41 protein-coding genes and 1 riboswitch (1 of these 42 running past the window's edge) are annotated in these 46,659 nt (G+C 56.8%); of the genes, 18 read left to right on the forward strand and 23 right to left on the reverse strand.

The window, feature by feature from the left end; all coding sequences use genetic code 11:
- The 5 genes from fieF to SPG90_RS20480 all read left to right on the forward strand — a co-directional run.
- On the forward strand, positions 1–181 hold the final stretch of the coding sequence (fieF, locus tag SPG90_RS20460; RefSeq protein WP_023309697.1) for a CDF family cation-efflux transporter FieF. Its footprint begins 713 nt before the window's first position; 181 of the gene's 894 nt are visible here — the last part of the coding sequence; its start codon lies beyond the left edge, outside the window; its stop codon occupies positions 179–181.
- 174 nt (positions 182–355) lie between these two features.
- A complete protein-coding gene (pfkA, locus tag SPG90_RS20465) occupies positions 356–1,318 on the forward strand; it encodes a 6-phosphofructokinase (RefSeq protein WP_023309696.1) in 963 nt (320 codons plus the stop codon).
- 209 nt (positions 1,319–1,527) lie between these two features.
- Positions 1,528–2,517, forward strand: coding sequence for a sulfate ABC transporter substrate-binding protein (locus tag SPG90_RS20470; RefSeq protein ID WP_023309695.1), 990 nt, complete (start codon positions 1,528–1,530; stop codon positions 2,515–2,517).
- A 107-nt stretch (positions 2,518–2,624) separates the two neighbouring features.
- Positions 2,625–3,368: a CDP-diacylglycerol diphosphatase gene (locus tag SPG90_RS20475; protein ID WP_126304450.1), complete on the forward strand. Its 744-nt coding sequence runs from the start codon at positions 2,625–2,627 to the stop codon at positions 3,366–3,368.
- 73 nt (positions 3,369–3,441) lie between these two features.
- On the forward strand, positions 3,442–4,746 hold the full coding sequence (locus SPG90_RS20480) for an SLC13 family permease (RefSeq protein ID WP_126304448.1): 1,305 nt from the start codon (positions 3,442–3,444) through the stop codon (positions 4,744–4,746).
- A 99-nt stretch (positions 4,747–4,845) separates the two neighbouring features.
- Here the strand turns inward: SPG90_RS20480 and tpiA are convergent, their stop codons facing one another.
- Both tpiA and SPG90_RS20490 read right to left on the reverse strand, forming a co-directional pair.
- The gene (tpiA, locus tag SPG90_RS20485; protein WP_322408293.1) at positions 4,846–5,613 is read right to left on the reverse strand and encodes a triose-phosphate isomerase; all 768 of its coding nucleotides are present in this window, start codon (positions 5,611–5,613) and stop codon (positions 4,846–4,848) included.
- Between the two features lie 111 nt (positions 5,614–5,724).
- On the reverse strand, positions 5,725–6,321 hold the full coding sequence (locus tag SPG90_RS20490; protein ID WP_023309692.1) for a DUF1454 family protein: 597 nt from the start codon (positions 6,319–6,321) through the stop codon (positions 5,725–5,727).
- A gap of 112 nt (positions 6,322–6,433) precedes the next feature.
- Between SPG90_RS20490 and SPG90_RS20495 the strand changes: the two genes are divergently transcribed.
- Positions 6,434–6,853, forward strand: a complete 420-nt coding sequence (locus SPG90_RS20495) for a DUF805 domain-containing protein (protein WP_023293600.1) — start codon at positions 6,434–6,436, stop codon at positions 6,851–6,853.
- Here the strand turns inward: SPG90_RS20495 and fpr are convergent, their stop codons facing one another.
- The 4 genes from fpr to SPG90_RS20515 all read right to left on the reverse strand — a co-directional run bounded on the left by fpr (position 6,854) and on the right by SPG90_RS20515 (position 11,195).
- The gene (gene fpr / locus SPG90_RS20500) at positions 6,854–7,600 is read right to left on the reverse strand and encodes a ferredoxin--NADP(+) reductase (protein WP_126304446.1); all 747 of its coding nucleotides are present in this window, start codon (positions 7,598–7,600) and stop codon (positions 6,854–6,856) included.
- Between the two features lie 96 nt (positions 7,601–7,696).
- Positions 7,697–8,707, reverse strand: a complete 1,011-nt coding sequence (gene glpX, locus SPG90_RS20505; RefSeq protein WP_126304444.1) for a class II fructose-bisphosphatase — start codon at positions 8,705–8,707, stop codon at positions 7,697–7,699.
- Between the two features lie 112 nt (positions 8,708–8,819).
- On the reverse strand, positions 8,820–10,328 hold the full coding sequence (gene glpK, locus SPG90_RS20510) for a glycerol kinase GlpK (protein ID WP_023309688.1): 1,509 nt from the start codon (positions 10,326–10,328) through the stop codon (positions 8,820–8,822).
- Positions 10,329–10,349: 21 nt separating this feature from the next.
- Positions 10,350–11,195 (reverse strand): MIP/aquaporin family protein, encoded by an 846-nt coding sequence (locus SPG90_RS20515; RefSeq protein ID WP_047174104.1) that lies wholly within the window; start codon positions 11,193–11,195, stop codon positions 10,350–10,352.
- Positions 11,196–11,594: 399 nt separating this feature from the next.
- Between SPG90_RS20515 and zapB the strand changes: the two genes are divergently transcribed.
- Complete coding sequence (zapB, locus tag SPG90_RS20520; RefSeq protein ID WP_010436935.1) at positions 11,595–11,834, forward strand: septal ring assembly protein ZapB; 240 nt, start codon at positions 11,595–11,597, stop codon at positions 11,832–11,834.
- Positions 11,835–11,917: 83 nt separating this feature from the next.
- Here zapB and rraA read toward each other — a convergent pair whose 3' ends face one another.
- The 7 genes from rraA to priA all read right to left on the reverse strand — a co-directional run bounded on the left by rraA (position 11,918) and on the right by priA (position 19,883).
- On the reverse strand, positions 11,918–12,403 hold the full coding sequence (gene rraA / locus SPG90_RS20525; RefSeq protein WP_045404243.1) for a ribonuclease E activity regulator RraA: 486 nt from the start codon (positions 12,401–12,403) through the stop codon (positions 11,918–11,920).
- A gap of 92 nt (positions 12,404–12,495) precedes the next feature.
- Positions 12,496–13,416, reverse strand: a complete 921-nt coding sequence (gene menA / locus SPG90_RS20530) for a 1,4-dihydroxy-2-naphthoate polyprenyltransferase (RefSeq protein WP_033146936.1) — start codon at positions 13,414–13,416, stop codon at positions 12,496–12,498.
- A 68-nt stretch (positions 13,417–13,484) separates the two neighbouring features.
- Complete coding sequence (gene hslU, locus SPG90_RS20535; protein ID WP_126304441.1) at positions 13,485–14,819, reverse strand: HslU--HslV peptidase ATPase subunit; 1,335 nt, start codon at positions 14,817–14,819, stop codon at positions 13,485–13,487.
- A gap of 9 nt (positions 14,820–14,828) precedes the next feature.
- A complete protein-coding gene (gene hslV, locus SPG90_RS20540) occupies positions 14,829–15,359 on the reverse strand; it encodes an ATP-dependent protease subunit HslV (RefSeq protein ID WP_008501802.1) in 531 nt (176 codons plus the stop codon).
- A 94-nt stretch (positions 15,360–15,453) separates the two neighbouring features.
- Positions 15,454–16,449: a cell division protein FtsN gene (gene ftsN / locus SPG90_RS20545; RefSeq protein ID WP_039264217.1), complete on the reverse strand. Its 996-nt coding sequence runs from the start codon at positions 16,447–16,449 to the stop codon at positions 15,454–15,456.
- 93 nt (positions 16,450–16,542) lie between these two features.
- Complete coding sequence (gene cytR, locus SPG90_RS20550) at positions 16,543–17,568, reverse strand: DNA-binding transcriptional regulator CytR (protein WP_023309683.1); 1,026 nt, start codon at positions 17,566–17,568, stop codon at positions 16,543–16,545.
- A gap of 119 nt (positions 17,569–17,687) precedes the next feature.
- The gene (gene priA, locus SPG90_RS20555) at positions 17,688–19,883 is read right to left on the reverse strand and encodes a primosomal protein N' (protein ID WP_126304439.1); all 2,196 of its coding nucleotides are present in this window, start codon (positions 19,881–19,883) and stop codon (positions 17,688–17,690) included.
- 200 nt (positions 19,884–20,083) lie between these two features.
- On the opposite strand from priA, the gene rpmE reads away from it, so the two are divergent.
- On the forward strand, positions 20,084–20,296 hold the full coding sequence (rpmE, locus tag SPG90_RS20560; protein WP_003862040.1) for a 50S ribosomal protein L31: 213 nt from the start codon (positions 20,084–20,086) through the stop codon (positions 20,294–20,296).
- A gap of 48 nt (positions 20,297–20,344) precedes the next feature.
- On the opposite strand, the gene metJ is transcribed toward rpmE, so the two are convergent.
- On the reverse strand, positions 20,345–20,662 hold the full coding sequence (metJ, locus tag SPG90_RS20565) for a met regulon transcriptional regulator MetJ (protein WP_007369220.1): 318 nt from the start codon (positions 20,660–20,662) through the stop codon (positions 20,345–20,347).
- A gap of 276 nt (positions 20,663–20,938) precedes the next feature.
- Between metJ and metB the strand changes: the two genes are divergently transcribed.
- Positions 20,939–22,099: a cystathionine gamma-synthase gene (gene metB, locus SPG90_RS20570; RefSeq protein WP_126304437.1), complete on the forward strand. Its 1,161-nt coding sequence runs from the start codon at positions 20,939–20,941 to the stop codon at positions 22,097–22,099.
- Positions 22,100–22,101: 2 nt separating this feature from the next.
- Entirely contained in the window at positions 22,102–24,606 is a 2,505-nt protein-coding gene (locus tag SPG90_RS20575; RefSeq protein WP_322408294.1) for a bifunctional aspartate kinase/homoserine dehydrogenase II, read from the forward strand.
- A gap of 60 nt (positions 24,607–24,666) precedes the next feature.
- Here SPG90_RS20575 and argH read toward each other — a convergent pair whose 3' ends face one another.
- From argH to argC, 3 genes are all read right to left on the reverse strand, one after another.
- On the reverse strand, positions 24,667–26,040 hold the full coding sequence (gene argH / locus SPG90_RS20580) for an argininosuccinate lyase (protein WP_045404247.1): 1,374 nt from the start codon (positions 26,038–26,040) through the stop codon (positions 24,667–24,669).
- A gap of 74 nt (positions 26,041–26,114) precedes the next feature.
- A complete protein-coding gene (gene argB / locus SPG90_RS20585) occupies positions 26,115–26,891 on the reverse strand; it encodes an acetylglutamate kinase (protein ID WP_100247348.1) in 777 nt (258 codons plus the stop codon).
- 6 nt (positions 26,892–26,897) lie between these two features.
- Positions 26,898–27,902, reverse strand: a complete 1,005-nt coding sequence (argC, locus tag SPG90_RS20590; RefSeq protein ID WP_047743344.1) for an N-acetyl-gamma-glutamyl-phosphate reductase — start codon at positions 27,900–27,902, stop codon at positions 26,898–26,900.
- An 88-nt stretch (positions 27,903–27,990) separates the two neighbouring features.
- On the opposite strand from argC, the gene argE reads away from it, so the two are divergent.
- The 3 genes from argE (at position 27,991) to katG (ending at position 32,628) form a co-directional block, all read left to right on the forward strand.
- A complete protein-coding gene (gene argE, locus SPG90_RS20595; protein WP_045619686.1) occupies positions 27,991–29,142 on the forward strand; it encodes an acetylornithine deacetylase in 1,152 nt (383 codons plus the stop codon).
- A 270-nt stretch (positions 29,143–29,412) separates the two neighbouring features.
- Positions 29,413–30,300 (forward strand): methylenetetrahydrofolate reductase, encoded by an 888-nt coding sequence (gene metF / locus SPG90_RS20600; RefSeq protein WP_248163055.1) that lies wholly within the window; start codon positions 29,413–29,415, stop codon positions 30,298–30,300.
- Between the two features lie 147 nt (positions 30,301–30,447).
- Positions 30,448–32,628 carry a catalase/peroxidase HPI gene (gene katG, locus SPG90_RS20605; RefSeq protein WP_045404251.1) on the forward strand — a complete coding sequence of 727 codons (2,181 nt, stop codon included), beginning with the start codon at positions 30,448–30,450 and terminating at the stop codon, positions 32,626–32,628.
- 83 nt (positions 32,629–32,711) lie between these two features.
- On the opposite strand, the gene gldA is transcribed toward katG, so the two are convergent.
- From gldA to ppc, 4 genes are all read right to left on the reverse strand, one after another.
- Positions 32,712–33,815 (reverse strand): bifunctional L-1,2-propanediol dehydrogenase/glycerol dehydrogenase, encoded by a 1,104-nt coding sequence (gene gldA, locus SPG90_RS20610; protein ID WP_059446024.1) that lies wholly within the window; start codon positions 33,813–33,815, stop codon positions 32,712–32,714.
- A gap of 12 nt (positions 33,816–33,827) precedes the next feature.
- Positions 33,828–34,490 carry a fructose-6-phosphate aldolase gene (fsa, locus tag SPG90_RS20615; RefSeq protein WP_045404253.1) on the reverse strand — a complete coding sequence of 221 codons (663 nt, stop codon included), beginning with the start codon at positions 34,488–34,490 and terminating at the stop codon, positions 33,828–33,830.
- A gap of 128 nt (positions 34,491–34,618) precedes the next feature.
- Positions 34,619–35,383 (reverse strand): helix-turn-helix transcriptional regulator, encoded by a 765-nt coding sequence (locus SPG90_RS20620; protein WP_045404254.1) that lies wholly within the window; start codon positions 35,381–35,383, stop codon positions 34,619–34,621.
- 94 nt (positions 35,384–35,477) lie between these two features.
- On the reverse strand, positions 35,478–38,129 hold the full coding sequence (ppc, locus tag SPG90_RS20625; protein WP_023309665.1) for a phosphoenolpyruvate carboxylase: 2,652 nt from the start codon (positions 38,127–38,129) through the stop codon (positions 35,478–35,480).
- 490 nt (positions 38,130–38,619) lie between these two features.
- Here ppc and oxyR point away from each other — a divergent pair, with 490 nt between their 5' ends.
- A complete protein-coding gene (gene oxyR / locus SPG90_RS20630; protein WP_023309664.1) occupies positions 38,620–39,537 on the forward strand; it encodes a DNA-binding transcriptional regulator OxyR in 918 nt (305 codons plus the stop codon).
- Here oxyR and sthA read toward each other — a convergent pair.
- Positions 39,520–40,920 carry a Si-specific NAD(P)(+) transhydrogenase gene (gene sthA, locus SPG90_RS20635; protein WP_008501785.1) on the reverse strand — a complete coding sequence of 467 codons (1,401 nt, stop codon included), beginning with the start codon at positions 40,918–40,920 and terminating at the stop codon, positions 39,520–39,522. The two genes, oxyR and sthA, sit on opposite strands and share 18 nt — an antisense overlap.
- A gap of 196 nt (positions 40,921–41,116) precedes the next feature.
- Here sthA and fabR point away from each other — a divergent pair, with 196 nt between their 5' ends.
- Complete coding sequence (gene fabR / locus SPG90_RS20640; RefSeq protein ID WP_008501784.1) at positions 41,117–41,755, forward strand: HTH-type transcriptional repressor FabR; 639 nt, start codon at positions 41,117–41,119, stop codon at positions 41,753–41,755.
- Positions 41,756–41,764: 9 nt separating this feature from the next.
- The gene (locus SPG90_RS20645) at positions 41,765–42,124 is read left to right on the forward strand and encodes a YijD family membrane protein (RefSeq protein ID WP_045355521.1); all 360 of its coding nucleotides are present in this window, start codon (positions 41,765–41,767) and stop codon (positions 42,122–42,124) included.
- 90 nt (positions 42,125–42,214) lie between these two features.
- Here SPG90_RS20645 and trmA read toward each other — a convergent pair whose 3' ends face one another.
- Entirely contained in the window at positions 42,215–43,315 is a 1,101-nt protein-coding gene (gene trmA, locus SPG90_RS20650) for a tRNA (uridine(54)-C5)-methyltransferase TrmA (protein WP_126304435.1), read from the reverse strand.
- A gap of 104 nt (positions 43,316–43,419) precedes the next feature.
- Positions 43,420–43,596: riboswitch (cobalamin riboswitch) on the forward strand.
- 65 nt (positions 43,597–43,661) lie between these two features.
- Here trmA and btuB point away from each other — a divergent pair.
- On the forward strand, positions 43,662–45,509 hold the full coding sequence (btuB, locus tag SPG90_RS20655; RefSeq protein ID WP_322408295.1) for a TonB-dependent vitamin B12 receptor BtuB: 1,848 nt from the start codon (positions 43,662–43,664) through the stop codon (positions 45,507–45,509).
- The gene (gene murI, locus SPG90_RS20660; protein ID WP_023309660.1) at positions 45,454–46,305 is read left to right on the forward strand and encodes a glutamate racemase; all 852 of its coding nucleotides are present in this window, start codon (positions 45,454–45,456) and stop codon (positions 46,303–46,305) included. The genes btuB and murI overlap by 56 nt, the downstream gene beginning before the upstream one ends.
- Positions 46,306–46,659 lie beyond the last annotated feature (354 nt).

Here is a 46,659-nt window from a genome sequence, read left to right on the forward strand (position 1 = left end):
GTCAGGGCCGACCCGCTTTATTCAGATTCATATTGAAATGGAAGACAACCTGCCACTGGTTCAGGCTCACGTTATTGCTGAGCAGGTCGAGCAGGCGATTTTGCAGCGTTTTCCTGGTTCAGACGTCATCATTCACCAGGATCCCTGCTCGGTTGTACCCGGTCATGTTGGGCTTTCGTAATTCGTTGTAAAAAAGTGAGCCAGGCCAGCATTTTGTGTATAAATTACCGCCGTTTGGTCTGACCTGAATCAATTCAGCTGGAAGGGATTGATATACTATTTGCAGTATTCGTTGGTCGATAAGTTTCTTCCGGCAACAGATTTCAATTTTGCATTCCTAAGTTCAGAGGTAGTCATGATTAAGAAAATCGGTGTGTTGACAAGCGGCGGTGATGCGCCGGGCATGAACGCGGCAATTCGTGGTGTTGTCCGTGCAGCGCTGACGGAAGGCCTGGAAGTTTTTGGCGTTTATGACGGTTATCTGGGCCTGTATGAAGATCGTATGGTTCAGCTCGACCGTTACAGCGTGTCTGACATGATCAACCGTGGCGGTACTTTCCTCGGTTCCGCGCGCTTCCCGGAATTCCGTGATGAACACGTTCGTGAAGTGGCTATCGAAAACATGAAGAAACGCGGCCTGGACGCCCTGGTGGTTATCGGTGGTGACGGCTCCTACATGGGTGCAAAACGTCTGACCGAAATGGGCTTCCCGTGCATCGGTCTGCCGGGCACCATCGACAACGACATCAAAGGTACTGACTACACTATCGGCTTCTTTACTGCGCTGGGTACCGTTGTTGAAGCGATTGACCGTCTGCGTGACACCTCTTCTTCTCACCAGCGTATCTCTATCGTTGAAGTGATGGGCCGTTACTGTGGCGACCTGACGCTGGCGGCTGCCATTGCGGGCGGTTGCGAATTTATCGTCGTGCCAGAAGTCGAATTTAGCCGTGAAGATCTGGTGGCTGAAATCAAAGCGGGCATCGCGAAGGGTAAAAAACACGCGATCGTCGCTATCACCGAGCACATCTGTGACGTTGACGAGCTGGCGAAGTACATCGAAGCCGAAACCAAACGCGAAACCCGCGCGACCGTACTGGGTCACATCCAGCGTGGCGGTTCCCCAGGCCCTTACGACCGTATTCTGGCGTCCCGTATGGGCGCGTACGCGATCGATCTGCTGCTGCAGGGGCACGGCGGCCGCTGCGTCGGTATTCAGAACGAAAAACTGGTTCACCACGACATCATCGACGCGATTGAAAACATGAAGCGTCCGTTCAAAGGTGACTGGCTGGACTGCGCGAAAAAACTGTACTGATCGGCTCTGTTGCCCGGTGGCGCTGCGCTTACCGGGCCTACAAAGGCACGACTCGTAGGCCGGGTAAGGCGTAGCCGCCACCCGGCTTTTTTATGCGAGCACGCTTTTTTATTCCACTACGTTATAGCCAATCTTTTTTTATTCTTTAATCCTCGAATCGCTTTCTGGCACGCTGCATTCATCAAAACACTACACAAGAGAGCTGGGCGATGAATAAATGGGGCGTGGGTTTAACATTATTGCTGGCATCGACCAGCGTTCTGGCTAAGGACATCCAATTACTGAACGTGTCATACGACCCGACGCGTGAACTGTACGAGCAATACAACAAAGCGTTCGCGGCACACTGGAAGCAGGAAACCGGTGACAACGTGGTGGTTCGCCAGTCGCATGGCGGCTCCGGCAAGCAGGCGACGTCCGTGATAAACGGTATTGAAGCCGACGTGGTGACCCTGGCGCTGGCCTACGATGTCGACGCGATCGCCGAGCGTGGCCGTATCGACAAAAACTGGATCAAACGCCTGCCGGATAACTCCGCACCCTACACCTCGACCATCGTCTTCCTGGTGCGTAAAGGCAACCCGAAACAAATTAAAGACTGGAACGACCTGATCAAACCGGGCGTTTCTGTGATTACCCCGAACCCGAAAAGCTCCGGCGGCGCTCGCTGGAACTACCTCGGCGCATGGGGTTACGCGCTGCATCACAACAACGGCGATCAGGCCAAAGCGCAGGAGTTCGTGAAGGCGCTGTATAAAAACGTTGAGGTGCTGGACTCCGGCGCGCGTGGTGCCACCAACACCTTCGTTGAGCGCGGGATTGGCGACGTGCTGATTGCCTGGGAAAACGAAGCTCTGCTGGCGACCCACGAGCTGGGTAAAGACAAATTCGAGATCGTGACCCCGAGCGAATCGATTCTGGCTGAGCCGACCGTTTCCGTGGTCGATAAAGTGGTTGAGAAGAAAGATACCAAAGCGGTGGCGGAAGCCTACCTGAAGTATCTGTACTCTCCAGAAGGCCAGGAAATTGCGGCGAAAAACTTCTATCGTCCACGCGATGCGGCGGTCGCCAAGAAATACGAAGGAGAGTTCCCTAAACTGAAGCTATTCACTATTGACGATGTGTTCGGCGGCTGGACGAAAGCGCAGAAAGAGCACTTCTCCAATGGCGGTACCTTCGACCAAATTAGCCAGCGCTAACCATTAGCCTGTGACACGGTGACCCGGCGTGAGAAATCCGCCGGGTTTTTTATTTGGTCATCATTTTGCGTTACTCTTTTGCCTCTATTGAAAACAGGGAACGCGTTGTGAAAAAAATTATCTTATTGATCCTCATTGTCATCGCCATTGCCGCTGGCGGCGTGTACTGGATGAAAGCGGGTAATCCGAATGCGTTGCGCCATATCGTTCTCGACCAGTGTGTGCCGAATCAGATCCAGAACCGTAACCCGGCACCCTGTGCGCAGGTGAAAACGGATGCAGGCTATGTGGTATTTAAAGATCGCAACGGGCCGCTGCAATACCTGCTGATGCCAACATATCGCATCAACGGTACCGAGAGCCCGCTGCTGACCGACGCTCATACGCCGAATTTTTTCTGGCTGGCGTGGCAGTCGCGCAGCTTTATGACCCTGAAGCGTGGATCCGAGGTGCCTGATAGCGCCATTTCGCTGACGATTAACTCGCCGACTGGCCGCACGCAGAACCATTTTCATATTCATATCTCCTGCCTGCGCCCGGACGTGCGCGAGAAGCTCAACGCGGCACAGGGAGAAATCAGCACCCAGTGGCTGCCTCTGCCCGGGGGACTGGAAGGACATGAGTATCTTGCTCGCCGCGTGACGGAGAATGAACTGGTCCAGCGCAGCCCGTTTATGATGCTGGCGGAAGAGCTGCCGGAAGCGCGCGACCATATGGGGCGTTTCGCGCTGGCGATGGCGCAGCAGTCGGATGGCTCTTTTGTTTTGCTGGCGACCGAGCGTAACCTGCTCACGCTTAACCGCGCGTCTGCGGAGGAATTGCAGGATCATCAATGCGCTATCCTGAAGTAACCCCACCATAAATCGCGTTTACTCGGGCTGCCTGTCACCGTAGACTTGCTGAAAAATTCTACAGGAGACAGGTATGTCGCTCTGGTTAACGTATCCTCTGCTGCTGCCCTCACTGATTGTTGGCGTCACCATCGTGCTGTGGGCGACGTCGCTATTGCCGGAATTCATCACCGCGCTGCTGTTCTTCACGGCGGCAATGACTGCGAAGATCGCCCCGCCGGAGGTCATCTTCGGAGGTTTTGCCTCGTCGGCTTTCTGGCTGGTATTCAGTGGATTCGTGCTCGGCGTGGCGATCCGTAAAACCGGACTGGCAGACAGGGCCGCCAGGGCGCTGTCGGCAAGGCTCACCGACTCCTGGGTGTTGATGGTGGCGAGCGTGGTGCTGCTGAGCTACGCGCTGGCGTTTGTGATGCCGTCGAATATGGGACGTATTGCGCTACTGATGCCGATTGTCGCCGCGATGGCGAAACGCGCCGGTATCGCAGACGGCTCCCGAGCGTGGTTTGGTCTGGCGCTGGCGGTAGGGTTTGGGACTTTCCAGCTTTCGGCGACGATTCTGCCTGCTAACGTCCCTAACCTGGTGATGAGCGGTGCGGCGGAAGGTTCGTACGGCATCCATCTGAACTATGTCCCTTATCTGCTGCTGCACACGCCGGTGCTGGGCATTCTCAAAGGCCTGATTCTGATTGGCCTCATCAGCTGGCTATTTCCCGGCAGCCCAAAACCGCCGAAAGAACAGGCGCCGTCTGAGCCTATGGGGCGGGACGAAAAGCGTCTTGCCTGGCTGCTGGCGGTGGTGCTGGGGATGTGGGTTACGGAGAGCTGGCACGGCGTGGGGCCCGCGTGGACGGGGCTGGCGGCGTCGATCATCGTTATGCTGCCGCGCATTGGTTTCATTACCGGGGAAGAGTTTTCTGCGGGGGTGAATATGCGCACCTGTATCTACGTTGCCGGTATTCTGGGGCTGGCGATCGTCGTGACGCAAACCGGTATCGGAACGGCGGTGGGCGAGGCGTTGCTCCGCATTATGCCGCTGGATGCAGACAGACCGTTCACCAGCTTCCTGGCGCTGACCGGTATTACCACGGCGCTCAACTTCATTATGACCGCCAACGGCGTGCCGGCGCTTTACACCACGCTGGCGCAGAGCTTCTCGGACGCGACCGGTTTCCCGCTGCTGTCGGTGATCATGATTCAGGTGCTGGGCTATTCCACGCCGCTGCTGCCGTATCAGGCGTCGCCGATCGTGGTGGCGATGGGGCTAGGAAAGGTGCCTGCCAGGGCGGGGATGGTGCTTTGTCTGGCGCTGGCTATCGCAACGTATCTGGTGCTGCTGCCGCTGGATTATCTGTGGTTTAGTTTGCTGGGGAAAGTGTAGTTCGGTGCGAGCGGTTTCACCTCACCCCAACCCTCTCCCAAAGGGAGAGGGAGGAGAAGAGCGGCGGGCAAGCGCAAGCGCCACCCGCCACAAAGGCAATTACGCCTGTTTAGCTGCTTCTGCTGCCTTAACGATCACCGCGAAAGCGTCAGCTTTCAGGGATGCACCGCCAACCAGCGCGCCATCGATGTCTGGCTGGGTGAACAGCTCAGCAGCGTTGGAGGCGTTTACGGAACCGCCGTACTGAATAATCACTTGCTCAGCGACCTTCGCGTCGGCTTTAGCAATGTGGTCACGAATGAATTTGTGAACCGCCTGAGCCTGCGCAGGGGTTGCAGATTTGCCGGTACCGATCGCCCAGACTGGCTCGTAAGCGATTACCGCGCCTTCGAACGCTGCCGCGCCCTGGGTTTTCAGCACTGCGTCGATCTGACGTGCACATACTTCTTCGGTTTTGCCCGTTTCGTTTTCCGCTTCGGTTTCACCGATGCACAGAACCGGGATCAGACCCTGCTCTTTCAGCACGGCGAATTTCTTCGCGATGAACTCATCGGATTCTTTGTGATAGGTGCGACGCTCGGAGTGGCCGATGATGATGTATTTTGCGCCGATATCTTTCAGCATTTCAGCGGAGGTTTCACCGGTGAACGCGCCAGACAGGTTAACGTCAACGTTCTGCGCGCCCAGAATGATGTGGCTGCCGTCAGCGGCGTGTTTAGCCAGATCCAGGTACATATCCGGCGGAGCGATAGCAACCGCGCAGCCCGTCACGCCAGCCAGCTCTTTACGCAGGTTCGCAACCAGCTCGTTTACCATGTGGCGGCTGCCGTTCAGTTTCCAGTTACCCATCACTAAAGGATGTCGCATTTCAATTCTCCACGCTAAATAAGCGAATTAAGGAATATGGCCACCCTGTCGGGCAGCATGGTCTGTGAATCAGTATAGAGATTTTCCCTCGAAAGGCTTTGCTTTTTGTCATTAATTCGCCCCGCCGAGGGTGTCAGATAGTGCCAGCTTAATCGGTTCAACAGCGAAGGTCAGTCCTTTTTCGCCGTTGTCCGCCACAACATAGCGGATCGCGCCTTCGGTATCAGCGTAGTAACGCTTGTTTTTCCCGGCGGTAAGGAGTTTTTGCAGCTTTTGCTGACTTTGTTTTTTCGTCAGCGCAGGGGTAAAGGCCTGCAGTACCGCGCTCATGTACTCCAGCGCTTTCGCCTTAGCGGCTTTCTGCTCTGGCCCCTGTATCGGCAGCCAGGTGATTTGCATGCTTTTGATTTTTAACGTACCGCGCTCCAGCGCCGTGGAAGCATACAAATTCTCGTTAATCTTGCTTGCCGCACGAGTCAGTGTAGGGGTATCGCGGGAGCCATCAATGGCACGAAACTCATCCAGCGGCAGCGTGGGATTGGTCTGATTGAAGGTTTCACGAAACTGGCTGATGGACTGATCGAACGACGGTGCGCCCGCCAGCAGATACGGTGCTGTGGTCGGGGCAGTGGTTTCGGCGGCGTGCAGGGGATAACCCGCGCTGAGCAGCGCTAAACACAGGAAAAGAGAACGTGCCGAACTTTTCATCAACATTGCCCTTGGCCGTAAGTGCTCATGATTAAAACGATATCTGGTCGGCTTGTCAAAAGGTCACAACTCCAGGGTAAAATGCGCGCTATACGATAATAAGGAACCTTACATGACCATACAGCAGTGGTTGTTTTCATTCAAAGGGCGTATTGGACGCCGTGATTTCTGGATCTGGATGGTGACGTGGGTTGTCGCCATGCTGCTTCTGTTTTTCGTTGCTTACAACGCCTGGCTGAGCACGCAAACGGCGGCCTTCGCGCTGGTCTGTCTGCTATGGCCAACGGCGGCGGTTGTCGTAAAACGGCTGCACGATCGCGGACGTTCCGGCGCGTGGGCTTTTCTGATTATTCTGGCGTGGATGCTGGTGGCGGGAAACTGGGCGATGCTGCCGTCCATCCTGCCGTGGGTCGTAGGCAGGCTGCTGCCGTCGGTCATCTTCGTGATGATGATTGTCGATCTGGGCGCGTTTATCGGCACCCAGAGCGAAAACAAATACGGTAAAGACACCGTTGAGGTGAAATACCGCTGATCACCAGTAGTGTTCGGCGGTCATATGGCCCGGTCGGCGGCGAAGATGTTTCGTCATCTGCCGGGTATCCTTCAGAAGCTGCTGCGTGTCACGTACCATCTGCGGGTTGCCGCACAGCATGACGTGGCTGGTTTCAGCGTTCAGCGGCAAACCCACCGCGTCTTCCAGGGCTCCACTCTCAATTAACGCCGGCACGCGGCCGGTAAGCGCTCCTGCTACGGTTTCGCGGCTGACCACCGTCTGAATCTTTAACTTCCCGCCGTACTGCTGTTCAAGCGCCTGCATCTGCGGCAAATAGCTCAGGTCTGTGGCGTAGCGCGCAGCGTGCACCAGCACGATGTTTTTAAAGCGCTCCAAATCTTTGCCGTACTGCAAAATAGAGAGATAAGGGCCGATGGCCGTACCGGTTGCCAGCATCCAGAGCGTGTCGCAGTCGGGGATCTCTTCGAGCACAAAGAAGCCTGCCGCTTCACTCACAATTTGCACGTCGTCGCCGGGCTTAAGGGCGGCAAGGCGCGGGCTGAGCTTACCGTCAGGAACGGTGACCAGATAGAACTCGAGATCCGGGTTATCAGGCGCGTTAACGTAAGAATAGGCGCGCTGCACGCGCTCGCCGTCGACGTCCAGCCCCAGCTTCGCAAATTGCCCGGCCTTAAACGGGTGAACGGGAGCATGTACGGTGAGACTAAATAGCGCATCGGTCCAGAACTGTACCTTTGTGACTTTACCTGTTACCCAGTCCGCCATGATCTTCTCCTGTGCTGTTTCTCTGTTCTATCTTCCGTACTTGTGGTGATAATTTCCAGCCCGTCAGGGCCGGAAAGCTCTATCGATCAAACGGTTTTACAGAATGTGCGTCTGCACGTCCGGGTCTTTGCGGTCGAGATAGTGGATTGACTGGATGCGGCGAATGGTGCGTGATTTACCGCGAATCAGCAGGGTTTCAGTGGTGGCCATATTGCCCTTGCGGGTGATGCCGTCCAGCAGATCGCCTTTGGTGATGCCGGTCGCCGAGAAGACAACGTTATCGCTACGCGCCATCTCGTCCAGAGGCAGCACTTTATTGGCCTCGATGCCCATCGCTTCGCAGCGCGCCAGCTCGTTTTCCCCGATACGGCGGTTCTCTTCGCTGTCGCCTTTCACCTCATGACGGGGCAGAAGACGGGCCTGCATATCGCCATCCAGCGCGCGGATCACCGCCGCAGAGACCACACCTTCCGGCGCGCCGCCGATGCCGTACAGCACGTCGACTTCGCTGTCCGGCATGCAGGTCAGGATCGAGGCGGCAACGTCACCGTCAGGGATAGCAAACACGCGCACGCCGAGCTTTTGCATCTGCGCAATAGTGGCGTCGTGGCGCGGTTTCGCCAGAATGGTGATGGTGAGTTCGCTAAGGGGTTTGCCCAGGGCTTTGGCGATGTTTTGCAGGTTCTCTTCCAGCGGCAGGCTAAGGTCGATTGCGCCTTTCGCGCCTGGGCCGACAATCAGCTTTTCCATGTACATGTCCGGCGCGTTCAGGAAGCAGCCCTTATCGCCGACGGCCAGCACCGCTAACGCATTGGCCTGACCCATCGCCGTCATGCGGGTGCCTTCGATCGGGTCGACGGCGATATCCACGGCATCGCCTTTGCCGGTACCGACTTTTTCACCGATGTAGAGCATTGGCGCTTCGTCGATCTCGCCTTCGCCGATCACGATGGTGCCGTCAATGTTGACCTGGTTAAGTACAATGCGCATGGCATGGACGGCAGCGCCGTCTGCGGTATTTTTGTCGCCACGGCCCAGCCATTTATAGCCTGCAAGGGCTGCTGCTTCGGTGACGCGGGAAAACTCGATAGCAAGTTCACGTTTCATGAGGTACTCGTGCAATCAAAAGGAATTGCACGAAGTTTATCACAGAGTGGGGAGGGGAGAGGGGGCCTAAAACACCCTCTCCCCTTTGGGGAGAGGGCCGGGGGGCGGGGGATTACTCTTCGTGCTCTTCCCACGCCAGGGCGCGTTTCACCGCTTTTTTCCAGCCGCTGTAGCGGAAGTTACGCTCGGTGGTTTCGATGCCCGGACGGAATTCGCGTTCGATAACCGCTTTTTCCTGCAGCTCGTCCAGGTTCTGCCAGAAGCCTACCGCCAGACCGGCAAGGTACGCCGCGCCCAGCGCCGTGACTTCACGCACTTCAGGGCGCTCAACGCGGGTGCCCAGAATGTCGGACTGGAACTGCATCAGGAAGTTATTCGCTACCGCACCGCCGTCCACGCGCAGGGCGTGCAGACGAATGCCGGAGTCAGCCTGCATCGCTTCCAGCACGTCGCGCGTCTGGTAGGCGATGGATTCCAGGGTGGCGCGAATAATGTGGTTAGAGTTCACACCGCGCGTCAGGCCGAAAATCGCCCCGCGTGCATACGGGTCCCAGTACGGTGCGCCCAGACCGGTGAACGCAGGCACCACGTACACGCCGTTGGTGTCTTTCACTTTGGTCGCGAAGTACTCGGAGTCGAACGCATCGCTGATCAGCTTCATCTCGTCGCGCAGCCACTGGATAGACGCACCGGCCATGAATACCGCACCTTCCAGCGCATAGTTCACTTCGCCGCGCGGGCCGCAGGCGATGGTGGTCAGCAGGCCGTTTTCTGATTTCACCGCTTTCTCGCCGGTGTTCATCAGCATAAAGCAGCCGGTGCCGTAGGTATTCTTCGCCATCCCTTCCTTGACGCACAGCTGGCCGAACAGCGCCGCCTGCTGGTCACCGGCGATACCGGCGATAGGAATACGGGTGCCACCTTTACCGCCGATGTTGGTCTGGCCGTAAACCTCAGAAGACTTGCGCACTTCAGGCAGCATCGCGCGTGGGATATCCAGCGCGTCCAGCATCTTGTCATCCCACTCCAGGGTGTTGATGTTGAACAGCATGGTACGCGAGGCGTTGGTGTAATCGGTGACGTGGACGCGTCCCTGGGTCATCTTCCAGATAAGCCAGGTGTCAACGGTACCGAACAGCAGCTCGCCGCGTTTAGCACGCTCGCGTGAACCTTCCACGTGGTCGAGGATCCATTTCACTTTGGTGCCGGAGAAGTACGGGTCAACCACCAGGCCGGTGGCGCTGCGCACGTACTCTTCCATACCGTCGCGCTTCAGCTGTTCGCAAATCTCAGAGGTACGGCGGCACTGCCAGACGATGGCGTTGTAAATAGGTTTACCGGTTTCACGTTCCCAGACAATCGTCGTTTCACGCTGGTTAGTGATACCAATCGCGGCAATCTCGTCGGAACTGATATCGGCTTTCGCCAGCACTTCGACCAGCGTGGAGCTTTGTGACGCCCAAATCTCCATCGGGTCGTGTTCTACCCAGCCTGGACGAGGATAAATTTGCTCAAATTCGCGCTGTGAAACGCTGACGATGTTCGCGTCATGATCCATTACGACAGCGCGGGAGCTGGTAGTGCCCTGGTCGAGCGCAACGATATATTTTTTTTCGGTCATGGTATGTGTCCCGTAGTCAGATTACAGCGAAGCTTTTTGTTGTGCGGTAGAAGTCGTTTCCTTCTCATCTTCCACACAGGTGTCGCACGGTAAGTGGCGACCAATTAATTTGCGGTAGCTAAACGCACCCAGCGCAGCCCCGACAACCGGCGCAAACAGCGGTACCAGGAAGTAAGGAATGTCTTTGCCGCCTGTGAAGGCGACGTCGCCCCAGCCTGCGATAAATGCGAAGGCTTTTGGTCCGATATCACGTGCCGGGTTCATCGCGAAGCCGGTCAGCGGGCCCATGGATGCGCCAATCACCGCAATCAGTAAACCAATCAGCAGGGGTGCCAGCGGGCCGCGCGGAATGCCGTTTCCGTCGTCGGTCAGCGCCAGGATAACGCCCATCAGAATAGCGGTAATCACCATTTCAACTGCGAACGCCTGCACAAAATTGATATGCGGGTTAGGGTAGGTTGAGAAGATGCCTGCCAGATCCAGACTTTCGACGCTGCCGCGTACCATATGATGCGTCTGTTCGAAGTCGATGAAAAGATTGTAATAAAGCCCGTAAACTAACGCCGCTGCGCAAAACGCGCCGGCAAACTGAGAAAGAATGAAAGGAACAACTTTGCGTCCGTCGAAGCACGCGAACAGCCACAGTGCGATTGTCACCGCCGGGTTAAGATGTGCACCAGAAACCCCAGCAGTCAGGTAGATGGCCATCGCCACGCCCAGACCCCAGATGATACTGATTTCCCACTGACCAAAACTGGCACCCGCCACTTTCAGTGCAGCGACACAGCCCACTCCGAAGAATATCAACAACCCGGTACCAAGGAACTCGGCAATGCACTGGCCTTTTAAGGTTGATGTCTGACTCATAATCGGAATCCTGAAGAAATTGATGTTTATTGTTAGCATGGCCGCCCGTGACAGCCACGATGCCCTGTAGACATAGTGTTAATTTATCGTTAACGAGCAAAAACGAGAAATATCGAAATCAAAATGTGTGGTCTGTGTCAATAAAATGAGCGTTTTCGCGCCATAAAGCACATTTTTGCATCAGTACAGGAATGTGAGCTGAATCATTTCATTAACGAATCAGTTAACAATTTAGGGGTATATGACGCGAACACACCAGGACCAGACCTAAAAGTGTTGCAAACCGCGATCTGCGCGGTGTGTCGCTGGACACAGAGCGCCGCGCTCCATACAATCGACGGTATATGTCGTGCGCGTTTATGTTAAAGCGTCGCCTTGCAATTCAGGAGAGGTAGCATCATGTCTTTAGAAGTGTTTGAGAAACTGGAATCGAAAGTACAGCAGGCGATTGACACCATCACCCTGCTGCAGATGGAAATTGAAGAGCTGAAAGAAAAGAACAACAGCCTGGCGCAGGAAGTTCAGAACGCTCAGCACGGCCGCGAAGAACTGGAGCGCGAAAACAACCAGCTGCGCGAACAGCAGAACGGCTGGCAGGATCGCCTGCAGGCGCTGCTGGGACGTATGGAAGAAGTCTAATTTCTCTCGGGAAATACAGATGAAATAAGCCGGGTAAGGCGTCGCCGCCACCCGGCTTTTTTATGGTTCTCGCTGACTTTTTACTACTCGATATCCAGCGGATCTTCGGAAAGGATAATGCCGGTATTATCGGCGTAGAGATGATCCCCGGAGAAGAAGGTCACGCCGCCGAAATTGACGCGCACGTCGCTTTCGCCGATTCCATCACCTGCCGCCCCTACCGGTATGGCCGCGATGGCCTGAATCCCGATATCCATGTCTTCCAGATCGTCCACCTGACGCACGGAACCGTACACCACAAGGCCTTCCCACTCATTCTGAACGGCAATGCCGGCCAGTTCAGCATCAATTAATGCACGGCGCACGGAACCGCCGCCGTCGACCACAAGAACGCGGCCGCGGCCATTCTGTTCGAGCAGATCGTACAGCAACCCGTTGTCCTCGAAACATTTCACCGTGACGATTTGACCGCCAAACGACGACCTCCCACCAAAGTTGGAGAACAGCGGTTCAACGACGTTGACATCTTCCTGGTAGATGTCACAAAGCTCGGAGGTATCGTATTTCATAGGTTTAACGCTCAGTTGCTGCGAATGTGTTCAGTATATCGTGCGAAATGCATTGTTGGCAAAATCATCAATTGTTAATTGATATTTGTCAGCTAACGCAGCGTCTGGCTTAAAACAATCCCGATGACGAACAAAAGGTTAGTCAGCAACGCGCCTTTTACCGTACGTTCCAGCATTGGCGGCATGGCGGACGGGCTGAGTTCACGCATCACAAAGCGGGCCTGCTTAATCAGCAGCGGCGCGGCAAGCACAAACAGCCAGCCCCACAGGCTCTGCAAGGAAATCAGGTTAAACAGCGCCAGGCAAACCAGCGCGCCAATGAGCAGACAGGCGTGATAGCGGCGCGCATTGACCGGCCCCAGACGAACCGCCAGGGTGTTTTTGCCGTTCTCGCGATCGCTGTCGATGTCGCGCAGGTTGTTGATGTTGAGCACCGCCGTCGCCAGCAGGCCGCAGGCGGTCGCGGGCAGGAACAGGGCAGGGATCACCGTATGCGCCTGCAGGTACCAGCTTCCCATCACGCTCAGCCAGCCGAAGAACACCAGTACGGAGATATCCCCGAGCCCAATATAACCGTAAGGACGCGTGCCGACGGTGTAGGTGATGGCCGCGATAATGGCCAGTAAGCCCAGCACCAGGAAGCCAATGAAATCGCTGGTGGTCTTAGACGCCACCGTCACCAGCGCCAGGCCGGATACGCAGATCAGCACTACGGTGATAATCAGCGCGCGTTTCATCTGCGCCTGGGTAATCACCCCTTTCTGCATTCCGCGCAGTGGCCCTATGCGGTCCGGCTTGTCGCTGCCTTTTACCGCGTCGCCGTAGTCGTTGGCGAGATTGGAGAGAATTTGCAGCAGGCCGGCGGTAATCAATGCCAGCGCGGCGACCAGGGGATCAAAATAACCCTGCCACCAGGCAAGGGCGGTGCCGACGATAATTGCGGCAAAGGCCAGAGGAAGCGTTTTAGGGCGCAGACTTTCGAGCCACGCCTGAGTACGGCTGATGTCAGTCATAAGTATTTAGCCAATAAAAATGGGGGCATTAGCCCCCATTAAACGTGATGAGAATCCAGTAACCGCGATTATAGGATAAAACGGCTCAGATCTTCATCTGCCACTAACGCATCGAGATGTTTACTCACATATTCTGCGTCAATGGTAACGGTTTGACCGTTAAGGTCGCTCGCGTCGTAAGAGATATCTTCAACCAGGCGTTCCAGCACGGTATGCAGGCGACGCGCACCGATGTTCTCGGTGGTTTCGTTGACCTGCCATGCGGCCTGGGCAATACGCTTGATACCGTCTTCGGTGAACTCGAGGTTCACGCCTTCGGTCGCCATCAGCGCTTTGTACTGTACGGTAGCAGAGGCGTTTGGCTCGGTCAGGATACGTTCGAAATCTTCGGTCGTCAGCGCCTGCAGCTCAACGCGGATAGGCAGACGGCCCTGCAGTTCCGGGATCAGATCCGACGGGCTGGCAACCTGGAACGCCCCTGAAGCGATAAACAGGATGTGGTCCGTTTTCACCATGCCGTGCTTGGTGGAGACGGTGCAGCCTTCAACCAGCGGCAGCAGGTCGCGCTGAACGCCTTCGCGGGACACGTCCGGGCCGGAGCTGTTGCCGCCGCGCTTACAAATTTTGTCGATTTCGTCGATAAACACGATACCGTGCTGCTCAACCGCGTCGATAGCGTCCTGCTTCAGCTCTTCCGGGTTTACCAGCTTCGCCGCTTCTTCTTCAATCAGCAACTTCATCGCGTCTTTAATTTTCAGCTTACGCGCTTTCTGCTTCTGGCCGCCCAGGTTCTGGAACATGGACTGCAGCTGGCTGGTCATCTCTTCCATGCCCGGAGGCGCCATGATTTCCACACCCATTGGCGCGGCAGCGAGATCGATCTCAATCTCTTTGTCGTCCAGCTGGCCTTCACGCAGCTTCTTGCGGAATGCCTGACGCGCAGCGGACGGTTCCGCCTGCTGCTCTGACTGGCCCCAGTTGTTTTTTACAGGTGGGATCAGCACGTCGAGAATGCGCTCCTCGGCCATCTCTTCCGCGCGATAGCGGTTTTTCTCGATCGCCTGGACGCGCACCATCTTGATCGCCGAATCGGTCAGATCGCGGATGATGGAGTCCACTTCTTTACCCACATAGCCCACTTCGGTGAACTTGGTGGCTTCAACTTTGATGAACGGCGCGTTCGCCAGCTTCGCCAGACGACGGGCGATTTCGGTTTTACCGACGCCGGTCGGGCCGATCATCAGGATGTTTTTTGGCGTCACTTCGTGGCGCAGCTCTTCGTCAAGCTGCATCCGACGCCAGCGGTTACGCAGAGCAATAGCCACGGAACGCTTGGCGTTATCCTGGCCGATAATGTGTTTGTTCAGTTCGCTGACAATTTCGCGTGGGGTCATTTCAGACATGGGAGATCCTTACGCTTTGGAGGTCAATTCTTCGATGGTGTGGTTGTGGTTGGTATAAATGCAGATATCGCCTGCAATATCCAACGCCTTCACCGCGATATCACGCGCGTTCATGTCGGTATTCTCCAACAGCGCGCGGGCTGCAGCCTGGGCATAAGGGCCGCCGGAGCCGATGGCAATCAGGTCATTTTCCGGCTGAATGACGTCACCGTTACCGGTGATGATCAGCGAGGCGGTTTCATCGGCCACGGCCAGCAGCGCTTCGAGCTTGCGCAGCATGCGGTCGGTACGCCAGTCTTTCGCCAGCTCAACGGCAGCTTTCACCAGATGACCCTGGTGCATTTCCAGTTTGCGTTCAAACAGTTCAAACAGCGTGAAGGCGTCCGCCGTGCCGCCAGCAAAACCGGCGATCACTTTGTCGTTGTAGAGACGGCGCACTTTCTTCACGTTGCCTTTCATGACGGTATTACCCAGCGTGGCCTGGCCATCACCGGCGATTACCACATGGCCGTTACGGCGTACACTTACTATTGTTGTCACGAGCAGACCCCCTGGTTACAGAATCGGGAAACAGAAGCCCTGAGCCTGTGCTCAGGGCTGAATTAAATGATAGATGGGGGGGATTTTGGGGGTTTCAACCCCCGGAAGCGAGTCGAATGCAGTTTGTGTGGCCGGCGATTTTCAACCGCGAAATGGTGCCATCGGCATTTTCTTTGCCTTTGACCGGCCCAATCACCACGCGATTCCAGCCGTTATTGGTGGTAATACGCGAATCAAACCCTTCAAAGGCCAGCTGCGCGCGCACCGTTTCCGCCTGCTCTGCGCCTTTGAACGAACCGCACTGTACCATCCAGCGGCGCTCGTCTTTTTTCTCTGCCGTCTGCTTCGGCGCTTCGGTCTCTTTGGTCACCGGCGCTGCCTGCTGCGTTTTCGGCTGCTGCGCGGTGGTATGCGCTGGCGTCTGGAGCAGATCCTGATACGGCTGAGCCGCCTGTTTCTGCGGCTGCGTTTTCGGCTGCTGCTGGACAGGCTGAGACTGCGCCGTACGCGTCTGCTGTTGGTATGGCTGTTCCGTTACCCGGGGCTGTGCTTTCGGCTGCTGCACCGGCTGGGTTTGCGCCCACTGCTGCTGTTGTTGCTGCTGGATCTGCTGTTGCGCCTGACGTCGCTGCAGCGTTTGCTGGCGCTGTGCCGGCGTCTGCTCATTCCACGGTACTTCGTTCAGCTGCGTAGGCTGCTGGCGCATATCGGCCTGCATTTGGGCCAGCAGCTGACGCTGTTCATCCGTCAGCTGATTCGCATTCTGCACTTCACCACCCGCAGAAGGTTCGGTTGGCGCACGCACCCCGGGCTGACGGCTTTCCAGCTCTTTGATATAGCGCCAGCGCTCTTCAGGCTTCGGAGGAAGGCCGTTTCCGGCAACTTTACTGGCCTGAAGCGCCTCAGACTCTTCTTTTTTATGGTGCGTGATAAAGTACAGGCCACCAATAAAGGCGACGACTACAGCCGCAGCAATAGCGACCATTGCTGGCGAGACAGCAGGCAGGTTACGTTGCTTTTTCCTTGAGCTACTCTTTTTGCGTCGCGAAGGTGCCGGCTGGCCGCGACGTACATAATCTCGTTGTGCCACTATCGTTTCGCTGTATTTATTCGTTCGTCAGTCCGCCATGTTACTTAAGCGGCGGGGCTTTGACCAGATAAGGGTATCCGAAAGACGTTTACTTTAAGTCAATGCCTGGGTAGTGCCGCGGACAATCAGTTCACAGTCCAGCAACCGCGAGCCGCTGCTAACTGTTTGACCGTGAAGCTGATCCAGCAGAAGCAGCATCGCTTCGCGGCCGATTTGGTAGCGCGGCTGAGCGACCGTTGAGAGCGGCGGATCGCAAAATTCTGAAAGCGAAATATTGTCGAATCCGATGATCGATAAATCTTTCGGTATCCGCAGGCCGCGGCGTTTGGCGTACGATAATGCGCCCAGCGCCATCACGTCGCTGTGACAAAATACGGCGGTTGGCGGTTCAGGCAGGTCCAGAAGTTTCTCCAGCGCTTGTCCACCCGCGGCGAAGGTAAAGTCACCGCGCGCAATGTAGTGCGGATCGACGGTGACGCCGGTACGGCGCAGCGCCTGAACGTAGCCCTGTAAGCGATAGTGACACAGCGGCATCTCTTCCGGCCCGGCAATACAGCCAATGCGCTTGTGCCCCAGTTCCTGGAGATAGTTTACGGCGTTGAACGCGGCGGTGAGGTTATCAATGTGGACCGTCGGCAGCTCCAGCTCCGGCGCAAACTCGTTGGCCATCACCATCGGCGGTAAATTACGCTGCTCTTCAATGCTGGCATCAAACGGCAGGCGAGAGCCAAGCAGCAGCATGCCGTCGATCTGCTTGGTGATAATGAGATCGATGAAGGTTTTTTCCTGCTGGTTCTGATGAGCACAGTCGCCAATCAGCACCAGGTAACCCTGTTCCGCTGCGGTGACTTCAATACCGCGGATAATCTCGCTGAAGAAGGGGTCACAGATGTCCGGCACAATCACCAGAATGGTGCGCGACTCATTGCGTTTGACGTTACGCCCCATCGCCTGTGGGAAATAGCCCACTTCAAGCGCAGCCTGCTCTACCCGGTTACGGGTCGCCTGGGAGACTTTATCCGGGTTCATTAATGCGCGGGACACGGTTGCCGTAGAGACTTGTGCTTTCTGGGCAACGTCTTTCATGGTCGCCGGTGCAACCTCTTTCCTGGACTTCAACGTCTTCTCCTCGCCTGAACACCGAACTTCTGACATCACCATTTTTACAGATAGTTAATGGAATCGGTTACAGAATTTTCATAAAAAGTGTGAGGAGCGTTAAATTTTTCGATCCGTCTTCAGCCTTCGATGGGATCGACGTCCAGTACCCACTTCACTTTTCGCGCTTCCGGCAGCGTGTTGATGAGCGCCAGCGTGCCGCTGACGATGTGCTGAAGACGAATGCGCGAGGGGTGCTGAAGTAAGATTTGCCAGCGAAAACGCCCGCCGCGCTTTGGTGCGAGTGCCGGCACCGGGCCCAGGATCCACAGCTGATTATCCACCAGCGGGCTGGCCTGCAGGAGATTTCTCAGCTGCTGCAGGAAAAGCGGCGCCTGCTGGTTGTTGTGATCTTCCGCGCGGATGATGACGTGGCTGGTCCACGGCGGCAGCTGCATGGTCTGGCGTTCGGCCAGCGCCTGCTCGGCAAAGGCGTCATAGCCTTTATGCAGCAGGGTTTGCAGCAGCGGATGCTCAGGGTGGTGCGTTTGCAGCACCACTTCGCCCTGTTTACCGGCGCGACCGGCACGCCCTGCCACCTGGGTATAAAGCTGGGCGAAGCGCTCGGCTGAGCGGAAATCTGCCGAAAACAGCGCGCCGTCCACGTCCAGCAGGGCGACCAGCGTCACGTCCGGGAAGTGGTGGCCTTTGGCCAGCATCTGGGTGCCAATCAGGATACGTGCGCCGCCGCGATGCACTTCCGCCAGCTGCTGTTCCAGCGCGCCCTTGCGGCTGGTGGTGTCCCGGTCGATACGAGAAATCGGCACGTCCGGGAAGAAGGGGCTAAGCGCCTGTTCCAGCTGTTCCGTCCCCAGACCGACCGGCACGATATGCGTTGAGCCACATGACGGGCACTGGCGCGGCACCGGGCGCTGGCTGTCGCAGTGGTGGCAGCGCAAATGCCGCTGGGCCTGATGGAAGGTGTAGTAGTGGTCGCAGCGCGGACACTCGGCAATCCAGCCGCAGTCGTGGCACAGCAGTGCGGGGGCAAATCCGCGGCGGTTGAGAAACAGAATGACCTGGTTCCCCGCCTGCAAGTGCTGGCGCATGCGGGTAATCAATGCCGGCGCAAGCCCGGCCTGAACCTGCTGGCCTTTCAGATCCAGCACGTGCTGAATGGCCGGACGGGCATTCCCCGCCCGACGCGTCAGGCGCAGCATATGGTATTTACGCTGGCGCACGTTGTGCAGCGTTTCGAGCGCCGGCGTGGCGGAGCCGAGAATAATGGGAATTTGCTCACTGTGCGCGCGATAAACCGCCAGGTCGCGGGCGTGATAGCGCCAGCCTTCCTGCTGTTTATAGGAGCTGTCGTGCTCTTCGTCGATCACGATAACGCCAAGATTTTTAAACGGCGTAAACAGCGACGAGCGGGTGCCGATCACAATCGCCGCTTCGCCGTTTTTCGCTTTCAGCCAGGCGCTGAGGCGTTCGCTGTCGTTCAGGCCGGAGTGCAGCACCTCAACCGGCGCGTTAAAGCGCTCGCGGAATCGGGCGATGGTTTGCGGCGTCAGGCCAATTTCCGGCACCATCACCAGCGCCTGTTTGCCCTGCGCGAGCATGTTTTCCAGCACGCTCAGGTAGACTTCGGTCTTGCCGGAACCGGTGACCCCCGCCAGCAGCCAGGCAGAGAAATGATCGGAGGCGCTATGAATCGCGCCCACGGCGGTGGCCTGCTCGGTATTCAGACGCAGGCGATCCCCTGAAACGGAGAAACTCTCCCGCCAGTCGTAAAGAGCGGGGGCTTCGCTGGCCAGTTCGCTCAGCCCTTTCTTTCTTAAGGCCTGTAGCGCCGTTTCGCTGACCTCAAGCTCGTCGACCTGATGTCGCCAGATTTTTCCCTGACGCAGCGCCGCCAGCGCCTGCTGCTGTTTCTGCGATCGCTTCAGGCTGTTGATATCCACCGCCTGGCCCTGCTCGGTGGCAAACCAGTACCACATCGGCGCATGGCTGGCGCTCTTGCCCTGACGCAGCATAATTGGCAGGGCGTGGAACAGCACGTCGCCAATCGGGTGATGATAATAATCCGCCGCCCACAGCAGCAGTCGCCAGGTGCTGGTAGAGTAAACCGGCTCGCTGTCCAGCACCTCAACGACCGACTTCAGCTCGTTAAGCGGCAATTCGCTTTTATCGCTGACGGAGACGACGATCCCCACGCGCTGCTGTTTGCCAAACGGCACGGTCACGCGGCAGCCCGCTTTGGCGCTCATGCTGTCGGGCAGCAGGTAGTCAAAGGTGCGGGGAAGCGGAACGGGCAGGGCAACGTGAGCGACGGGCATCGAATCTTCCTGACTTGAAAAGTGGCGCGTTAGTATACACATTAGTAAAAGCGGCGTGCGGATCAGTTTGCATACGTTGGTCAAATTCTGTATGATTCGCCGCCTTTGGTGTACTTTACGCCAAAGAACTTACAATCAACATCGCGTGGTGTCTGGCGTTAGGGCTGGAAGAGCGACGCGGCCTTAACTGAGGTTCTCCCATGAAAAAAGATATTCACCCGAAATACGAAATGATTACTGCAAACTGTTCTTGCGGTAACTCTATCCAGATCCGCTCTACCGTGGGTCACGATCTGAACCTGGACGTGTGCGGCAAATGCCACCCGTTCTACACTGGTAAGCAGCGTGACGTTGCAACCGGTGGTCGTGTTGACCGCTTCAACAAGCGTTTCAGCATCCCGGGCGCTAAATAAGTTTCCCGAAAAAAAGGCACCGCAAGGTGCCTTTTTTGTATCCGCTTCTCAGTATTCCCACGTATCCGGGTCAATACCCAGTTCACGCATGATCACCTTCGCCTCTTCCGGGATTTCATCACTGCGCTCTTTGCGCAGATCTTCATCGTTCGGCAACGGTTGACCGGTAAACGCATGCAGAAACGCTTCGCACAGCAGTTCGCTGTTGGTCGCGTGGCGCAGGTTGTTCACCTGACGACGCGTACGTTCATCGGTGAGGATCTTCAACACCTTCAGAGGAATGGAAACCGTAATTTTCTTTACTTGCTCACTCTTCTTACCGTGCTCAGCGTATGGGCTGATATATTCGCCGCTCCATTCAGCCATGAGATACCTTTAATCCTCTCAGTCATTTATTTAAAGGTGCAAAACCTGTAACCACCCGTTTTGAACCGCAATCTTGTCTAGTTTACCGTAGAGACGATACCGTGGCACGGATATTGCCGCTGCAGCGTGCACTAAAGCATATAATTTTAACGGCTATTTGCGCATTGCTCAATCTATACGCAAAGAAGTTTAGATGTCCAGATGTATTGACGTCCATACTTTCAATGTTTACTCTGGTGCCTGACTTTTCACCTCATTCGCCAGGAAGCCCTCACCATGACGCGTAAACAGGCCACTATTGCAGTGCGTAGCGGATTAAATGATGACGAGCAGTACGGCTGCGTTGTCCCGCCGATTCATCTTTCCAGTACCTATAACTTCACCGGATTTAATGAACCCCGCGCGCATGATTATTCGCGTCGTGGCAACCCTACGCGTGACGTGACCCAGCGCGCGCTGGCCGAGCTGGAAGGTGGCGCAGGTGCAGTATTAACCAATACGGGGATGTCCGCCATTCATCTGGTGACCACGGTGTTCCTGAAACCGGGCGATCTGCTGGTTGCGCCGCACGACTGCTACGGCGGCAGCTATCGCCTGTTTGACAGCCTGGCGAAACGCGGCTGCTATCGCGTGCTGTTTGTCGATCAAAACGACGAACAAGCGCTGAAACAGGCCCTGGCAGAGAGACCGAAGCTGGTTCTGGTGGAAAGTCCAAGCAATCCATTGTTGCGCGTTGTCGATATTGCGAAAATTTGTCAGCTCGCAAGGGATGCGGGAGCGATAAGTGTAGTGGATAATACGTTCCTCAGTCCGGCCCTTCAGAACCCGCTCGCACTGGGTGCCGATCTGGTATTGCATTCATGCACTAAATATCTGAACGGCCATTCTGATGTGGTGGCGGGCGTGGTGATTGCTAAAGATCCCGACGTTGTCACCGAACTGGCATGGTGGGCCAATAATATTGGCGTCACCGCGGGGGCCTTCGACAGCTATCTGCTGTTGCGCGGCATCCGCACGCTGTCGCCGCGCATGGACGTGGCGCAGCGCAATGCCCAGGCGATTGTCGATTTCCTGAAAACCCAGCCGCTGGTGAAGAAGCTCTATCACCCGTCGCTGCCGGAAAATCAGGGGCACGAGATTGCCGCGCGTCAGCAGAAAGGGTTTGGCGCGATGTTAAGTTTTGAACTGGACGGTGACGAGCAAACGCTGCGTCGCTTCCTGAGCGGGTTGTCATTGTTTACGCTGGCGGAATCCTTAGGTGGGGTTGAAAGCTTGATCTCCCACGCCGCGACCATGACGCACGCAGGTATGGCACCGGAAGCTCGTGCCGCCGCCGGAATTTCCGAGACGCTGCTGCGTATCTCAACCGGCATTGAAGATTCTGAAGATTTAATTGCCGATCTGGAAAATGGCTTCCGGGTCGCAGCCAAGGGGTAATCATGAGTGTGATAGCGCAGGCAGGGGCGAAGGGTCGTCAGCTGCACAAGTTTGGTGGTAGTAGTCTTGCTGATGTGAAATGTTACCTGCGCGTTGCAGGCATCATGACGGAATATTCACAGCCGGGTGACATGATGGTTGTCTCGGCGGCGGGCAGCACCACCAACCAGTTGATTAGCTGGCTGAAACTGAGCCAGACCGATCGCCTTTCTGCGCATCAGGTGCAACAGTCCTTACGCCGCTACCAGAGCGAGCTGATTGCCGGCCTGCTGCCTGCGGACGTGGCGGACGGGCTGATCGGCGCCTTCACGCATGACCTTGAGCGTCTGGCTGCCCTGCTGGACAGCGGGATTACCGACGCGGTGTATGCCGAAGTGGTGGGCCACGGTGAAGTGTGGTCCGCGCGCCTGATGGCCGCCGTGCTGCAGCACCTGGGCGTGGAAGCGGCCTGGCTCGACGCGCGTGATTTTCTGCGCGCCGAACGCGCCGCGCAGCCACAGGTGGATGAAGGGTTGTCCTACCCGCTGCTGCAACAGCTGCTGGTGCAGCACCCGGGCAAACGTATTGTCGTCACCGGCTTTATCAGCCGCAGCAACGCGGGCGAAACCGTGCTGCTGGGCCGTAACGGCTCCGACTACTCGGCAACGCAGATTGGCGCGCTGGCGGGCGTCTCCCGCGTCACCATCTGGAGCGACGTGGCCGGTGTGTACAGCGCGGATCCGCGCAAAGTAAAAGATGCCTGCCTGCTGCCGCTGCTGCGTCTCGACGAAGCCAGCGAGCTGGCGCGTCTGGCCGCGCCAGTGCTGCACGCGCGCACGCTGCAGCCGGTTTCCGGCAGCGATATCGACCTCCAGCTGCGCTGCAGTTACNCAGTGCTGCACGCGCGCACGCTGCAGCCGGTTTCCGGCAGCGATATCGACCTCCAGCTGCGCTGCAGTTACACTCCGGATCAAGGCTCCACGCGCATTGAGCGCGTGCTGGCGTCCGGTACCGGGGCGCGTATTGTCACCAGCCACGACGACATCTGCCTGATTGAGTTCCAGGTGCCTGCAGGCCAGGACTTCAAGCTGGCGCATAAAGATATCGACACGATCCTTAAACGCGCCCAGGTGCGTCCGTTGGCCGTTGGCGTGCATAACGATCGTCAACTGCTGCAGTTCTGCTACACCGCTGAAGTGGCGGACAGCGCGCTGAAAATTCTGGATGAAGCTGGCCTGCCGGGCGAGCTTCGCCTGCGTCAGGGGCTGGCGCTGGTGGCGATGGTGGGCGCGGGCGTCACCCGTAACCCGCTGCACTGCCACCGCTTCTGGCAGCAGCTGAAAGGCCAGCCGGTGGAGTTCACCTGGCAGTCGGAGGAGGGCATCAGCCTGGTCGCCGTTCTGCGTAAAGGGCCAACCGAGAGCCTGATCCAGGGCCTGCACACCTCTCTGTTCCGCGCGGAAAAGCGCATCGGTCTGGTGCTGTTCGGGAAAGGCAACATCGGTTCCCGCTGGCTGGAGCTGTTTGCCCGCGAACAGGTGACGCTCTCGGCGCGTACCGGATTCGAATTCGTTCTTGCGGGCGTGGTGGACAGCCGCCGCAGCCTGCTGAACTACGAAGGGCTGGACGCCAGCCGCGCGCTTGCCTTCTTTAATGATGAAGCCGTAGAGCAGGATGAAGAGTCGCTGTTCCTGTGGATGCGCGCGCACCCGTATGACGATCTGGTGGTGCTGGACGTTACCGCCAGCGAACAGCTTGCGGATCAGTATCTGGATTTCGCCAGCCACGGTTTCCACGTTATTAGTGCGAACAAGCTGGCGGGGGCGAGCAGTACCGATAAATACCGCCAGATCCACGATGCGTTTGAAAAAACGGGGCGCCACTGGCTTTATAACGCCACCGTTGGGGCTGGCCTGCCGGTTAACCACACCGTGCGTGACCTGATTGAAAGCGGCGACAGCATTCTGGCGCTGAGCGGTATCTTCTCCGGCACGCTCTCCTGGCTGTTCCTGCAGTTTGACGGCACCGTACCCTTCACCGACCTGGTGGATCAGGCGTGGCAGCAGGGCTTAACCGAGCCCGATCCGCGCGTTGACCTTTCCGGTAAAGACGTGATGCGTAAGCTGGTGATCCTGGCGCGTGAGGCCGGTTACGATATCGAACCGGATGCCGTACGCGTCGAATCGCTGGTGCCTGCCGGCTGTGAAGAAGGTTCTGTGGATCATTTCTTTGAAAATGGTGAAGAGCTTAACGAGCAGATGGTACAGCGTCTGGAGGCGGCGAACGAGATGGGGCTGGTGCTGCGCTACGTGGCGCGTTTCGAGGCCAACGGAAAAGCGCGAGTCGGCGTCGAGGCGGTGCGTCCTGAACATCCGCTGGCGGCGCTGCTGCCGTGCGATAACGTCTTCGCCATCGAAAGCCGCTGGTATCGCGATAACCCGCTGGTGATCCGTGGTCCGGGCGCGGGGCGCGATGTCACCGCTGGAGCCATTCAGTCCGACATCAACCGTCTGGCTAAGCTGCTGTAACTCCTCACCCTGGCCCTCTCCCCGGACCGTACAGTGGGAGAGGGCACCTGTCAGGACAGATTAAACCAACCGGTTTTTCGCATCCGCTATCGCCTGCGCCACCTGCTTAGGCGACACGCCGCCTTTCGCGGCACGTTTATCCAGACAGGACTGCAGCGCAAGGATCGGATACACATCATCCCCGATAACCGCGCTGAACTTCTGCAGGTCGGCCAGCGGCAGATCTTCCAGCGGTTTACCCTGACGAATGGCTTCCACCACCGCTTCACCCACAATATGGTGCGCTTCACGGAACGGTACGCCTTTCGCCACCAGATAATCTGCCAGTTCGGTAGAGTTCGCATAGCCCTGCTGCGCCGCTTCCTGACAGCGCGGACGTTTCACCTGAATGCCGTCCAGCACCAGCGCGCCCATGTGCAAACAGTCCAGCCAGGTGTCGAGCGCGTCGAACAGCCCTTCCTTGTCTTCCTGCATGTCTTTGTTGTACGCCAGCGGCAGCCCTTTCAGGGTCATCATCATGCCGGTCAGCGCGCCCTGCACGCGGCCACATTTGCCGCGGATCAGCTCAAGCGCGTCCGGGTTTTTCTTCTGCGGCATGAGGGATGAGCCTGAGGTCACGCGGTCAGACAGCTCGACGAAGCCCGCTTCGCCAGAGTTAAAGAAGATCAGGTCTTCGGCAAAGCGCGAAAGGTGCACCATTCCGATAGACGCATTGGATAGCAGCTCCAGCACGTGGTCGCGGTCGGACACGCTGTCCAGGCTGTTACGGGTGGCGGAGGCAAAGCCCAGCCAGCCTGCCAGCTGCTCACGGTCGATTTCATACGCCGTACCGGCCAGCGCGCCGCTGCCCAGCGGGCTGACGTCCAGACGTTTCAGGGTATCCTGAAGACGGCTTTCGTCACGCGCCAGCATCTCGACGTAGGCCAGACACCAGTGTGCGAAGGTCACCGGCTGCGCGCGCTGCAGGTGGGTATAACCCGGCATCACCGCGTCCTGGTTGTTCTGCGCGGTCTCGACCAGCGCGCTCTGCAGCTGACGGTTAGCCGCCAGCAGTTCGCCAACGGTATCTTTACACCACAGCTTCAGATCGGTGGCGACCTGGTCGTTACGGCTGCGGCCGGTATGCAGCTTTTTACCCAGCTGGCCGACTTTGTCGATAAGCTTGCCTTCCACCCAGCTGTGAATATCTTCAGCATCGCTTTCGAGGATCTGCTGCGGATTAAGACGTACCTCTTCCAGCAGATTGTTCAGCGCCTCTTCCAGCCGTAATTGTTCGTCTGCGGTCAGTACGCCCACCGTCACCAGCGCTTTGGACCAGGCCACAGAGCCGACAATATCCTGTTCGGCCAGGCGGTAGTCGAAGCGCAAAGAGTCGTTGAACTGTTTGAACCGCTGATCCGCTGCCTGTGTAAAACGCCCACCCCAAAGTGCCATAACATGATTCCTTTATTCGTTAGTTCTGCCGGGTGGCGCTTCGCTTACCCGGCCTACGGTCATTCAATAAAAACTTACGCTAAAATACGCGTGCCAATCGGCGTGCCGTTAAACAGCGCCGGCAGTTGTTCCGCGTGACGCCAGGAGGCGATATCCACCGGACGGCCCAGCGTGCGTGCGGCATCCAGCGCGGCGTTCACTTTGACGATCATGCCGTCGGTAATAATACCCTGAGCAATCAGCTGCTCGGCTTTCTCAGCCGTCATTTCCGCAATGCGCTGGCCTTTGCCGTCCAGAATGCCGCTCACGTCGGAGAGCAGGATCAGATCCGCGCCCAGCGTTGCCGCGAGTGCCGTCGCCGCCTGGTCAGCGTTGACGTTCATCAGCTCGCCCTCTTCGGTCACGCCGATAGAGCTCACCACCGGCAGGAAACCCCCTTCCAGCAGCGTGTTAATCAGCTTAGGCGAACCTGGCTGCGCCAGTCCAACGTGGCCGAGCTCTTCGTCGAGCTGGGTCACTTTTACGCTGTCGCCATCGCCCAGATAGAGGCCAACGGACGAGATGTGGTGTTTCTTCGCCCACGCCAGCAGCGTTTTGTTCGCCGTGCCCGCCAGCGCGCCGGTAATGATGTCAATCTGGTCAGCAGGCGTGACGCGCAGGCCGTTCTTCTTTTTCACCGGCAGGTTGAGCCCTTTCATCAGCTCGTCCACCACGCAGCCGCCGCCGTGCACAATCACCAGCGGACGCTGGTGTGATTCGCGATAGTTCACCAGCGCGGTAAACAGACGCTCCAGCGCTTCTTCGCTGTCCAGCAGTACACCACCGAGTTTGATAATTAATGGGTTCATCATCACACCTTAAATAAGAGCCTGCGTTTCAGGGAAGCCGAAACGAATATTTGCACACTGCATTGCCTGTGCGGCAGCGCCTTTCAGTAAGTTATCTTCTGCGGCCACCACGATGAGATGCTCACCCTGAACGGCAAAGCCGATATCGCAGAACGGCAGACCGACCACGTTTTTCAGCGCCGGCACGCCTTTGTCGTACAGGCGCACCAGCGGTTTGTCCGCATATGCCTGCGTGAAGGCCTCGTTCACCTGCTCTTTGGTCACGCCCGGTTTCAGGCGGCAGGTAATGGTTTCGAGGATCCCGCGCGGGAAGCTACCCAGGTGCGGGGTGAAAATGACGTCCGCGCCCAGATGCGTCGTGATTTCAGGGTGATGACGGTGATTAAACACGCCATACGGCTGAAGGCTCACTTCGCAGAAGCTGTTGGAGATAGCCGCCTTGCGGCCTGCGCCGCTCACGCCGCTGGTGGCGTTGATCACCGGCCACTGGCTCAGATCCAGCAGGCCCGCGTCGATCAGCGGCTTCAGGGAAAGCTGCGCCGCCGTCGGGTAGCAGCCCGGAACGGCAATCAGGTCCGCTTCTTTCAGTTTGTCTGCGCTCCACTCCGCCAGGCCGTACACCGCTTTTTCCAGCAGATCCGGATGCTGATGGGTGAAGCCGTAATATTTTTCGTAAAACGCACCGTCGTTCACGCGGAACGCGCCGGAAAGGTCGAAGACCACGCAGCCGGCCGCCAGGAACTGCGGCGCCAGGTCGTGGCTGACCTCGTGCGCGGTGGCTAAAAACACCACGTCGACGCCGTCGGTAAACTCGCTGATGTCAGACATGGGCTGCAGCGGCAGATCGACAATGCCCTTGAGCTGCGGATGCAAATCGGAAATTAACTTTCCTGCATCATTGCTTTGCGCTGACACGGTCAAAGCGGTTATGGTCATATGTGGATGGCGATTCACGTAGCTTACAAGCTCTGCGCCCGCATAACCGCTAGCGCCTACAATCAGCGTATTCAACATCGGGTTCCTTTATGCTCAACGTTAGTGTATTTTTATTCACATTTATTGCATGAATATTGATACTATCACGACCTAAGGTGTGTCAACAATGAAAATGAACTTACCGCCATTTATCGAGATCTACCGCGCCCTGATTGCCACACCGTCCATCAGCGCAACGGAAGAAGCGCTGGATCAGAGCAATGAGTCTTTAATCAATCTGCTGGCGGGTTGGTTTAGCGATCTTGGGTTTAACGTTGAGGTTCAGCCCGTTCCCGGAACACGCCACAAATTTAACCTGCTCGCCAGCACCGGAACCGGTGCGGGCGGCCTGCTGCTGGCCGGTCATACCGATACGGTGCCGTTTGACGACGGCCGCTGGACGCGCGATCCGTTCACCCTGACCGAGCACGACAACAAGCTCTATGGTCTCGGCACCGCCGACATGAAAGGCTTCTTCGCCTTTATCCTCGACGCGCTGCGTGACGTGGACGTGACGAACCTTAAAAAACCGCTCTACATTCTGGCGACCGCCGATGAAGAAACCAGCATGGCGGGCGCGCGCTACTTCTCTGAAAACACGTCGATTCGCCCGGACTGCGCGATCATCGGCGAGCCGACTTCTCTGCAGCCGATCCGCGCGCACAAAGGCCATATTTCTACGGCCGTGCGCGTGCTGGGCCAGTCCGGCCACTCCAGCGATCCGGCGCGCGGCGTGAACGCCATTGAGCTGATGCATGACGCCATCGGCCGTATCATGACCCTGCGCGACGATCTGAAAGAGCGCTACCACTACGACGCGTTCACCGTGCCGTATCCGACCCTGAACCTCGGCAGCCTGCACGGCGGCGATGCCTCGAACCGCATCTGCGCCTGCTGCGAACTGCATATGGACATTCGCCCGCTGCCGGGCATGACCCTCAGCGATCTCGACGGCCTGCTGAATGAAGCGCTGGCTCCGGTGAGCGAGCGCTGGCCGGGCCGCCTGACGGTCTCCGAACTGCATCCGCCGATCCCGGGTTACGAATGCCCGCCGGACCATCAGCTGGTTGAGGTGGTGGAAAAGCTGCTCGGTGAGAAAACCGACGTGGTGAACTACTGCACCGAAGCGCCGTTTATTCAGACGCTTTGCCCTACGCTGGTCCTGGGCCCCGGCTCCATCAACCAGGCGCACCAGCCGGATGAATATCTGGAAACCCGCTTCATCAAGCCAACCCGCGAACTGATTACCCAGGTTGTGCATCACTTCTGCTGGCATTAAAACCGCACCGTACATCCCATAGGGGAGAGGACTGCGCGATGCGGTTTTTTCCCCTTTACCCAAAGGGGTGTACGGTCCTGGGGAGGCGATGTCTCACTCCCTACCACCCATCATGAACTTTCTTCATCTTTCCTGAGCAAACCTCACCGTTATTGTTGATTATTTATGTTGACGTCCCTCCGCTTTTCCGTCATTTTTACATCTGGACGTCTAAACGTATAGAAGTTCACAACACAACAAATAACGACATGCGATTGATAGAGGTAAGGTATGAGCTTTTTTCACGCCAACCAGCGGGAAGCACTGAATCAGAGCCTGGCCGAAGTAAACGGCCAGATTAACGTCTCTTTTGAATTTTTCCCGCCGCGCACCAGTGAAATGGAGCAAACCCTGTGGAGCTCTATCGATCGTCTTAGCAGCCTGAAGCCGAAGTTCGTCTCCGTGACTTACGGCGCTAACTCCGGCGAGCGTGACCGGACGCACAGCATCATTAAAGGCATCAAAGATCGTACCGGTCTGGAAGCGGCGCCGCATCTCACCTGTATCGACGCGACCCGCGACGAGTTACGGGCCATCGCCCAGGATTACTGGAATAACGGCATTCGTCATATCGTCGCACTGCGCGGTGACCTGCCGCCGGGCATCGGTAAGCCGGACATGTATGCCGCCGATCTGGTCGCGCTGCTGAAAGACGTGGCTGACTTTGATATCTCCGTTGCCGCTTATCCTGAGGTGCATCCGGAAGCGAAAAGCGCCCAGGCCGATCTGCTTAACCTGAAGCGTAAAGTGGACGCCGGCGCGAACCGCGCCATTACCCAGTTCTTCTTTGATGTGGAAAGCTACCTGCGTTTCCGTGACCGCTGCGTCTCCGCGGGCATCGACGTTGAAATTATTCCGGGTATTCTGCCGGTCTCTAACTTCAAACAGGCGAAGAAGTTTGCTGATATGACCAATGTTCGCATTCCGCTGTGGATGTCCAAAATGTACGAAGGGCTGGACGATGATCCAGAAACCCGCAAGCTGGTGGGGGCCAATATCGCGATGGACATGGTGAAAATTTTAAGCCGTGAAGGGGTGAAAGATTTCCACTTCTATACGCTGAACCGCGCGGAGATGAGCTACGCCATTTGCCATACGCTGGGCGTTCGTCCAGCGTAATAAGCACAAAGCCCTCGTTTTACGAGGGCTTTTTTGTCACGCGAATAGTTAAAAGGTATTAGCTATCGAATCTGTGGATTAATTCAACTATAACTTATTGCTAGTGGTGTATATCGTAACGGTAACACTGTAAAAGGGAGCATAGCGATGAGCACGTCAGACGAGACCAATAAAGCGGCATCGGTCGGCAAATGCCCGTTCCACCAGGGCGGCGTCGATCACAGCGCGGGGGCAGGTACAGGCAGCCGCGACTGGTGGCCAAAACAACTCCGCATCGATCTTCTTAATCAACATTCCAATCGTTCGAACCCGCTGGGTGAAGACTTCGACTACCGCAAAGAATTCAGCAAACTTGATTACTCCGCCCTTAAAGGCGACCTTAAAGCCCTTTTAACCGACTCTCAACCGTGGTGGCCTGCCGACTGGGGCAGCTATGCGGGCCTGTTTATCCGTATGGCCTGGCACGGCGCGGGTACCTATCGCTCCGTTGACGGACGCGGCGGTGCCGGACGCGGTCAACAGCGCTTTGCGCCGCTGAACTCCTGGCCGGATAACGTGAGCCTGGATAAGGCGCGCCGTCTGCTGTGGCCCATCAAGCAAAAATACGGACAAAAAATTTCCTGGGCCGACCTGTTTATCCTCGCGGGTAACGTGGCGCTGGAGAACTCCGGCTTCCGTACGTTTGGTTTTGGTGCCGGGCGTGAAGACGTCTGGGAACCAGACCTGGACGTGAACTGGGGTGATGAAAAAGCCTGGCTGACCCACCGTGACCCGGAAGCGCTGGCCAAGCGTCCTCTGGCCGCCACCGAAATGGGCCTGATCTACGTTAACCCGGAAGGGCCAAACGCCAGCGGTGAACCTCTGTCTGCTGCGGCGGCAATTCGCGCGACCTTCGGCAACATGGGGATGAACGACGAAGAGACCGTTGCGCTGATCGCGGGCGGCCACACCCTCGGCAAAACCCACGGCGCGGGTGAAGCCACGCACGTCGGCACCGACCCGGAAGCCTCGCCGATTGAAGCGCAGGGCCTGGGCTGGGCCAGCACGCACGGCACGGGCGTTGGCGCAGATGCCATTACCTCCGGTCTGGAAGTCATCTGGTCGCAAACCCCGACCCAGTGGAGCAACTACTTCTTCGAGAACCTGTTCAAATACGAATGGGTGCAGACCCGCAGCCCGGCGGGAGCGATTCAGTTTGAAGCCGTGGATGCGCCGGAAATCATGCCTGACCCGTTCGACCCGTCGAAAAAACGCAAACCTACCATGCTGGTCACCGACCTGACGCTGCGTTTTGACCCGGAATTCGAGAAAATTTCCCGCCGTTTCCTGAACGATCCGCAGGCCTTCAACGAAGCCTTCGCGCGCGCGTGGTACAAGCTGACCCACCGCGATATGGGGCCAAAATCGCGTTACCTTGGCCCGGAAGTGCCGAAAGAAGATCTGATCTGGCAGGACCCGCTGCCGCAGGCGGTGTTCAATCCGTCGAAAGAAGACATTGAAAGCCTGAAGGCGGAAATCGCTGCCTCTGGCCTCTCCGTGAGCGAACTGATTTCCGTTGCCTGGGCGTCAGCTTCAACCTTCCGCGGCGGCGACAAGCGCGGTGGCGCCAACGGCGCGCGTCTGGCGCTGGCCCCTCAGCGCGACTGGGATGTGAACGCCGCAGCGGTTCGCGCGTTGCCGGCTCTGGAAGCTATCCAGCGCACCACCAACAAAGCCTCTCTGGCGGATATCATCGTGCTGGCGGGCGTGGTGGGCGTTGAGCAGGCGGCGAAAGCGGCAGGCGTTTACGTCAACGTTCCGTTCACCCCGGGCCGCGTCGATGCGCGTCAGGATCAGACGGATATCGAGATGTTTAACCTGCTCGAACCGATTGCCGACGGCTTCCGCAACTACCGTGCGCAGGTGGATGTGTCCACGACAGAGTCACTGCTGATTGATAAAGCCCAGCAGCTGACGCTGACCGCGCCTGAGCTGACGGTGCTGATCGGTGGCCTGCGCGTGCTGGGTGCCAACTTTGATGGCAGCAAGAATGGCGTGTTCACCGACCGCGAGGGCGTGCTGAGCAACGATTTCTTCGTGAACCTGCTGGACATGAACACCCAGTGGAAGGCGACCGACGAATCTAATGAACTGTTTGCCGGAAGCGATCGCGCCAGCGGTGAAGTGAAATACACCGCCACCCGCGCCGATCTGGTCTTCGGTTCTAACGCCGTTCTGCGCGCGCTGGCAGAGGTTTATGCCAGTGATGATGCGCATGAGAAGTTTGTTCGCGACTTCGTTGCAGCATGGGCGAAGGTGATGGATCTGGACCGGTTTGACCTGCAGTAACCCCTGTGCCGGGTAGCGCTGACGCTTACCCGGCGTACGGGCAAAAAAATCCCCGCTGATGCGGGGATTTTTATTCACGCTATTTACTCCCACTCCTGCAGGAACCGCTGTCCATACTGGTCGGCCACCAGCAGCGCCGCATACACCTGATCCGGCGTTACGCCGCCGGGCATGTTGTGGATAGTTTCCCCTTCGGCACAGGAGGCTTCCGCGATCAGACGCATTTTGGCCGGAATATCCTCTTTGATGTTCAGCTGCGCCAGCGTGATCGGCAGCCCAACGCTGTGACAAAGCGCCGCGACGGTCTCTATTTCATCTACCGGCGCGTTTTCCAGCACCAGCTGCGTCAGCGTGCCAAACGCCACTTTTTCACCGTGATAGTAGTGGTGCGCGTCCGGTACCGCCGTCATACCGTTATGAATAGCGTGCGCTGCGGCCAGTCCGCCGCTTTCAAAGCCCACGCCGCTGAGATAGGTGTTGGCTTCGATAATGCGTTCCAGCGCCGGCGTAACCACATGCTGTTCCGCTGCAAGCATGGCCTTTTCACCTTCTTCAATCAGCGTGTTGTAGCACAGCTCGGCCAGCGCGAGTGCAGCCTGCGTACATTTGCCGCCAGCCATGGTGGTCGCGCCGCTGCGCGAGCAGGCGCGTGCTTCGAACCAGGTCGCCAGCGCATCGCCAATCCCGGCGGCCAGCAGACGTGCCGGCGCCCCCGCGACTACTTTGGTGTCGACGATAACCATGTTCGGGTTGTGCGGCAGCATCAGATAGCGGTCGAACTCGCCGCTGTCGGAGTAAATAACGGAAAGGGCGCTGCACGGCGCATCGGTGGAGGCAATCGTCGGGGCAATAGCCACGGGAACGTCCATAAAATGGGCCAGCGCTTTGGCGGTATCCAGCGTTTTACCGCCGCCAATGCCCAGCACCGCCAGACAGTCGGCGCTGTCGGCCAGCTTTTTCAGACGATCGATTTCATTTTGTGAACATTCGCCACCAAACGGCGCGATTTCGGCATGCAGTTCGGCTTTTTTAAAACTCTGGCGCAGGGTCTCTTCGGCAAAACCCAGAACAAATTTATCGCCGACAACCAGCCAGCGATTGGCCAGGGGTTTCAGATAGTCGCCGAGACGGGTAAGCACATCAGCGCCCTGGATGTATTTTCCCGGCGATTGAATGATACGGTCCATAACAGTTCTCCCTTAGAGGTTGAGGTTACCAAACGCGTTTTTCCAGTCCTGCTCGAACTTCTCTATGGCTGACTCTACCGCTGGCGTGCCGAGCATTTGTTGCGCTACGTCTAAGGGAAGCGTGATTGCCTCGCATCCCGCCAGCAGGCAGTCCAGCGCCTGCCGCGGCGTTTTGAAGCTGGCGGCCAGCACTTTGCTTTCCGGCGCGTGCAGTTCCAGCAGGGACTGCAGCTCCTGGACCATGCGAATGCCATCACCGCCCTGAGCGTCAACGCGGTTCACATACGGCGCGACATATTTCGCGCCTGCCAGCGCGGCAAGCAAACCTTGTGCCGCGCTATAAACGGCGGTCCCCAGCGTGGTTATACCCTCTTTTTTCAATGCTTTAATCGCGATGAGCCCCTGAGCCGTCACCGGGATTTTCACCACGATGCCGGGGACGGCGTTACTCAAACGTTTTGCCTCCGCTACCATGCCTTCTGCATCGCGGCTCATGGTTTGAGCAAACAGCGTGCCTTCCGGTCCAATGGCTTTTTGCAGGCGCGGGAGCACGTCCCAGATGGATTCACGGCTGGCGGCAATGATGCTCGGGTTGGTGGTAACGCCCGCAATAGGGAAGATGCGGGCCAGACGTTCAACTTCCGCCACGTTGGCGGTATCCAGGTATAGTTCCATTATTTTTCCTTAAGTCAGAAAGGTTGAACAAAGGATAAGGCGCGGGCGAGCAGGGCGGATACAGGCCAATTTTGCCAAATACTGGACAAATGTAATGTCCTTAGCGAAGTGCGAGAGCGATCACAATGCTATTTTTTGGCGGTCAGCTCGCTGTGATACTGGCGACGATATTCGGAAGGAGAGCGTTCGGTGTGCTTGCGAAAGAGACGGCAGAAGTAATTGCTGTCTGTAAACCCACAGCGTGCGGCGATATCTTTGATTTTAAGATCGTAGCCTTTGAGCAGCTGGCGCGCGTGCTCGAGTCGCGTTTGGGTCAGATATTCGTTGAACCCCACGTTGCCAATCTTCTGAAAGAGGTGGGAAAGGTAGTTCGGCGAGACGTAGAACGCCTGCGCGACGGATTCACGGGTTAACGCCGAAGCGTGATGTTCTTCAATGAAGCGGCGAATGGCCTCAAACAGGGCGCGGCTGCGGCTGGCGGTGTGGATATCGCTGCCAAGCAGATCCCGGCAGTGGCTGAGCAAGCTTAATACCACCAGTATCGCGGTCTCTTGCTCATCCGGCTGCATCTGTAATTCGGTTAGCGTCTGCAGAAGAAAAGCACCAGTTCGCGGACCGCGGCGGGCAACCTGGAGCTGCTGCACAAGCGTATTGTCATGCTGTAACTCGATAGTCAGCAGCTGCTTACCGAAATGTATGCTCAGGGCGTTAGACGATGGATGCGTTAAATGTCCAAAGGATGAAAATATCGCCTCACAGGGGGCATCAAGGGTAATGACGAGGCAGGGAGATGTTCGGGAATGCTGTTCAGACTGCGCTGAGAAATGAATCTGGCCCAGCGGTAGCGTGCGGTTTACCAGGTCTGCCAAAATTCGGGTGATATCGGAATGCATGAGAAGACTACCGAAATGTGCCGGGTGGCGCTAACGCTTACCCGGCCTACCAGTCACAGGTCCGGGCAAGCGCGGCGCCGCCGGGCATAGAGTATTAGCCGGTGTTACGCATTCCCGCAGCAACGCCCGCAATCGTCACCATCAGCGCCTGTTCAACGCGTGGATCTGGCTCTTTCCCTTCTTCTTCCGCCAGACGCGAACGGTGCAGCAGCTCTGCCTGCAGGACGTTCAGCGGGTCGGTGTAGATGTTACGCAGCTGAATAGACTCGGCAATCCACGGCAGGTCCGCCATCAGATGTGAGTCGTTGGCGATGTCCAGCACCACTTTGATGTCGCCTTCCAGCAGTTCGCGGAGCTCTTTACCTAGCGCCCACAGCTCTGGTTTCACCAGACGCTGGTCGTAGTATTCCGCCAGCCACAGGTCAGCTTTCGAGAAGACCATCTCCAGCATGCCCAGACGGGTAGAGAAGAACGGCCAGTCGCGGCACATGGTTTCCAGTTCGTTCTGTTTACCGTCTTCCACCACTTTTTGCAGTGCGGCACCGGCACCCAGCCAGGCGGGCAGCATCAGGCGGTTCTGCGTCCAGGCGAAGATCCACGGGATCGCGCGCAGAGACTCTACGCCACCGGTCGGGCGACGCTTTGCAGGACGTGAGCCCAGCGGCAGTTTACCCAGCTCCTGCTCAGGCGTGGCCGAGCGGAAGTAAGGAACGAAATCTTTGTTTTCACGCACGTAGCCGCGGTACAGATCGCAGGAGATATCAGACAGCTCGTCCATGATATGGCACCAGGATGCTTTCGGCTCCGGCGGCGGCAGCAGGTTTGCTTCCAGGATCGCGCTGGTGTAGAGCGACAGGCTGCTGATGGTCACTTCCGGCAGACCGTACTTGAAGCGGATCATCTCGCCCTGCTCGGTGACGCGCAGGCCGCCTTTGAGGCTTCCCGGCGGCTGCGACAGCAGCGCTGCGTGTGCAGGCGCGCCGCCACGGCCAATCGAGCCACCGCGTCCGTGGAACAGGGTCAGCTCAATACCGGCTTTCTCGCAGGTTTTGATCAGTGCGTCCTGCGCCTGATACTGCGCCCAGGATGCCGCCATCACGCCCGCATCTTTCGCGGAGTCGGAATAGCCAATCATCACCATCTGTTTGCCCTGAATAAAGCCGCGGTACCAGTCGATATTCAGCAGCTGGGTCATGACGTCGTTGGCGTTGTTCAGGTCGTCGAGGGTCTCAAACAGCGGGGCGACCGGCAGAGCGTAGTCGATTCCCGCTTCTTTCAGCAGAAGGTGAACGCCCAGCACATCTGACGGGGTCTTCGCCATGGAGATCACATAGGCGGCCACCGATCCTTTCGGTGCGTCTACGATCGCTTTACAGGTGTTGAGCACTTCGCGGGTTTCGTTGCTTGGCTCCCAGTTGCGCGGCAGCAGAGGGCGCTTCGAGTTCAGCTCGCGGATCAGGAAGGCCTGTTTGTCGGCTTCGGACCAGCTTTCATAGTCGCCGATGCCGAGATAGCGGGTCAGCTCGCCCAGGGCTTCGGTATGACGGGTACTTTCCTGACGTACGTCGATACGCACCAGCGGCACGCCGAAACACTTCACACGGCGCAGGGTGTCGAGCAGTTCGCCGTTAGCGATGATGCCCATCCCGCAGGCCTGCAGGGATTTATAACAGGCATACAGCGGCTCCCAGAGCTGTTCGTTCTGGCTGAGCAGACCTTCTGGTTTTGGCAGGCGCTGACCTTTCAGACGCGCTTCCAGCCAGGCCTGAGTGGCCATCAGCTGACCACGCAGTTTCTTCATCAGGAAACGGTACGGCTCGCTGGCGCCTTCTTCTCCGGCCAGCGCGCGCAGTTCCGGCGTCGCTTCAACCATCGACAGCTCGGAGATCAGCACCTGAATGTCTTTCAGGAACAGGTCGGTCGCTTTCCAGCGGCTCAGCAGCAGGACGTGACGGGTGATTTCCGCGGTCACGTTCGGGTTGCCGTCGCGGTCGCCGCCCATCCAGGAGGTGAAGCGGACCGGAACGAAGTCGACCGGCAGGCGGTAGCCGAGGTTCTCTTCCAGCTGTTCGTTCAGCTCGCGCAGGTAGTTAGGCACCCCTTCCCACAGGCTGTTTTCCACCACCGCAAAGCCCCATTTGGCTTCGTCGACCGGGCTTGGACGATGCTTACGAATTTCATCGGTGTGCCAGGATTGGGCAATCAGCTGGCGCAGACGGCGCATCAGCTGGTTACGTTCGTAGTCGGCAATGTCTTTGTTATCCAACTGCTTCAGACAGTTGTTCACTTCCACCATTTTATGGATCAGGGTGCGACGGGTAATTTCAGTGGGGTGTGCGGTCAGCACCAGCTCCAGCGAAAGCGACTCCACCGCTTTTTTAATGGTGGCTTCGTTGAGGTCTGGCTGGTCTTTCAGTTTACGCAGGGTGCGGGCAATGACTTCCGGGTTGCTGGCAGCTTCGCCATTTGGCGAAATGCTGTGGTATTGCTCAGCGGTGTTGGCCAGGTTCAGGAACTGGCTGAATGCGCGTGCAACGGGCAGCAGCTCATCGTTTGAGAGGTTCTGCAAGGTGGTGAGCAGCTCCTGACGACTGGCCTCGTTACCGGCACGGGAAGATTTAGACAGCTTGCGGATGGTTTCAACGCGGTCGAGGATGTTCTCCCCCAACGCGTCTTTGATGGTATCTCCAAGCACTTTGCCGAGCATACTGACATTACTACGCAACGCGGAATATTGTTCGTTCATAAAAACCCAGTCACCCCATCATTTTTGTTTATGCCCAGGCGAAAATTTTCTGGACATTATTTTGTCATCTCCCCTTATAAAGCCACGTAAAACCCCCGTCGTCAATTGCTGCGAAAACGGTTCAGCAAACGAATAAATGAGGGCAATTTACGAAATTTAATTCCCATTGCGTCAGATAAGAGATGCTTATGAGAATGTACCAGGGAAAAGGGGTAAACACGAAAAATGGCAGCTTCGGTTGCCATTTTGCTTTTATCTGCGGGTTTTTTTTACGCAAAAAAAAAGCGGACCACGGGGTCCGCAAAAGTTCACGTTGGCTTTAGTTGTTCGAGTTTTGAGAGAAACTCGCTGACGGAGCGGGGACGTCAAGGGTCAAACACGTGCCGCCTCGTCTATGTGGTGTATTATTCAACAGAATGCTTGATAGGGATAATCGTTCGTTGCTATGCTATCTATCGCCATGAACTATCGTGGCGACGGAGGATGAATAATGAATATTCGTGATCTTGAATACCTGGTAGCGTTAGCCGAGCATCGTCACTTTCGCCGCGCGGCAGACTCCTGCCACGTCAGCCAGCCCACGCTGAGCGGTCAGATCCGCAAGCTGGAAGACGAGCTGGGCGTGATGCTGCTGGAGCGCACCAGTCGTAAGGTTCTGTTCACACAGGCAGGTCTGCTGCTGGTGGATCAGGCGCGCACAGTGCTGCGCGAGGTCAAAGTGCTCAAGGAAATGGCAAGCCAGCAGGGGGAGGCGATGTCCGGCCCGCTGCATATTGGCCTGATCCCAACCGTTGGCCCGTACCTGTTGCCGCACATCATTCCGATGCTGCACCAGACGTTCCCGAAACTCGAAATGTACCTGCATGAAGCGCAGACCCATCAGCTGCTGGCGCAGTTAGACAGCGGCAAGCTCGACTGCGCCATTCTGGCGCTGGTGAAAGAGAGTGAAGCCTTTATTGAAGTGCCGCTGTTCGATGAGCCGATGATGCTGGCGATCTATGAAGATCACCCGTGGGCGAACCGCGATCGCGTACCGATGGCCGATCTGGCCGGTGAAAAGCTGCTGATGCTGGAAGATGGCCACTGCCTGCGCGATCAGGCGATGGGCTTTTGCTTTGAAGCGGGTGCGGATGAAGATACCCATTTCCGCGCAACCAGCCTGGAAACGCTGCGTAATATGGTCGCGGCGGGAAGCGGTATTACGCTGCTGCCTGCGCTGGCCGTGCCGCGCGAGCGTAAACGTGATGGCGTGGTTTATCTGCCGTGCATTAAGCCGGAGCCGCGTCGCACTATCGGCCTGGTGTATCGTCCGGGTTCACCGCTGCGCAGCCGCTATGAGCAGCTGGCAGAGGCCATCCGTGGTTCGATGGATGGCCATTTCGACAGCGCGTTAAAACAGGCGGTTTAAGCCGTTCAGCGCAGCTACCCGATAGGCTTCCGCCATGGTCGGGTAGTTAAAGGTGGTGTTAACGAAGTACTCAATGGTGTTACCACCGCCTTTCTGCTCCATTATCGCCTGGCCGATATGAATGATTTCCGCCGCGCGTTCACCAAAGCAGTGAATGCCGAGGATCTCTTTGGTCTCGCGATGGAACAGTATCTTCAGCGTTCCCACGCTCATCCCCACGATTTGCGCCCGCGCCAGATGTTTAAACTGGGCGCGACCCACCTCGTAAGGCACCTTCATTGACGTCAGCTGCTGTTCGGTTTTGCCGACAGAACTGATTTCCGGGATGGTATAGATGCCCGTCGGAATATCTTCGATCAGGTGCGCCGTCGCTTCGCCTTTTACCAGCGCCTGTGCGGCAATGCGTCCCTGGTCGTAAGCGGCTGAGGCCAGGCTTGGGTAGCCAATCACGTCGCCGACTGCGTAAACGTGCGGCAGGGCGGTCTGATACATGCTGTTGACCTTCAGCTGACCGCGGCTGTCGGTTTCAAGCCCGATATTTTCCAGCTGCAGTGAATCGGTGTTGCCGGTACGACCGTTGGCGTAGAGCAGGCAGTCTGCTTTCAGCTTCTTACCGGACTTCAGGTGCATGATCACCCCGTCGTCACAGCCCTCAATCTTCTCGTACTCTTCGTTGTGGCGAATCACCACGCCGCTGTTCCAGAAGTGGTAGGAGAGGGAGTCCGACATCTCCTGATCGAGGAACGCCAGGAGGCGGTCACGGGTGTTGATCAGGTCAACTTTGACGTCCATTCCGCGGAAGATCGACGCATATTCACAACCAATGACCCCTGCGCCATAGATAATGACGTGGCGGGGTTCATGGTGCAGGCTCAGAATCGAGTCGCTGTCGTAAACGCGCGGGTGCGAGAAGTCCACGTCGGCCGGATGGTAAGGGCGTGAGCCGCAGGCGATAACAAATTTTTCAGCCGTGATGGTTTCAACCGAACCGTCGTGGCATTCGAGTGCCAGGGTGTGTTCATCCACAAAATGCGCATTGCCCTGCAAAATTTCACAGTGGTTACGCTCATAAAATCCCTGACGCATGCGTGTCTGCTGGTTAATAACGGTATCCGCATGATTCAGGATGTCAGCAAAGGATGAACGAAGAAGTCGGGAGTGGTCGCTGTAAAGAGGGTTCTGGTTAAATTCGATAATGCGGCTAACGGCGTGGCGGAGGGCTTTAGAAGGGATGGTGCCCCAGTGGGTGCAACCGCCGCCGACATTATGGTAGCGCTCGATGACCGCTACTCTGGCTCCCTGTTTCACCAGACCCATAGCAGCACCTTCGCCGCCGGGGCCGGAACCAATAACTATTGCGTCGTAATCGTAGGAATGTGGCATGGTAAGGCTTACCTGTTCTTATACATAAAAGCAACAGAATCATAACATCATTGCCAGGGTAACCCAATTATCGTTGTGCTTTTTTCGGGCAGTGGAGCACAAACCGCACGTAAACAATCATTCACAAAGCCAGGCAAACAGATTAATTTTATTCTCTGGTATAGTGCCATCAGGCCTTTGGAAGGATTCAACTATCGTGATGGGCGTAAGAGCACAACAAAAAGAGAAAACCCGGCGTTCGCTGGTGGAAGCCGCATTCAGTCAACTGAGTGCTGAGCGAAGTTTTGCCAGTTTGAGCCTGCGCGAAGTCGCACGCGAGGCCGGGATTGCGCCAACGTCCTTCTATCGTCATTTCCGTGATGTGGATGAACTGGGCCTGACCATGGTCGACGAGAGCGGCCTGATGCTGCGCCAGCTGATGCGCCAGGCGCGTCAGCGTATCGCCAAAGGGGGCAGCGTGATCCGCACCTCCGTATCGACCTTTATGGAATTTATCGGCAATAACCCCAACGCGTTTCGTCTGCTTCTGCGCGAGCGTTCGGGCACATCGGCGGCGTTTCGTGCCGCCGTCGCGCGTGAAATTCAGCATTTCATCGCGGAACTTGCCGACTATCTTGAACTCGAAAACCATATGCCGCGCGCGTTTACTGAAGCACAGGCCGAGGCGATGGTGACGATTGTTTTCAGTGCGGGTGCCGAAGCGCTGGATGTCAGCATTGAACAACGCAAGCAGCTCGAAGAGCGGCTGGTATTGCAGCTCAGGATGATCTCCAAAGGCGCGTACTACTGGTATCGCCGTGAACAAGAGAAACTTGCACATCAAACCGAAGAGTGAAGGTGAGTAATGAAACAGTCAGGTCAGGATAAAGGGACGCTGTTGCTGGCATTGATCGCTGGCTTATCCATTAATGGTACGTTTGCCGCTATTTTTAGCTCAATCGTGCCGTTTTCGATTTTCCCGCTTATTGCGCTGGTGCTGACGGTTTACTGCCTGCATCAACGTTACCTGAACCGCACCATGCCGGTGGGGCTACCGGGGCTGGCCGCTGCCTGCTTTATTCTGGGCGTATTGCTGTATAGCACGGTGGTTCGCGCGGAATATCCGGATATCGGCTCTAACTTCTTCCCTGCCGTACTGTCTGTGGCGCTGGTGTTCTGGATTGGCTCCCGCATGCGTAGCCGTAAAAGCCAGTTATCAGAGTAAAGGGTTTCGTCATTGTAGGCCGGATAAGCGAAGCGCCATCCGGCTTTTTTGGCAGGTGGCGCTTCGCTTACCTGCCCTACAAGCCCCACATTACTTCGCCGTGAGCAGTACGCCGCACTCCATATGGTGCGTATACGGGAACTGATCGAACAGCGCCAGACGTTCAACCCTGTGCGTCTGGCCTAATGTTTCGAGGTTCTTGCACAGCGTCTCCGGGTTACAGGAGATGTACAAAATACGCGGGTACGCCTGCACCATCTTCTCGGTTTCGCTGTCCAGGCCACTGCGCGGCGGGTCGACAAAAATCGTCTCACACTGGTAGCTCTTGAGATCGATCCCTTCCAGGCGGTTAAACTGGCGTACGCCGTTCATGGCCTGCGTGAACTCTTCTGCGGCCATACGAATGATCTGCACGTTGTCGATATGGTTGGCGGCAATGTTGTACTGCGCGGCTGCCACCGACGGCTTTGCGATTTCCGTTGCCAGCACGCGATCGAAGTTACGCGCCAGCGCCAGCGAGAAGTTGCCGTTACCGCAGTAAAGCTCCAGCAGATCGCCCGTTGATCCTTCCGTCGCCTTCAGCGCCCACTCCAGCATCTGCACGTTCATCGCAGCGTTCGGCTGGGTGAAGCTGTTCTCTACCTGACGATACACCATCTCTTTACCTGCCACCGGCAGGCGCTCGTCGATGTAGTCCTGATCCAGCATGATTTTGGTTTTGGTCGCGCGGCCAATCAGGTGAACGTTGATGTTCTGCGCGCGCAGCGCATCGCGCAGCGCTTCTGCCTGCTCGCGCCACTCGTCGTTAAGCGCTTTGTGATACAGCAGAGAGACAATCGCCTGATTGCTTTGCGTGGTCAGATAGTCAATCTGGAACAGCTTGTTACGCAGTACCGGATTGTTGCGTACGCCGTCCATCATCAGCGTCATCAACTGGTTAATGAGCTCGCTCGCCGCCGGAAAGCTGTCCACGCGGATACGGGATTTCGTCTGCTGATCGAAAATGATGTGGTACAGGTCGTCGCCGTCGTGCCAGATGCGGAATTCGGCGCGCATGCGGTAGTGGCTGACGGGAGAGCGGAACACCTCGGGAACGGGCGCGTTGAAAGGCGTCATCATACTTTGCAGGCGGACGACTTTCTCTGCCAGCTGCGCGTCGTACTGTTCTGTCGGGAGGTGTTCTGGGGTCATGATGCGTCCTGAGTGATAAAGAATTACGCGGGGATTGTAGGCATTGTTCAGGGGATGTCCAGATTTAATGGGCAATAGCTGTCTGGACATCCATACGTGTCTAATTGTAGCATTCTGTTTCCGGTCTCCTGAGAGTGAAAAGGGAATCCAGTGTAAATCTGGAGCTGACGCGCAGCGGTAAAGTCTGGCGGGATGAGCGTTGTAGACACTGTGAAAATGGGAAGTCTTCATCCTTATATAGCCACCTAGCCCGAAGACCTGCCGGGATCACGTCGCATTTGGTTTCATCATCGCGTGCTATCGATGAGGCCTGCGGCATCCTTCTTATATTGTGGATGCTTTAACAATGATTAAAAAAGTATCGCTGTTGACGGCGTTGTCCGTCACGGCATTTTCGGGCTGGGCGCAGGATAGCGCCGACTCGTTGGTGGTGACGGCAAATCGTTTTGAACAACCTGAAAAAACTATTCTGGCTGCAACCTCCGTTGTTACGCGTGCCGATATTGACCGTTGGCAATCAACCTCAGTCCTGGATGTTATGCGTCGCCTGCCCGGCGTGGATACGGCGCAAAGTGGCGGGATGGGGCAACTCTCTTCTCTCTTTATACGTGGCACCAACTCCAGCCACGTCCTGATCCTTGTTGATGGGATCCGCCTTAACCAGGCGGGCGTCACGGGGTCATCCGATCTCAGCCAGTTCCCGATCTCCCTGGTGCAGCGTATCGAATATGTTCGTGGACCGCGTTCGGCGGTATACGGCTCGGACGCGATCGGCGGAGTCGTAAACATTATTACCACTCGCGCGAAGGACGGTACCACGCTAAACGCAGGTGCAGGGTCGCATGGTTACCAGAATTATGGCGGCAGTACTCAGCAAACATTGGGCGACAGCACGCGCGTCACGCTTGCGGGTGATTACACCTATACCAAAGGGTTTGATGTGGTTGCGGACGGCAACAATGGTGGCCTTGCCCAGACCGATCGCGACGGCTTTATGAATAAAACGCTCTATGGTGCAGTGGATCACGCATTCTCGGAGCAGTGGAGCGGATTTGTTCGCGGCTTTGGCTATAGCAACCGTACTGCCTACGACGGTTACTACAGCTCATTTACCCCCGATGTACTGGTCGATACCCGCCAGCTCTATAGTCAGACCTGGGATGCTGGATTGCGCTTCAACGATGACATCTTCCATTCACAGCTGCTCACCAGCTATAGCCACAGCAAGGACTATAACTACGACCCAAATTTGGGCCGCTACGATTCAACAGCCACCCTGGATGAAATCAAACAGTACAACGTCCAGTGGCTGAATTCCGTTGATGTTGGCCATGGAAACATTGGCGCGGGCGTTGACTGGCAGAAGCAGAGCACCGAGCCGGGTACAAACTACGTGACCAACGGCTACGACCTGCGTAACACCGGCGTTTACCTGACCGGGTTGCAGCAGTTTGGTGACTTCACTCTGGAAGGAGCGGTTCGCAGCGATGACAACTCTCAGTTCGGCCGCCATGGCACCTGGCAAAGTAGTGCGGCCTGGGAGTTCGTGGAGGGTTACCGCTTCGTTGCTTCTTATGGTACGGCCTATAAGGCTCCGAATCTGGGTCAACTCTATGGTTTCTATGGCAATGACCATCTTGATCCAGAAGAGAGTAAGCAGTGGGAAGGTGCGTTTGAAGGCCTGACGGCGGGCGTGAGCTGGCGCGTCTCCGGCTACCGTAATGACGTCGATAATCTCATCGACTTCGATAATAACCTTCAGCAATATTACAACGTCGGTAAAGCGCGCATTAAAGGTGTGGAAGCGACAGCATCGTTTGATACGGGTCTGTTGACGCATACTGTTGGCTACGACTATGTGGATGCCCGCAATGCCGCAACCAACGAACTTCTGGAGCGTCGTGCTAAGCAGCAGGTGAAATATCAGCTCGACACGCAGATCTATGATTTCGACTGGAGCCTGACTTATCACTATCTCGGTACGCGTTACGACACTGACTTTGGTACTTATCCGTCTGAGAAAGTAAAAATGGGCGGTGTCAGCCTGTGGGATGTCGCAGTTTCGTATCCTGTCACCTCACATCTCACAGTTCGTGGTAAAATAGCCAACCTGTTCGATAAAGATTACGAGACAGTTTATGGCTACCAAACTGCAGGACGGGAATACACCTTGTCTGGCAGCTACACCTTCTAATCCGCGTCCCACCGTGCTGGTGTTTGATTCCGGCGTCGGTGGGCTTTCGGTCTATGATGAGATTCGGCATCTCCTGCCGGATCTCCATTACATCTACGCCTTCGATAACGTCGCTTTCCCGTATGGGGAAAAGAGCGAAGATTTTATTGTTGAGCGTGTGGTTGAAATCGTCACCGCTGTACAAAAGCGCTATCCCCTTGCGCTGGCCGTCATCGCCTGTAATACGGCAAGCACCGTTTCTCTTCCCGCCCTGCGTGAAAAATTCCAGTTCCCGGTTGTGGGCGTTGTTCCTGCGATAAAGCCTGCCGCGCGCCTGACGGCGAACGGCATTGTGGGTTTGCTGGCAACGCGAGGCACGGTAAAGCGTCCTTATACCCGCGAGCTGATCGACCGTTTTGCCAACGAATGCCAGATTGCGATGCTGGGTTCGGCTGAGCTGGTGGAGATGGCTGAAGCGAAGCTGCATGGAAAAGCGGTATCACTCGACGAGCTGCGTCGTATTCTTCGTCCGTGGCTGCGGATGCCCGAACCTCCGGATACCGTTGTGCTGGGCTGCACCCACTTCCCGCTATTACAGGAAGAGTTATTAGAGGTATTGCCGGAGGGGACGCGCCTGGTGGATTCCGGCGCGGCTATCGCCCGTCGTACGGCCTGGCTACTGGAGCATGAAGCGCCGGATGCGAAATCTACCGATGCGAATATCGCGTTTTGTATGGCCATCACGAAAGAGACTGAGCAACTTTTACCCGTTTTACGCCGTTATGGCTTTGAAACGCTCGAAAAACTGGCGCTGTAGCACGGTTTTGAGCAAAAAAGAGACGGTTGAAAGTTTTTTTTAAAAGAGGGGTTGTCAACGTCTGAGAACTCCCTATAATGCGCCTCCACTGACACGGAACAACGGCTTACAGGCCGCCGGGTTAGCGGGGTTCAGAGATGAACGCCGGCAGAGAAAAGCAAAAATAATCGCTTGACTCTGAATGAGGAAAACGTAATATACGGGACCTCGCAACGGTGAGCTTAACGCCGCGTTGCAACTGCTCTTTAACAATTTATCAGACAATCTGTGTGGGCACTCAAAGTGACATGGATTCTTAATGTCTTCGGACAATAAATGAATACCAAGTCTCTGAGTGAACATACGTAATTCATT

This window comes from Enterobacter sp. D2 (assembly GCF_034427575.1).
Lineage (GTDB): Bacteria > Pseudomonadota > Gammaproteobacteria > Enterobacterales > Enterobacteriaceae > Enterobacter > Enterobacter cloacae_M.

Bases quoted from the DNA above. Each gene is read 5' to 3' on its own strand.
- fpr (WP_126304446.1), bottom strand. From the start codon at position 7,600: ATGGCGGACTGGGTAACAGGTAAAGTCACAAAGGTACAGTTCTGGACC.
- rraA (WP_045404243.1), bottom strand. From the start codon at position 12,403: ATGAAATACGATACCTCCGAGCTTTGTGACATCTACCAGGAAGATGTC.
- priA (WP_126304439.1), bottom strand. From the start codon at position 19,883: ATGCCCGTCGCTCACGTTGCCCTGCCCGTTCCGCTTCCCCGCACCTTT.
- SPG90_RS20470 (WP_023309695.1), top strand. From the start codon at position 1,528: ATGAATAAATGGGGCGTGGGTTTAACATTATTGCTGGCATCGACCAGC.
- murI (WP_023309660.1), top strand. From the start codon at position 45,454: ATGGCTACCAAACTGCAGGACGGGAATACACCTTGTCTGGCAGCTACA.
- pfkA (WP_023309696.1), top strand. From the start codon at position 356: ATGATTAAGAAAATCGGTGTGTTGACAAGCGGCGGTGATGCGCCGGGC.
- tpiA (WP_322408293.1), bottom strand. From the start codon at position 5,613: ATGCGACATCCTTTAGTGATGGGTAACTGGAAACTGAACGGCAGCCGC.
- SPG90_RS20480 (WP_126304448.1), top strand. From the start codon at position 3,442: ATGTCGCTCTGGTTAACGTATCCTCTGCTGCTGCCCTCACTGATTGTT.
- SPG90_RS20515 (WP_047174104.1), bottom strand. From the start codon at position 11,195: ATGAGTCAGACATCAACCTTAAAAGGCCAGTGCATTGCCGAGTTCCTT.
- argE (WP_045619686.1), top strand. From the start codon at position 27,991: ATGAAAATGAACTTACCGCCATTTATCGAGATCTACCGCGCCCTGATT.
- glpX (WP_126304444.1), bottom strand. From the start codon at position 8,707: ATGAAACGTGAACTTGCTATCGAGTTTTCCCGCGTCACCGAAGCAGCA.
- metB (WP_126304437.1), top strand. From the start codon at position 20,939: ATGACGCGTAAACAGGCCACTATTGCAGTGCGTAGCGGATTAAATGAT.
- menA (WP_033146936.1), bottom strand. From the start codon at position 13,416: ATGACTGACATCAGCCGTACTCAGGCGTGGCTCGAAAGTCTGCGCCCT.
- hslU (WP_126304441.1), bottom strand. From the start codon at position 14,819: ATGTCTGAAATGACCCCACGCGAAATTGTCAGCGAACTGAACAAACAC.
- SPG90_RS20620 (WP_045404254.1), bottom strand. From the start codon at position 35,383: ATGCATTCCGATATCACCCGAATTTTGGCAGACCTGGTAAACCGCACG.
- ppc (WP_023309665.1), bottom strand. From the start codon at position 38,129: ATGAACGAACAATATTCCGCGTTGCGTAGTAATGTCAGTATGCTCGGC.
- fsa (WP_045404253.1), bottom strand. From the start codon at position 34,490: ATGGAACTATACCTGGATACCGCCAACGTGGCGGAAGTTGAACGTCTG.
- zapB (WP_010436935.1), top strand. From the start codon at position 11,595: ATGTCTTTAGAAGTGTTTGAGAAACTGGAATCGAAAGTACAGCAGGCG.
- SPG90_RS20495 (WP_023293600.1), top strand. From the start codon at position 6,434: ATGACCATACAGCAGTGGTTGTTTTCATTCAAAGGGCGTATTGGACGC.
- argC (WP_047743344.1), bottom strand. From the start codon at position 27,902: ATGTTGAATACGCTGATTGTAGGCGCTAGCGGTTATGCGGGCGCAGAG.
- metJ (WP_007369220.1), bottom strand. From the start codon at position 20,662: ATGGCTGAATGGAGCGGCGAATATATCAGCCCATACGCTGAGCACGGT.
- oxyR (WP_023309664.1), top strand. From the start codon at position 38,620: ATGAATATTCGTGATCTTGAATACCTGGTAGCGTTAGCCGAGCATCGT.
- sthA (WP_008501785.1), bottom strand. From the start codon at position 40,920: ATGCCACATTCCTACGATTACGACGCAATAGTTATTGGTTCCGGCCCC.
- argB (WP_100247348.1), bottom strand. From the start codon at position 26,891: ATGATGAACCCATTAATTATCAAACTCGGTGGTGTACTGCTGGACAGC.
- btuB (WP_322408295.1), top strand. From the start codon at position 43,662: ATGATTAAAAAAGTATCGCTGTTGACGGCGTTGTCCGTCACGGCATTT.
- gldA (WP_059446024.1), bottom strand. From the start codon at position 33,815: ATGGACCGTATCATTCAATCGCCGGGAAAATACATCCAGGGCGCTGAT.
- glpK (WP_023309688.1), bottom strand. From the start codon at position 10,328: ATGACCGAAAAAAAATATATCGTTGCGCTCGACCAGGGCACTACCAGC.
- trmA (WP_126304435.1), bottom strand. From the start codon at position 43,315: ATGACCCCAGAACACCTCCCGACAGAACAGTACGACGCGCAGCTGGCA.
- katG (WP_045404251.1), top strand. From the start codon at position 30,448: ATGAGCACGTCAGACGAGACCAATAAAGCGGCATCGGTCGGCAAATGC.
- rpmE (WP_003862040.1), top strand. From the start codon at position 20,084: ATGAAAAAAGATATTCACCCGAAATACGAAATGATTACTGCAAACTGT.
- argH (WP_045404247.1), bottom strand. From the start codon at position 26,040: ATGGCACTTTGGGGTGGGCGTTTTACACAGGCAGCGGATCAGCGGTTC.
- SPG90_RS20490 (WP_023309692.1), bottom strand. From the start codon at position 6,321: ATGAAAAGTTCGGCACGTTCTCTTTTCCTGTGTTTAGCGCTGCTCAGC.
- SPG90_RS20645 (WP_045355521.1), top strand. From the start codon at position 41,765: ATGAAACAGTCAGGTCAGGATAAAGGGACGCTGTTGCTGGCATTGATC.
- metF (WP_248163055.1), top strand. From the start codon at position 29,413: ATGAGCTTTTTTCACGCCAACCAGCGGGAAGCACTGAATCAGAGCCTG.